Below are 53,177 nucleotides of genomic sequence, written 5' to 3' on the forward strand. Positions count from 1 at the left end.
GAGACAACACGACACGCCATCACTGCCGCACGAGAAACGGACTATGCCTGACCAGCAGAAACGCAGCAGTCACGCTCGGAAAGACAACGGCTTCTAAACCGCAGCCCCGGCCCGTATTTCGCCGAGGATAGAACGCGCGCCCTGGCCGATCAGCTCTCCGGCCAGGGCCTCACCGAGCTTTTCCGGCTCGCTGAACGGCCCGGAAAGCGAGCCGGAAATCTGACGGGTTCCGTCGAGCGATGTCACCTGCGCATAAAGCGAAAGTGATCCATCCGAGCGGACCTCCGCATACGCGCCCACGGGCACGCTGCATCCGCCATGCAATTCGGCAAGCAGTGCGCGCTCGGCCCGGACCTGAGCGTCAACCGCGAGATCCCCCGACGTGGACAGGATCTCCTGAATCGCTGTGCTGCCCTCTCGTAGCTGAACACCAAGAGCCCCTTGCCCGGGCGACGGCGGAAACAGATCGATGGGAAGAATCTCACCGATAGCGTCATCCAACCCGAGACGACGAAGTCCCGCGACCGCCAGAACCACGGCGTCAAGCCCCATGGTCTCAATCTTCTTCAGCCGCGGCGGAACATTACCCCGAATCGGCACGACCTCAATATCAGGTCGCACCGCCAGCAGCTGGGCGATACGCCGCGGAGCCCCCGTCCCCACCCGCGCCCCCTTGGGCAGCCCGGCCAGCGTGGACCCACACAGGGCATCCCGCGCGTCCTCCCGGCCGGGTGGAGGCACCAGAACAAGGCCCGGCGGATTCGCCGTAGGCAAATCCTTCAGGGAATGGATGACCACATCCACATCCCCACGAGCCAACGCGGCTTCCTGCTCGCTACTGAACGCACTGCCGCCGCTCACAGCCGAGACATCAGAAAGCAGCGACTTCCTGTCCCTGTCGCCACCTTCGAGAATCACTCGGTGAGTAAAGGTGATACTTGGGAATCGTTGGCGCAGGGGGGCAAGATATTCCCGCACCTGAGCCTTGGCCAGATTACTTGCGCGTGAGCCTACGAAGTACGTATCCACAGCGATCAACTCCCGACAGGCGATAGACCGTCACGGCATCGTACTCGCCATTGATACGCCACTATGCCGACCATTCGTCGGGATAACGAGCCTTGATGCCTTGTCGCAAACCTATGCCCAGACCGGGGTGATCCCGCGAAGCGTCGAGGAATAGGTCAGTTCTCCTGTTCAGCGTTGATCTCAGCGATCAACGCCTCGATGCGGGTCTTGATCTGGTCGCGGATGGGGCGGACGGACTCCACGCCCTTGCCTGCCGGATCTTCCAGGGCCCAGTCGAGGTACTTCTTGCCGGGGAAGATCGGGCAGGCGTCGCCGCAGCCCATGGTGATGACGTAGTCGGACGCCTGGACGGCCTCGGTGGTCAGCACCTTCGGTGTCTGGTCGGAGATGTCGATGCCGACTTCCTTCATCGCTTCGATCGCGGCCGGGTTGACCTGGTCGGCCGGGATGGAACCGGCGGAGCGGACCTCGACGCGCTCGCCCGCAAGGTGAGTGAGGAATCCGGCTGCCATCTGCGAGCGTCCGGCGTTGTGGACGCAGACGAACAGCACGGACGCGGCAGGAGTGGTGGACATCAGTTCATCCTTCGCAGGTTGGCGAGCGGGGTTCAGGCGCCCGGGAGGGTGGCGAGCAGGTCGGTGATGTGGGCGTCGATCTCGTCGCGGATGGCCCGGACGGCGGCGATCGGGGCGCCGTCGGGGTCGGCGACGGGCCAGTCCAGGTAGCGGCGGCCGGGTACGACCGGGCAGGCGTCGCCGCAGCCCATGGTGACCACGATGTCGGCGGCCTGGACCACCTCGTCGGTCAGCGGCTTGGGGAAGGCGTCCTCCAGGGCGACGCCCGCCTCGTGCAGCACCTGTGCCACTTCCGGTTCGACCTCGGCGGCCGGATCGGTGCCGGCGGAGGAGACGGTCACGCGTCCGCCCGCCCGGAGCTTCAGCAGGGCGGCGGCCATCTGGGAGCGTCCGGCGTTGTGGCTGCACACGAACAGCACCCTGGGCAGTCCCGTGCCCGCCTTCGCCTGGGTGTGGGCGAGCGCGTCCAGCCGCTCGGCCGCCAGGCGCTCGGCCAGGACGACCAGGTGGGTGCGGACCCGGGCGGTGGCGGCGAGCTGAGTGTAGGAGTCAGCGAGCAGGTGGCGCACGGTCTCGGCGGAGAAGTGTCCGGCGTGCCGTGCGGCCAGGCGGGCCGCTCCGGCGGCAAGGCGCTCGTCGGGCAGGACAGGGGGTGGTGATGCGGTCACGAGAACCCTCCCAGGGGGCTCCGCACGGTGCGGGTGGCGGATGCGTCCCGGTGGCGGCCAGGAACCGGGGCTGGCATCAGCCTCGACTGATGTGACAGTATCAGCCCATGCTGACGTCAGTCGATACTGATCTGATCCGGGTGCTGGCCGACCCGATCAGGATGAAGATCGTGAACCTGCTCGCCCACGAGACCTTGTGCACCACGCACCTGGTCGAGGAGACCGGCGCGCGCCAGACCAACCTCTCCAACCACCTGCGGGTGCTGCGCGAGGCCGGACTGGTCGAGACCGAGCCATGCGGACGGTTCACGTACTACCGCCTCAAGGCTGACGTCCTCGCCACCGTGGCCGGGCAGTTCACCGAACTGGCCGAGACCGCCCGCGCCACCGCCGCCGCCGACACCAAGAGGGCCTGCCCGTGAGCACCACCGAAGAGACCACCAGCCCACCCGCACAAGACACCGCCGCCGGTGTCGTCGGCAAACTCTCCACCCTCGACCGCTTCCTGGCCGTGTGGATCCTGGTCGCCATGGGCCTCGGCCTGGGCCTGGGACGGGCGATCCCCGGCCTGAACGACGCCCTGTCCAAGGTCGAGATCGGCGGCATCTCCCTGCCGATCGCCATCGGCCTGCTGATCATGATGTACCCGGTCCTGGCCAAGGTCCGCTACGACAAACTCGACGCCGTCACCGGCGACAAGAAGCTGATGATCTCCTCGCTGGTCATCAACTGGATCCTCGGCCCGGCCGTGATGTTCGCCCTCGCGTGGATCTTCCTGCCCGACCTGCCCGAATACCGCACCGGCCTGATCATCGTCGGGCTCGCCCGCTGCATCGCCATGGTCATCATCTGGAACGACCTGGCCTGCGGCGACCGCGAAGCCGCCGCCGTCCTGGTGGCCCTGAACTCGGTCTTCCAGGTGATCGCCTTCGGCCTGCTGGGCTGGTTCTACCTCGACATCCTCCCCGGCTGGCTGAACCTGGGCGACGGCCAGCACCTCGACATCTCCATGTGGAAGATCGCGCTGAACGTCGTCATCTTCCTGGGCATCCCGCTCCTCGCCGGGTTCCTGACCCGCCGCATCGGGGAGAAGAAGCTGGGCCGCGAGCAGTACGAGAGCAACTTCCTGCCCAAGATCGGCCCGTTCGCCCTCTACGGCCTGCTGTTCACGATCGTCATCCTCTTCGCCCTCCAGGGGAAGACGATCACCTCGCAGCCGCTGGACGTCGCCCGGATCGCGCTGCCGCTGCTGGTGTACTTCGCGGTGATGTGGTTCGGCACCTTCGCGCTCGGCAAGGCCATCGGCCTGGCCTACGACCGCACCGCCACCCTTGCCTTCACGGCTGCCGGCAATAACTTCGAGCTGGCCATCGCGGTCGCCATCGCCACCTTCGGCGTCACCTCCGGCCAGGCCCTGTCCGGCGTCGTCGGCCCCCTCATCGAGGTCCCGGTGCTGGTGGCGCTGGTGTACGTCTCACTCGCCTGGCGACGGAAGTTCAGCACGCCCGTCGCGCCCTGATCAGGGATCATCAGCGCTTACGGCCCGTTGCCGACTTCCTTCGGTTCTAGTGGTCGTCGCAACACCCCAGTTCAGGGGATGCGATGGACTTCGAGGTTCGGAAGGTGCGGAGCCCTCAGGGCCGCAAGAAGCTCTCTGCTGAGCGAGCTGCATACTTCCAGCTCGTGAAGCAGGGGTTCAGCAACAACGAGGCATGCCGGATCGTCGGGATCAACCCCAAGACCGGCAGACGCTGGCGTAACGGACGCAGACCGTCCGGCCGGAACAAGGCGGTACCACCGGTACGTCCGGTGGCACCGCCTTCGGCGTCGTCGCGGTACCTGTGCGAGGACGACCGGATCTATATCGCCGATCGCCTGCGGGAGAAAGCTTCCATCCGTGCGATAGCCGCCGAGCTGGGCCGCAGCCCCTCCACGATCAGCCGGGAGGTCTGCCGCAACCGCACGGTCGATCCCCGTGGCCAGTGGCACTACCGGCCATACGCCGCCCAGGTCCGTGCCGAGTCTCGCCGCCCCCGGCCCAAGCCGGGGAAGATCAGCCAGAACCTCGAACTGCGCGCCTTCATCCAGGACCGTCTGGACCTACGGTGGAGCCCGGAGCAGATCTGCCAGGCTCTGCGCGCCCACTTTCCCGACCGGCCGGAGATGCACGTGGTCCACGAGACCGTCTACCAGGCCCTCTACATCCAGGGCCGCGGCGAACTGCGCCGCGACCTCACCAAAGCACTGCGCACCGGCCGCGCCCGGCGCAAGCCCCGCCGCCAGGCCCAGCAGCGCACACCCCGCTTCCGCGACCCCATGGTCATGATCAGCGAGCGTCCCGCCGAAGCCGAGGACCGGGCAGTGCCCGGCCACTGGGAAGGCGACCTCATCATCGGCAAGGACGGAGCCTCCGCCATCGGCACCCTCGTGGAGCGCTCCACCCGCTACGTGCTCCTGGTACATCTGCCGAACGGCCGGGCCACCGAAGTTGGTCCGTGACGCCCTGGTCGCCACCGTCCAGACGTTGCCGGCGCATCTGAAACGGTCCCTGACCTGGGACCAGGGCAGCGAGATGGGGCGCCACCGCGAGTTCACCATCGCCACCGACATCCCGGTCTACTTCTGCGACCCGGCCAGCCCCTGGCAGCGCGGCTCGAACGAGAACACCAACGGCCTGCTGCGGCAGTACTTCCCCAAGGGCACCGACCTGTCCGCCCACACCCACGAACACCTCGACGCCGTAGCCGCCGAACTCAACGGCCGTCCACGCAAAACGCTCGGCTGGGAAACACCAGCCGAGCGCCTGCATAAACTACTCGCGGCCTGATCAACACGACCACGTGCTGCGACGACCCCTAGAAACTGCCTTCTGGGGCAGCGGGCCTTTGGTGTGCCGCCCTGGCTCACGGCTCCACCGTGGCGGAGTCCACCCAGCGGGCCAGGACGCTGAAGGCCGCCAACTGCTCCAGCGCCTGATGTTCCGGCAGCTCGGGAAGGCCATCCTCGTGGCTGTTGGGATTGCGGATTCCCGCGTAACACCCCTCGGCGAAGGACATAGCTCCGCGGTGAAGGCTGCTGAAGGTATCGCTGCCGTCGTTGGCCATGATCCGCAACCGGGGCTGGCCAGGCTTGGGCGGGTCCTGAGAGAAGATGCTCTTGAAGAGATTGATCTCGCTCACATTGCGGCGTCCGACCTTGTTCTGAGTCTCGGCGTTGACCTTCTTGGAAGCCGCGGTGACCGCCTCGCGGAAGTGTCCGCTCTGCCACAACGACCGCGCTCCATCCCACACCCACGGATGCATCGTGGCGGCGCTGATCTGGGGCGCATTGTCACCGAGACGCTCCCTGATCTCCGCGTCACGCAAAAGGACGACGTCCGCGCGCTGGACTGCCTCGCGGTGCTGGCACCATCGGTTGACGCGCTTGTTGCGCTCGCTGGGGACTTCAGTCCGCCATCGTGGCAGCACGCGGTCCAGGATCTGCTCCACGACCTGTGCGCTGGCGATGATCTCGTCCTGCGTGCCGCGATTCGCACGGCTGCTGCTCAAGATGGTGGTCCCGGGCGGATCGGGCGGCCGATACAGCTCCGTCAATTTCAGGAAGCGCGCGAACTGGTCGCGGGCCCAGTCGATATCGATGCTCATCCGAGCATCATTCACGCCGTCACCGACACCACGCTGCCCCTCGGCGCCGCAAACCATGACGGGGTACAGCGGGTAGGCGTCAGACGATGGCCGGGCTGCGTCGTTCGATGAGCAGCACGTCGCGCCAGATGCCGTGGTGACGGCCGATGCGCTCCCGGGTGCCGATGACCCGGAACCCGGCGCGCCGGTGCACGGCGAGGCTGGCGGTGTTCTCGGGGAAGATGCCGGACTGAATGGTCCAGATCCCGGCCGCCTCGGTGGAGTTGATAAGTGCCTTGAGCAGCGCGGAGGCGATGCCGCGGCCTCGGACGTCGGGGTGGACGTACACCGAGTGCTCGACCACCCCGGCGTAGGCGCAGCGGCTGGAGACCTTGGTGGCCGCGATCCAGCCGAGGACGGTTCCGCTCGCGTCGAGGGCGGCGAAGCGGTGGTCGGGAAGCTTGGCCGCGTCGAAGGCGTCCCAGGCGGGCGCGGTGGTCTCGAAGGTGGCGTTGCCTTCGTCGATGCCCGCCTGGTAGATCGCCAGGACCTGGTCCGCGTGGTCGGCGGTGAGTGGCACGACGACCGCGCTCGACGAGCCGGGGTGGGTGGTCACGATGCTGAGCCCCCGGAGCAGAAGGTGGTCAAGCGGAGGGGGCGATCGTGAGGAGCTGGCCCAACGCGGCCAGTACCGACGGCGCGACCCGGTAGTACACCCAGGTGCCGCGCCGCTCGGAGGTCAGCAGCCCGGCCTCCTTCAGCTTCTTCAGGTGGTGGGAGACCGTGGGCTGGGATACGCCGACATCGGAGATATCGCACACGCACGCCTCCCCGCCCTCGTGGGACGCGACCGCCGAGAACAGCCGCAGCCGTACCGGGTCGCCCAGCGCCTTGAACATCCTGGCGGCCGTCTCAGCCTCCTCGGCGGTGTAGGCGCGCTCGGTCATCGGCGGGCAGCACGGCGCCACCGGCTCATCCCCCAGCAGCGGCAGCACCTTGGTGTTCGACATGCGTCTATGTTGACACATGTCGAACCAAGCAAGGAGGGCCTTGTCCGGCTCAGCTGCGGGCCAGGTAGGCGGCCAGGCGGCGGGCGGCCCGTGCGGCGTCCTTGCCGACACCGCGCAGCGAGTTGGACGACAGGCTGCGCTGCCACTCCAGCCCGACGAACGCCAGCCCGCGGTGAGTGAGGGAGGTCCCGTCGCGGTGGCGCGGGTGCCCGGCGCTGTCGAGCGCGCCGAGGTTGTGCAGGTAGGGAAGGTCGGGGCGGTAGCCGGTGGCCAGCACAATGGCGTCTACCTCCTCCTTGCTGCCGTCCGACCAGGTCACCTCACCGCCCTCAATGGAGGTGAACAGTTCGCGGCGGTCCGGGGCGGCGCTGGTGAGTGCGGCGCGGTAGCGGCCGTCGTCGATGACCAACTGCGTTGGCGGTGTGCGCAGGAAGCGGCCGACCGGGGCGGCATCGAGGCCGGTGAACCTGAGCCAGAAGTGCAGGTCCCGGCCGAGGATGTGTTGGCGGGCGAACTTCACCGGGCCGCGACTGGCGAGCGTCACCCGAGCGACGACGGCCAGTTCGGCGGCAATCTGCACTGCGGAGTTTCCCGCCCCCACCACCACGATCCGCTGCCCCGCGAACGCCGCGGGCGAGCGGTATTCGGCGGCGTGCAGCACCTCGCCGGTGAAGCGCTCCAGCCCCGGCAGGACCGGCCGATGAGGTCGGCCGAAGGTGCCGGATGCGGCGACCACGGCGCGCGCTGCCACCTGGCCTCCACCCGTCAGGCTCACGACGAACCTGTCCGACTCGGCACGCACGTCGCCGACGCGGGTGCCGGTGCGGATGTCGGCATCCAGGCGAGCGGCGTAGGAGACAAGGTAGGCGGCGACTTCATCCCGATGCGGGTAGCGGTCGGGGGCTCCGCTGAACGGCACCCCGGGAAGGGAGCTGTACCGGGCGGGCGAGAACAGGGTGAGGCTGTCGTAGTAGCGCGGCCACGACCCGGCAGCCCGGCCCGACGCCTCCAGCACCAACGGCCTCAGCCCATGCCGGACCAGCGCGTCCGCTGCGGCCAGCCCGGACTGACCGCCCCCGATCACCGCCACGTCAACGTGTTCCATGAACAACCCCCTGCTTCGATGAATGTCTATGTTGACGCTTATCGATACAGGTGTCATGCTGGCCAGCGCAAGTCATCGACGAATGTCGAAACAATGAGGAGACGAGCGTGAACGCGTCCACTACCGAGCTGCCCGTCGTCGTGATCGGGGCCGGCCCCATCGGTCTGGCAGCTGCCGCCCACCTGATCGAGCGCGGCATCGAACCGCTGGTCCTAGAGGCCGGTGAAGCCGCTGGCTCCGCGGTGCGCGAGTGGTCGCACGTGCGGCTGTTCTCCCCCTGGGGCGAGGTCACCGACCCGGCCGCCGAGAAGCTGCTCGCCCCCACCGGCTGGGTCAGGCCGGACGCCGCCACGTACCCGAGCGGTGGAGACTGGGCCGAGCAGTACCTCCAGCCGCTCGCCGAAGCCCTGGGCGACCGGGTCCGCCTGGGCGCCACGGTCAACGGCGTCTCCCGCACCGGCCGCGACCGCATCGTTGACGCCGACCGCGAGTCCCAGCCCTTCGTCGTGCACTACACCGCCGACGGCGGCGAGCAGCGCGTGTTCGCCCGCGCGGTCATCGACGCCTCCGGCACCTGGGCCACGCCGAGCCCGGCCGGTGGAAGCGGCCTGCCGGCCCTCGGTGAGCGGGCGGCGGCCGACCGCGTCACCTACCGTGTGCCGGACCTCAAGGATCCCGCCGTCCGGGCCCGGTACGCGGGCAAGCGCACCGCCGTCATCGGCTCCGGCGCCTCGGCCTTCACTGCACTCGCCACGCTCGCCGATCTCGCCAAGGACAAGCCGGGCACCCACGCGGTGTGGATCCTGCGCCGGGGCATCAGCGGCTCCACGTTCGGCGGTGGCGAGGCCGACCAACTCCCCGCCCGCGGCGCCCTCGGACTCGCCGCGAAGGCCGCCGTCGACAACGGCCTCGCGGACGCGATCACCGGCTTCCGCACCGAGACCATCGAGCGCGACGACGCCCGTCTGATCCTGATCGGCGAGGACGGACGACGGCTCGAGCCGGTGGACGAGGTGGTCGTGCTGACCGGCTTCCGCCCCGACCTGTCCTTCCTCTCCGAGATCCGCCTCGGCCTCGACGAACGTCTCCAGGCCCCGGTCGAGCTCGCTCCGCTGATCGACCCCAACCAGCACTCCTGCGGCACCGTCTATCCGCACGGGGTAAACGAGCTCTCCCACCCGGAGAAGGACATCTACCTGGTCGGCATGAAGTCCTACGGCCGTGCCCCGACCTTCCTCGCAATGACCGGTTACGAACAGGTCCGCTCCATCGCCGCCGCTCTGGCAGGAGACCGCGAGGCCGCCGAGCGCGTGGAGCTCACGCTGCCGGAGACCGGTGTCTGCGGCGGCGCCGGGTTGTTCGATGAACCCGCCGATGCCGAGGCCAACGGCGGCGGCTGCTGCGCTGCCCCCGCCACTCTCCAGATCGGCGCCACTCCTCAGGCTGGTTGCTGCTGAGAGACGGACCAGTGGCTGTGACCGGCTCCTCTACGGACCGGTCGCGGCTGCAATCCGGTGATGGGGGCCACGACACGTCGCCTGACGCTTTCCCCCACCAGCGCCCGACACCCGGCGGCCGGGGCACGCGTGCCCTTTCCGTGCCCTTCAGGAGAGCCAATGGGGGGCAACAGCGGTCTCATGAAGCCACACCGACAGCGCCTCACAGGGCATATCTGCGCAGGTCAGATACCACAAGCCGCTCCCAGCACCCGGTGATTCCCAAGCTCAGAGCGCGAGTTCGATTCTCGTCACCCGCTCCACGACGAAGGCCCAGGTCACAGACCCGGGCCTTGTTTGTTGTCTAGACCTCTCTAAGCGTCTTGCACCAGATCCGCACCAGAAGCCCCCGCGCCGCCCTGCTGAGCGCCCTTGTGCCGGTCGGCCCGGACCCGGGCATCGATCCCGGCGGCCACCTCCTTCTGCCGCTCCAGCGGCGAGTGCTGGTAGATCAACGCGGCCCGCTCGGACGACTGTCCTGCGCGCACCATCGTGTCCTTGAGCGTCGCGCCGGACTGGGTCGAGAGGGTGTGCCCGGTGTGACGAAGATCGTAGAAGCGGAAGTCCTCCGGCAGCCCAGCCTTCGCCCGAGCCTTCCGCCACTTCCGCCCGAACGTCGACCGCCGGAACGGGGCGCCCTTCTCGCCGACGAAGAGCAGCCCGTTCGGCTCCTTCTCCGCGAACCACTTCACGTGCCGCTCCAGGTCCTTCCGCATGAAGCCGGGCAGCACGATGAACCGCTTTCCCGCCTCCGACTTCGTATCGCCCACCACCCGGCGGCCGGTCGTCAGCTCTGGCGCCGCCCGACGAACCCACACACCGACCGTTTCGAGGTCCACGTCCGGTCGGCGCATCTCCGCTTGCTCTTCGGGGCGAGCGGGACCGTACGCCGCGATGTAGACCATCAACCGCCACCGAGGCCCCATGGCGTCGGCCAGCGCATCCACCTGCTCCACGGTGGCAATCGGACGCTCGCCAGCCGACTCCTTCCCCGCTCCACGAATCCGGCAGGGGTTCCGCCGGATCAGCTCATCCTCAACAGCCGTTTCCAGGATGGCTTTCAGCAGCCGGTACGACTTCGCAACGGTGGTCTCCCCAACCGTATCCAGCCGCTCAGCCCGCCAGGTACGTATGCGCGGAGGTGTGATCTCGTCCAGGTCCCAGGCGCGGAACGTCGGCAAGATGTGCAGCCGCAGGAGCCGCCGGTACAACTCGTCGGTAGTGGCGGAAAGCCCGCGCTCCTTAACCCACCGCACGGCGTACACCTCGAAGTTGACGGCCCCCGCGTCCGGGTCCTGCCAGTCCCCACGCGTCAGGTCCGCTTCGACCTGGGACAGCCACACCTCAGCGTCCTTCTTGGTCGCGAAAGTCTCAGGCGCGCGATGCTCCTGCCCATCCGGCGCCAGGTAGCCCGCAGTCCAACGGCCCGACCGGTACTGGCGGACCGAGCCGAAGCGGCGGCGATTGCCCTTCTTGTTCCCCATCAGGCAGCCCGCCGGAGGTGACGGCGCCGGGGCTGCACCGGCCGCACGGTGTTGGCGTCGATGTACTCCTGAATGACGCTCTCCGGGATGCGCACGTGGCGGCCCACCTTGACGTACTTGATGCGCCGCTCGGCGATCAGCCGCCGGGGGAAGCGGTCCGTGGTGCCCAGCAGCTCGGCCACCTGGGCGACGCTGAGGTACCGGTCACGCATGGGTGGGTTCTCCTTCCGTTCCGGGAGCGGGGGTGATGGTGGCGGTGAGCCATTCCTCGGCGGGGGTGAGGCCGGTTCCGGCGTAGGCCCAGTGGGCGAGGACGAGCGTGGTCTCGTCCTGCTCCAACTCGGCGGCCGCAGCCTGAGCACGTCGCCATGCGGCGCGGGCGTCGCGGAGGGCGCCGAGGGTGGTGGAGTAGCGGCGGGATTTGGTGGAGAAGTGGCCCCGGAAGCCGAGCATGTGAGCCCAGGCACGGAGCCGGAGGTGTTCCAGGTCCTTCCGCGCCCCGAGGGCCCAGGCCGTGCGGATCAACCGCCGGGCGTGCTCGGTGATGTCGAGCTGAGCGACTTCGGCGATCAGCCGTATCGGCCGGTCCAATGCACCGGTCGCCGTCTCAGCGCCCTTGGTGGCGTACTTGGCGATGTACGCGGCCACGGCCCGGTCGGTCAGCTCCTGCTGGCCGTTGAAGTCGGCGCCCCGGATGGGCCGCACGTCGAGTTCGCTGCCGAAGGCGAAGGTGTGGGCCCGTCCGTCGATGACCGGCCCGGCAACCTGCGCCTTGGGCGTAGTCGCCTGGATGGCGTCGGTCAGCAGCTCGACCGTGGCCCAGGCCGGAGGCGGGGTGTCGCCACCGCCGGGACCGTCGATGCGGATCACGGCATGGAAGTGGACGGCGCCACGCTTCTGGTACTCGGCGACCTTGGCGAAGGACAGCCGAGCGTGGTCGCGGAGGGTTCGCTGACTGAGTCCGGCCCGCTTGGCGACCTCCCGCCGCAGGTAGATCGAGAAGCGCCGCCAGAGCATGCCCGCGTGGGCGTTCCAGAGCACCGCGGATTCGTAGGCGTACCTGCGCGGGGCGAGCGGAGTGCCAAGGGCATCGTCGTCCTGGTCGTGGCGGACGCCGCACCGGCACCGACGGACCGTGCCAGCCGGACCGGTAAGCCGGTTGTGGACGGGGCCGAAGCTGGGCGCGGTGAAGGTGGCGAAGACGCGGGGGTGTGTGGCGACGTCTTCAGGGGTGCCTTTGCCGCCGCGTAGTCCGGCGGTGATCAGGTGGAAGGTGTCGCGGCGGTAGGTCTCGGCGCAGGCCGCACAGCGGGTGGTGCGGCGGTTGTTGCAGCGGACCAGCAGATGCCCGGCGGGCAGTTCGGTGGAGTCCAGGTGACGGAGGACGCGGCCGATCTCGCCAGTGTCGCGGTTGACGTGGTGTTCGGTGAGGTGGCCGTCGAGGCGGATCGGGGTGGTGCAGCCGCCGAGGCCGGAGAGCTGACGGAGCAGTGCGGGCATGGTGCCCAGCGCCGCCAGGTTGCCGAGTTGGGGCAGCGGCGGCGGGGTGGTGCGGGTGATGATGGGTGTCACCTCTTTCGAGGGGTCGGGCTGCCGGGGCGGCGGATGCTTGGCGGTATCGAGGCCGCCCCGGCAGTCGTGTTCGTTGTGGGTCAGCGGTGGCGCTGGCTGGTGAGCAGCGAGCGCATGACGACAGCGGCCACGGCGACGGATATGGCCGTGACGACGACGGCCGCCAGGAGCGCGGTCACGACGACGCCGACCGCGAGCACGACACCGACCGTCCGGGCACTGGGCCCGAGCCACGACGTCTGCCGAGCAGGCCCAGCCGCAGGAACGTGCTGGCAGGAGCAGGCCGGAGCGTGGCTGTACTGGACCGCCGGAGCGGCCGGAGCGGGCGTGTAGACGGTCGTCGGGGTGGGGGCTTCGGGGTACTTCGGTCGGAACACAGCGATCTCCTCTTACCTACTCGTCTAGTCGTGTTCGGGGTTGACTGTGTCGACGCCGGAGCGCGTACCGGACTCCACGAAGGGCGCGAGGCCGGTGTGGGCGAGCCAGAAGCCGAACAGCGCGATGACGACGGCAACCCACATGCGGACGCCCAGGAACTTGATTACGAACCAGGCGATGACGCCGAGGACGAAGACCAGGGGCAGGCTGACGGTCACGGGCGATCTCCTTTCAGCGAACGGGGCAACGGTGCGTACGGGCGGCCAGTTCGGCGGCGGCGCGGGTGTCGTAGTCGGCGGAGAAGTCGCAGCGCGGTGCGGTGCACACGGCGGTGTGCTTCTCACGGCCCCGCTGGTCGTTGGCGGTGCCAACGCGGACCGGGCCGATGCGGATGACGCTGCGGAAGCGGCGAGGCGCGGGCATCAGCCGTTCTCCCCTCGGCTGGTGAAGTCATCGGCGTGGTCGGCCAGCCACTGCCTGATCTCGGCACGTTCTTCGATGTCGGCGGCGAGGATGACGGGCTCGGCGATGCTTACGGCTTCTATGAACTGGTCTTGGCGGGTGAGCACGGCGGCGAGTTCGAGGGCGTGGAGAGTGGAGGGGCGCACGGGTGTCGTCTCCTTGATCACTTGAGGTGAGTGGCGATGGCGTCGGCCAGCGGCGCGGGGACGCCGAGGCGGGCGCGCAGGGTGTCGGTGTCGATGGGTGAGCCGGTACGGGTGCGGTGTTCGTCGGCGAGCTTGCGTGCGTGGGTGACGAGCGCGGCCGGAACGTGCGGCGCGGGAGGCTTCGGCTTCTCGGGCGCCGGTTCGACAGGTGGCTCCGATGTTTCCGGTTCGGCCGGAGTCGATGCGGTTTCGGCCACTGGAGTGGTGTGGGCGAGGAGCGTTCCGCCGAGGAAGGCGACCGCTGGCCATCCGGCGACGAGGATGCGCAGCCAGGCCGGTACGTCGGTCAGGTCGAGCAGCCCGGCGGTGGCGACGTTGGCCCCGAGCGACGCGGCCAGGGCGACGACGAACCAGCACCAGCCAGCCGCCTTGGACGAGCCCGACCGCAGCCGCTTCCAGGCCGCCACAAGCAGCAGGTCCACCGAGACCGGGTAGGCCCACGCCTTCCACCCATCCTGCCCGGCCGCCGAGGCCAGGTCATGCAGGTGGGCGAAGGACAGCGCGGCAGCGATGACGGCTTGCACCAGCACTGCGTCAACCCGCGCCAGGTGAGCGCGCATGGGCAGGGACTCCTTCCAGGGGGTCAGCCGCCCGCCGTGAGTTCGTCGGCACGTGCGCGAGCGGCAGCGGCGACCTCAGCGGCCTCGGTGTCATCGGGTTGAGCGGCGGCAATACGCTCCAACAGGTCGGCTTTGCGGCTCATCAGCTCCGCGTAGCCCTCGCCTCCGAGCGTGCGGAAGTCGGACAGGTCGGCGACGAGCGCGGAGACCTCGGAGATGGTGGGACGGGACACAGCGACTCCATTCGGTTTCAGGCATGGCAGGGGTAGGGACATGGCGCGATGAGGTCGCGCCGACCAGTGGGTGGGGGCGGGTTACTCGGTGACCGGCGACGGCTTGAGAAGCGACGTCGAAGCGCTCACCGGAACGGCCGGCGCGTCCGGCCGGAACGGTTCAAGCGCGGGCAACACCGGGACTAGGTGAGCCTGTTCGCGGCAGACAGCCGCAGCGTCACCCAGCGACATGTAAGGCGTACGGATACGGCTCCAGCCGCCGGAGGTGTCCCCGGCGACGGCCAGGCCAGGCCGTTCCGGTGCGATGGCACAGGCCGCGCCGACCGCTTCGGGGGCGATGTCGCCCAAGGCCATCTTGGCGGAGGCTTCATCGTTCACGCGGTGGCAGACCCGTCCGGTCAGCTGAGCCCGAAACATCGTCGCGCCCTTGCCCAGCTCGGCGCCGAAACGCTGTCCGCACACCTCCAGGTAGATGCCTGCCGCGCGGCCGAGTTGGGCGAGCCGGATGAGCTGGGTAACCATCTCGTCCCGCCGTTCCTCGTCCTTCCGCGTGGCGACGAGGAACAGTTCGGCCACCTCGTCCACGAGCAGCACCACCGGCACCGGCCGTTCCTCGTCCGGCAGTCCCCAGATGTCAGAGGTGATCCCTTCATCCGGCGTACTGGGGGCGATGCCCTGGCGGACCTTGATCAGGTCGTACCGTTCCTCCATCAGCCTGACGAGCACGGGCAACAGGTCAGCCGCCTGCAATGGATCGGTGGCCAGGGCCGACAGCCGGGGAGCGAACGGCGCCAGCTCCACGCCTTGCTTGCAGTCGATCCCGACAAGCGCGACCGGGTGCCGGGCCAGCCCGGCTATCAAGTGCCGCAGGAACATGGACTTCCCCGACAGCGTCGCGCCCAAGGTCAGCTGGTGCGGAACGGCCCGGTAGTCCCGTACGAACGGCGTCGCGTCCTCCCGCAGCGCCAACGGCACCTTGAGGAAGCCGCCCGCTGCCTTCCGGGGCATCCGTACCCTCCGCAGCACGTCGAAGCCGATCAACCGCAGCTCAACCACACCCGGCTTCACCACCTCCACGTACACGCCGTGAACGCCCCAGGCATGCCGCAACCGTTCGGCCGAGGCCGCCACGTCCGCAGGTTCCTGCCCCGGCGCCAACCGCAGCCGAACCCGCAGCCCAGTCGATGTCGGCCGGATCAGGCCCCGACGCGGCGGGACCGGCCGAACCTCCCGATGGGTGAGCGCCTGCGTCGCCCAGGCCCGCAGCCGGGACGGCGGGACCGTCAGCCCGCACGCATCCATCACGGACCCGTACGACCCCAGCAGCCGGGCCGTGGAGATGGGCAGCCCGACCGTGGACCAGTACGCGGCCGGGTGCCGGGCCCGGAGGTAGGCGGCCCCGCCGACCATTCCGGCGACCGGACCACCCACCTCCATCAACGTCATCACGTCGGACATCAGGCTCCGGCCCCCGCACCAACCGGCATGGCAGCCGGAGCGATGGCGTCAGCACGGAAGGCGATGCCGTGCCGCTGCTGCCCGTTGAACACCGTGTCCCACGGCCGGGCGATCAGCCCGAACAGTGTGACCGGCGAGCCGAGCGCCAGCCCTTCCGTCACGCCGCTTTCCGGCACGGTGACCTGGAGCAGGGAGGATTCCCCGCCGTCGATGTAGACGACACCCAAGCGCATCAGCGTCTCGCCGGTCTGCGCGTCCTTGGCGATCTCGCCACTCTGCCGGTCCCTGACCTTGGGCTCCGGTGCCTCAGTCAGCAGGACCGTGGCACCGGAGGTCTCGACACGGATGGAACGCAATTACTTCTCCTTCTCTCGCAACATTGCCCACCTAGTTGTCTAGATGAGTACCAGTGGTCGAACCCGATCGCGCCGGGAGCGATCACCACCATGCCACACCACTCAGCCACTCGTCTATACGAGTATGGGTGTGCGTGCGTACGAGTCGAGAGAAGCGGCCCGCCACAGCCGCACAGCGCGCCATCCGGCCGCCGCCTGTCAGGTAGCGGGGAGCTGGTAGGCCAGAACGTAGGCGTCAGCGGCCATCACGGTGTCGCAGACCTCGACCGCGCGCCCCTCCGTGTCGAAGGCGGTACGGATCAGCGAGATCACCGGGACGCCAGAGGCGAGCTGAAGCGTCCGCACCTCGGCAGGCGAAGGCATCCGAGCCCGGATCTCCTCATCGAAGTGATCCAGGCGGTGCCCCAGCTCCTCCAGCCGGGCGTAGATACCGCCGGGACCAGGGTTGGGCTGCGCGATCGGCGTGTTCCGCGCGAGGTCGAGCGGCAGGTACGAGGTGGCGAACTCCACCGGGCGCCCGTCCAGCAGATACCGGCGCCGCCGGGCCAGCACCTTGCGCGGCGAGCCAAGCCGGGCAGAGATGTCCGGCGACGGCCGCTCTTCCTTCACCTCCAGGCCGTCCACCTCCGGACGACTCCCCGCTGCTTCGGCCTCCACGGTGAAGGCCGCCTTCCCCTGATCGCGATGGCGTCGCGCGAACCGGTCTGAGGCCAGCCGCCTGACCGGGGGTCGTGGCCGGACGAAGACCCCCTTACCGTGCTCGGAGACCACCAGCCCCTCTTGCTGGAGCAGCGACAACGAGTTGCGCACGGTCATCCGCGACACCCCGAAGTGCTCCACCAGCTCAGTCTCCGAAGGCAGCTTGTCCCCCTCCCGGAAACGCCCCTTGTCGATCGCTTCCCGCAGCGCGTCGGCGATCTGCCGGAACACCGCCCGGTCACTCGTGGGGTCCAATACACCCAGAACAGAGGTCAGAGAAGGCATATGCACATACTCCTTTAGGTATCTAGACGAGCGGCTAAGCGGTGTTGCTACGGTGGAAAGCCTAGCCAGCCGAGAGGGGCGTGGAACGTGAGCACTGAGCGCCCGCACTCCGTGAGCGTCGCCGGAGTCATCGTCGACGACGCTGGCCGTGCGTTGCTGATCAAGCGACGGGACAACGGTAAGTGGGAACCGCCCGGCGGCGTACTCGAACGCGAGGAAACCATCCCCGACGCCCTGCAACGGGAAGTCCTCGAAGAGACCGGCATCAAGATCGCGCTTCCCGCGACCCTCACCGGCATCTACAAGAACATGACCGGCCTGATCGTCTCCATGGTCTTCCGCTGCGAGGCCATCGACGGCACCCCGACCACCGGAGCAGAAACCCGCGCCCTGCGCTGGGCCACCCGCGACGAGATCACCGAACTCGCCGACGAGGCATACGCCATCCGCGTCCTGGACGCCATCGACAACGCATCCCCGCCAGCCGTCCGCGCCCACGACGGCGTACGACTCATCTAGCACTAACCCACGATCCATAGCCCCTACCAGCATGAAGGAACTTGTATGCACGAGTATATGAGTAGTCCGCGAGTTTGGGGACTGACATGCCCAGGTTTCCGAGAAGAAGTGACCCGCGCCCGCCGCTGGACCCGCGACATCCTGCACGGCCACCCCTGCGTGGACGACGCCGAGCTGATCGTCAGCGAACTCGGAAGCAACGCCGTCAACCACACCGCCAGCGGCACGGACTTCGGCACCTTCAACCTCACGCTGACGCTGTCCCCTCAGACCGTCGCGATCTCCGTCAGCGACTCGGGCGGAAGCCCCGAACCGCACCCGACCGAGGCGGACCCGTACGACGCCCACGGCCGCGGCTTAAGCATCGTCATGGCCCTGGCCTGCCGAGTCGACATCACCGGCAACCAGCACGGCCGCACCATCACCGCCCAACTCACAGCCCAACAGAAGGCCGACCGATGACGTCCCACCCCGACCACAACAACGGCTCGGACCTGGACCAGCTCCACCGCGACGAGATCACCGTGACGATGAACTGGGTCATCCGAACCTGCCAGGAGATCATCCGCGATCACTGCCACAAGACGTTCTGGGTCCCCACCGGAACCAGCACCGGCACGACGCCGACCACGGACCACCTCATCAACTCGGCCCGCACCGACATCCTCAACAAGCTCCGCCACCAGATCGACGGCGCCGAAGCCATCATCACCAACGCCGAGCACGAACGCGCCAAGCGCCAGCAGTGAGTTACAACCTTCTCTACGGGTTCAAGTCGGCTCGCTCCGCTCACCGCGCGCGGCCCGGCCCCCGGCCGGGCCTGCGCTCCTGTCTCCGCCCCGCTCCAGCCCGGCCGCCGCCCGTGCCGCGTGCACAGCGGTCAGCCGCTTGACGTCAGAGAGGGGGTACGTCGTGGCTGGGGCGGTCGGCTCCACGGCTTTAGGCAGCCACTTTGGGGCGAGCCTCTAAGATCATGGCCCCAACGTCGTGCTTTAGCGGGCAGGTCCAGAGACTGCCCGACGCGCCGGAAGCTTACGGGGCCATGATCTCTCACCCCAAAGCAGCTCCAGCCCAAAGCCGCTCCGCCGACCTCACTTACAAGACCGCCTTGCTGTGTGCTGAGACTTCGACGGAATGCGGCTGCCCAGGGACAGCACCACGACGCTTGATTTGCTGCGAGGTAACCCAAATGACGTCCGGATGCCCCGATGCCACCAGTTGCCTCAACGCGCTTTCCTGATCTCGGTTCGGCACCAGTTCGTATATATCCCGAACCAGAATTTCCAGTGAATCAGCCCACTCGCTGTAGCGGATCGCATCGACTTCCCGCCTCAGGTAGTTGTGCATAATGTGCGGAAACTTATCTTGAGGCAAAAGATTAGTCGCGAGCAACTCTTCTTGAAATTCTCGCCAAGGAGCGTCTTCCCGGCCAGACCTCGTATCGAACCACCGAAAGAAACTGAAGATTGCTTTACCTGGAACCCGTACACGCAAATCACCGTAGCTAATTGCGTCGAGAGGCACCAGGTTGTCGTCCGTAACTCCCATACTGGAAAGCACGGCATTTCCTTGCGGTGTAACTTTATGGACTCCCCCGACCGGCTGAAACTGGTTAGGGTACCTCGACCCTCTGACAAGCAGGTACTTTCCGTCCAGGTAGATCTTGAAGAGATAAGAGGTCGAAACCCTGATAGGACGGTTTCGATACCGCAACGCGTACCACAGGTGCCGAACGTTGTCCCAATTCTGCACCACTTCATCAACTACAGGCACGAAGAGCCCGACGCTCAGGCCGGCGGTCATGTTGACGACTGTTGAGTTGGATATGAAGAAGCTCGCGACGCCAGCGGATAGGGCCACAGCGCCATAAAGGAACAATCGCAGCAAAATTACCCCTAGCGAGGCAGAGGGACACGAGGATTATTCAGTAGGTACCGACTTACCCACGTGAGCTTTGTATTAGAGGTTGCGAGTCGCTTTAGCAGGAGGCGCGAGACTGAGTGCGCTTCGTACATGGCAACCAACAAGGCCCGCCTGACATTGGCATCGGATTCATTCTCGAACTGCCGACGCAGCAACTGCCCATCAGCGATAGTGCTGACCCTGCCCAGATAACGAGCAGCGAACTCGCGGGGCAAGCTTGGTTTATTTTTATCCTGCAAGATGGCCCATGCCCTATCGCGAATCTTCACAGACCGAATTTTCACCCGAATCGCTGATTGCAGAATTCTCTGCTCTAGGTGATCGTACTTATGGTCCTCGACCAGCCGCATGGTTGATATGTACGCCCTACCTATCCCCAGACGCCTTTCAGGAAAGCATTCCAAGTACCTCAAGAGCTCACTTGCTAGATGGTGACTCTCCTTTAGATTGCGTAGCGCCCACCCGAGTGCTCTATCATCCTTGACATTCCCCATGCGGAAGAGCGAGAACTTCACGTCACGATCTATTTGCTCAGCCGCGGTTGCCTCCAAGAAAAGCTTGTATAGCCTCTCCTCCGCTCCAACCTCACCAATCTTAATTCCGTAGTTGATAGCGTCTTTTTCCAGACTTTCGAGCTGCGAGAGCGCCTGCGCTGGGTCGTATATACGCGTCTTAGTTGTGGACATAGTGAGGCGACGCGAACGCAGGATCGCATTGATCTCTAACAATGCGTTACGGAGGGACTCCCTTTCAGTATCGAATAGCATCATGTCATCCGAGTAGCGTAGGTAATCGAAACCTGCTCGATGCACGAACTCGTCAACGGGAAGCAAGTAGAGATTGGCCAGAATCGCTGACGAGTCAGGCCCTTGAGGCACCCCCCAGGCATGACTTGATGATTGGAACATGCGCAGATACTTAATTAGGTGCTGCGTCACCCATGACGTTGCGCCAGCCGACTGAATATCAATCGCCAATGTGTCGACATCTATGTGTTCATAAAACGAAACGACGTCAGTTCGGGCCAGTCGATACGGAGCCTTCAGCATCATGCCAACGCCGCGCTTCTGCATGGACACCCAATTATTGATGGGCGACCAGAAAGATTTACCGTTGTTGCCCCATCGGGCACTATGAACACTACTGTGAAGCTGACTCTCTACCAACTCTGCGATTGAAAATACGAGGGTGTCATAAATAAGGCGGTCATGCACTGTAAGACGCGCGATAGGACGCACGGCAACGGAATTTTTGGGTAGGTCTATAACCTCGACGTAATCTGGCCCAACTTCACCTTTTCGAAGTGAAGAGACAACGTTCTTCCGGACGTCTCCCCAAGACGCCTCGATGTCGGCCCAATTTATGATGTCGGGGATTTCCGACCTACCTCGCCCGTGGAGGAGACGGGTCCATGCCTCGTCAAGGTAGGCCAAGAAGGGGCGGCGACTCATTGTGTGCTCGTCCCCCGTATCGCAGTCCCCAGTGCTTGCAGGTCAAGCGTAGCCAACCGTTAGCACCTTGGGCAGTCACCCACTCATAGTGGGGCAGGCGGACTTGAGGGACCTGTCCAGTGGCCAGCGAACAGAGACGCAGGGCCGCACCAGATGCGCACCAGAAGGAGCGGTCAACCACGGTCAATGGCGGCGACACGACGCCCGGTCATGGCGACCGCCACCCGGAGTTTTTGCAGGTCGGCGGCCAGATCATCGGCCGAACCCCCGTGATTCCCAAGCTCAGAGCGCGAGTTCGATTCTCGTCACCCGCTCCACCACAAAGCCCCCAGGCCAGCGGCCCGGGGCTTCTTTGTTGTCTAGACCTCTCTAAGCGTCCCGTGCCAGATCCGCACCAGAACGCACCCTGGGTGTGAGAAGCTCCACCGCTCGCTCCCACCGGAACCCGTCACGGCCGCCGCCCGCCTTCGGCTGGTGCGGCTCGTAGTCGGCGACGAGCACCCCCATCTCGCGTAGGCGCTCCAGGCCCTGCCGGTAGGCGGGGTGCGCGGCCTGTGCGGCGTTGAGATAGGGCAGGACGGCGGTCGGTATCCCCAAGCCGTAGGCCTCGCACAAGACACCCACAGCCAGGGTGTCCGCGATTCCGGCGGCCCACTTGTTGATGGTGTTGAACGTTGCCGGGGCGACGGCGATCGCGTCCGCGGGCGGGAGCGGCCGTGGGTCGCCGGGGGAGCGCCAGGCGGAGCGGATCGGACAGCCGGTCCGGGCCTCGATGGCTTGGGCGTCGATAAAGCCAAGGCCCTGCGGCGTGGCGATGACGCCCACGCCCCAGCCCTGCTCCTGCGCCGCGTTGATGAGCTTGCCGACGTCGTCGGCGACCCCGGCCGCGCAGACGACGACGTACAGGAACGTCTTCTTCGGCTCACTCACGCGGGGCTCCCATTAGTCGGCTGAAGTGGTGCGGGCCGTTCGTAGCCGCAGTCACGAAGGGGTGAACTCGTACTGCAACTCGTAGAGGTGACCGGCCTTGGCCATCACCGTGGCCTCGATGGGACGTTCGTCGTCGCTGTACACCACCCGGAGCGTGCGCAGCACGGGCAGATTGCCCGGCAGCCCGAGCACCGTGTACTGCTCCTGGGTCGGCACGCGGGCGGACACTTTGTCGACGCTGAGGCGGGGCGAGTAGCCCAGCTCCGCCAGGAGGGCCGGGGTGCCGCCCTTGATCTTACGGCGGTTCATCATCTCCGTCCCGCGCGCCAACTCCAGCGGGTAGTACGACTTCACCAGCTCCACCGGCTCGTCATCCATCAGCAGCACCTGCGCCCGCAGCAACGCCGCGCCGTCCTCCGGCAGCCGCAGCGCCTCCGCGACATCGGCGGGCGGCCGGACCTCGGCAACCTCCAGGAGCCGACTGCTCCCGCGCGTCTGTCGGCTGGCGGCCTCGCTGATCCACCGGTACGGCTCACCGGGTGCGGCCGGAGCCATGTACGAGGCGGGCCGCATGGTGCGCTGCCGATGCTCCCGTACGGTGACGGCCGCTCCGGCGCGCCCGACCGCCAGCCCCTCGTCCTTCAGCAGCTGCAACGCCTTCTGCACGGTCGCGTTCGAGGCGTCGAAGCGCTCCTTGAGCTGCGCGGTGGACGGCAGGTTCGCGCCGGGACGAAGGTCGCCCGACATGATCTCGTCCCGCAGGTCGGCAGCGATCCGCTCGTGCAGGGAGCGTCGGTCGACGGCGTCCTGTTCGGCCTTGGGCACGGTCATCCCATCGTGAGTTCGTAGCGCAGGCGCTGCCGGTGGGCGGGCATCGTGATCAGGTCGACCTGGATCGGACGCTCGCCCCCATCAAGAAGAACACGCTCCAACCGCAAGACCGGCTCGTCGACACCGGTCCGCAACAGCTCCCGCTCTTCCTCGGTTGGCATCCGAGCCGCCACATCCTCCTGCACCCGTCGCCCCACGTAACCCAGTTCGGCAAGCAGCGACACCGCCCCACCCCGGATCTTCGCGGTGCCCGCGAGGGCGGTTCCTGCCGCGATGCGGGCCGGGTAGTAGGAGTCGGTCAGCTCGCACGGCTGCTCATCCAGCAGGATGATCCGCCGCCGCACGACGACCGCTTCCCCCTCCGCAAGCCCCAGAAGCCGAGCCACCACATCCGATGCGGGCACCTCCCCCGCGCCCACGATCCGCTGGGTGCCCCGACGCCCCCGCGCCGCGGCTTCCTGCCCCCACACATCGCCCTGCCCTCCGGCCGTCGGCCGCAGATAAGGCATCGAGGTGCTGATCCACGCTTCGCCCGGCACCGGCCCCTCCTCAAGCTTGATCGGACTCGCCAACCTTGCCGCTTTACACAGTAAGCGACCTCATGGCCACCACCCTGAGACTACCTTGCCACCTTTCATGAATAGCAATAAGGTGACCTCAATCTCACAGCACGCTATGAGGCGGTGACCGACCGTGCATCTGATGCACCAACAGCTGTTCACGCGGCGCAAGCCATCCATCCGGGCCAGCAGACAGTTCGTGACCCGGACACTCTCCGAGTGGGGCTACACCGATCGCTTAGACGAGATCCAGATCTGCGTCTCGGAACTCGCCACCAACGCTCTACTGCACGGCGTGCCACCCGGCCGGAAGTTCAGAGTGCGCGTCGCAGCAGACGAACAGGAAGTCCGCATCGAGGTACGCGACTCCGGCGACGGCCACCCCGTATCCCAGGCCCCGCAGCCCGACAGCGAACATGGCCGCGGCCTGCTCCTCGTCACCGAACTCGCGGACGCCTGGGGCGACATCGAGCACACCGTGGGCAAGACGGTCTGGTTCACCATGAAGTCGACACCGCCCACGGGCCACTCCGCATGACGCCCCGCCCCGAGCGCAACGACGGCTGGGACCTGGACCAGCTCCACCGCGACGAGATCACCGTGGCCATGAACTGGGTGATCCGCACCTGCCAGGACATCGTCCGCGACCACTGCCACAAGACGTTCTGGGTCCCCGCCGGAACCAGCACCGGCACTGCCCCGACCACGGACCACCTCATCCAGTCAGCCCGCACCGACGTGCTCAACAAGCTCCGCCACCAACTCGACGGCGCCGAGACCATCATCAGCATCGCCGAGCACGAACGCGCCAAGCACCAGCTGTCGAGTCCCAGGTGATGGCTGACGTTCTGGTCCCAGCTGTTGCTTGACGGTGGGCCTAGACAACATCGGAAACTTTGTGGGGCTTGAATGACGCTCTCCGGGATACGGACGTGCCGACCCACCTTCACGTACTTGATGCGCCGCTCGGCGATCAGTCGCCGGGGGAAGCGGTCCGTGGTGCCCAGCAGCTCGGACACCTGGGCGACGCTGAGGTACCGGTCACGCGTGGGTCGGTTCTCCTTCTGTTCCGGGAGCAGGGGTGATGGTGGCGGTCAGCCATTCCTCGGCGGGAGTGAGGCCGGTACCGGCGTAGGCCCAGTGGGCGAGGACGAGCGTGGTCTCGTCCTGCTCCGACTCGGCGGCCGCAGCTTGGGCACGGCGCCAGGCGGCGCGGGCATCGCGGAGCGCACCAAGGGTCGTTGAGTAGCGGCGGGACTTGGTGGAGAAGTGACCCCGGAAACCGAGCATGTGAGCCCAGGCACGGAGCCGGAGGTGTTCCAGGTCCTTCCGCGCGCCGAGCGCCCACGCGGTGCGGATCAACCGCCGAGCGTGCTCGGTGATGTCGAGGTAGGCGACCTCAGCGATCAGCCGTATCGGCCGGTCCAGGGAACCGGTCGCCGTCTCGGCGCCCTTCGTCGTGTACTTGGCGATGTACGCGGCCACGGCCCGGTCGGTCAGCTCCTGACCGCCGTTGAAGTCGGCACCTCTTTCGAGGGGTTGGGCTGCCGGGGCGGCGGATGCTTGGCGGTATCGAGGCCGCGCCGGCAGCCGTGTTGGTGTGGTTCAGCGGTGGCGCTGGCTGGTGAGCAGTGAGCGCATGACGACGGCGGCCACCGCGACGGATATGGCCGTGATGATGGGGCTCCTTGGAAATCCCCAACCCCTGCTCGGGGTGCCCTCAGACCTGCTCGACGGATCTCCCCACCCATTCCGGGCCTGTCCTGGGATGGGACACCCATGGCGAGGGAGCGCCCGATAGCCCGTCAGGGTCCGGGTGTTGTGGAGTTGCATGTGCCGTAGCGGCATGTGGTGTTGTCGAGGGCACCACGGCACGAAAGGCCCTGTCTGCGATGTACCCCTCCGCCATGCCTCCCCGCGAGGTCAAGATCGGTGATGCCGCCGCCTTCGCCGGGACCACCCCGCGCGCCATTCGTCACTACCACCAGATCGGTCTGCTCCCGGAGCCCGAGCGAGGCGGAGACGGACGCCGCCGCTACGGCTACGAGGACATGATCCGCCTGCTGTGGATCCGCAAGATGTCCGAGGCTGGCATCAGCCTGGACGACATGCAGACCGCCTTCAACGAAGCCCGGGACCGGGACGTTGAGGACGTCCTGGGCCGGCTGGAGGAAACTCTGGCCGCCCAGGAGGCCGACATCAAGCGTCAGCGCGCGGCAGTCCAGCGCCTGCGGGTCGTGGGCAGCCCACTGGGCTTGCTCTCCCCCTTGGTCACGGACCGGCTCAGCCACCTGCCTTCTGGCGCACTGCGCCCCTCCGACCTGGACGCCCTGCTGGTCACGGAACGGATCTTCGGGCCGCTGGGAGCCGCAATTCAGGCCAGCGTGTTCATCACCCTGGCCACCCACCCCGGCCTACGGGCCGAGGCAGACCGCCTCGACGCGGCCGACGCCGCCCTCGATGACACCGTCGACCCCCACGACCCGCAGGTCGAGGAACTCGCCGCGCGGCACTGCGCCCACCACAAGGCCCTGCACCAGGCCATTGAAGCGGCCGGACTGGACGCGGCAGAGGAGAAGCTCTTCGACATCTACGACGCCGAGGCGAGCGGCGAGGAGGAGGTCCAGATGAGCGCCTTCGAAGCGGTCACCAAGATGCCCTACGGCTTCTCCGCGGCCCGGACACGGTGCGTGGAACTCACAGGACAGCTCCTTGCCGGGGACCTCTCCACAGACAGCTGATCGCTGGTGTGGCCGTGGGTGAGGATCCCGGATCGGCCACCGACACGAAGCCAGCGACGACGACGGCCGCCAGGAGCGCGGTCACGACGACGCCGACCGCGAGCACGGCACGGACCGTCCGGGCACTGGGCCCGAGCAACGGCGCAGCCGCAGGAGCGTGCTGGCAGGAGCAGGCCGGAGCGTGGCTGTGGTGGACCGCCGGAGCGGGCGTGTGGACGGTCGTCGGGGTGGGGACTTCGGGGTACTTCGTCGGTCGACAACGGTCACGACTGACCTTCCCCCGAGGCACCTCCCAGGGCTGTTCCCATAGGCCAGCGTGTACCGGTCCACGCCAGAAGCCCTCGTCTCGCCGACCGAGTGGATGCACCGGCGCGTCGGCAACTCCGCGCGGGAGAGAGCGGACCGGCCTTCGAGGTCTTACGGAGTACGTGTGGGACGTCAGAGTGGTAGATCGTCAGGCAGGACGCGGAACGCCTTGTGATGGCCGAGGGGGCGTACGGCACGGAAGTCTCGGCGGTCCAGGGTGAGGATCGCGTCGGTGTCGTAGTCGGCCGCCAGGGCGACGTTCACCACGTCGGTGAGATCAAGGTCGAGCGCCAGGTAGCGGGACCGGACGGACTGAGCGATGCCCAGGTGCCCCTCGGTGATCTCCGGTACGGATACACGGCCGCGGCGCATCCAGCCCCGGATGTCGTCGATCGCGCTCACCGCGGCCTCACGGCCCAGTTCACGAGTGGCCACGTGGTCGAATTCAGCGAGCAGCAAGGGGGACATGACGAGCAGCCCGGCAGCCATGATCGCCTCTTGCGCCGCTTCGTGCTCCGGGTGCGTGGAATCGAGTGCGGCCAGCAAGCCGGAGGTATCAGCGATAACGATGATCACGCAGCAGTTCCCGCATCGGTTTCGCGCTGGGCAGCATCAGCGACGACGTCACGAACCTCGCCCTTGGCAAGGGTGCGCCCAGGACCGGCGAAGGTGCGGGAGAACAACGGCTCATCCCACACACGATTGGCCATCGCGGCGAGATGGATGCCCTGACGGATGATCTCGGCCTCACTGATGCCGCGGCGCTTGGCCGCCTCCTTGATGATGGCGAGGTCTTCCGGGTCAGCGTAGACATTGGTCCGCTTCATAGACATGTACCTAGAGTAGTGTATGTACCAAAGTGATGTATGTTAGATACTCGATCTCCGCACGCCCTGGACCACACGGACGCCGATCCAGGCGTTCCGCTGAAGCCGCGTTGGGGAACATCGGTACAGGGCCCCGGAGTTCTGGCTCAGACACCAGGGAGCGGTTGCGTGAGGTCAGCGGGTCGTACCCGTCGGTGCAGCTCGTTTTCCCGATGCCTCGACGTCACCGTGCTGATGGTGCCGACGCCGGTAAGCACGGTCTCGACAACGGACTGAGCAGGACTTGGCGTCCCGGCGCCGCGGGCCTTTCAGGCTGCGTGTGGGTGCAGGCGTGCGGCGCTGCGTCCCAGTCGGATGGCTGCGGCCAGCGGGATCACCATGGCGATCAGGAATGTGCCGATGAGTGCGGCGACGCCGAGCCCATCGGCGAAAGCGAACGGTGCGGCAGCCGCGGGGGTCACCAGTAGGGGTGAGAGGGCGCAGATGCTGCCCAGACGCTTGTCCCGCCTGGTCCATGCCGTAGAGCGCCAGATCCGCACGGCGGCAGGGACGGCCAGCACGAGGCCGATACCGAGGACCCAGAAGAACGGGGCGGCCAAAACCATCATGCCCAGGGTCAGAGTGGTGCGCGCGTTGCTTTCCGGCTGCAGCGGGTCGACGCCGGGCTCTTCGTCGATCGCGGCGGCGGCGATCTCCCGGGGGGTGCCGAGCTGGTCCAGGGCCTGCTGGACCGTCGCGTCGTCGGCGCCCTGCGGCAGCACAGACTCGATGTGCTCGCGCAGGTCTGCCACCAGGTCACGGCGCCGGTCGTCGGACAGCACTGCTGCCTCTGTGTCGACCGAGGCCAGGTAAGTGCGAACCAGTGGGTGGGTCAGGGGGTCGCTCATGATTCAGCTCCAGGAACGAGGAAACGGTCAACAGCGTCACGGAAACTGGGCCAGTGGCCGGAGAACTCGTCCAGGGCCTGCCGCCCCTGGTCGGTCAGCTCGTAGTACCTGCGAGACGGCCCGCTGGCAGACTCCCTCAGGAACGTGTCCGCCAGGCCACTTCTGCGCAGACGGGCCAGCAGCGGATACAGCGTCCCCTGGCTGGTCGCCATGACCGGCGTATCCGCAAGAGCCTCCAGCAGCTCCACCCCATAGCGGGGCCTGTCACACAGCAACGCCAGGACGCAGTACTCCAGCACGCCCTTGCGCAGCTGGCTCACACCGCGGGCCTCCACGTGATTGCTTGCTTTGCCAGCTACCATGCAATGCATACTAGGCGAACGTGTCAACCCCGGGCCAGATACGCCAGAAACCCACCACGGGATGATCTTGGGGCTCGGAAAGTTTGCTACGGGGTGTCGGACACGAGGATGTTGACGCGGTTCTCGTACTCGCGGTGGGCCTTGCGCTGCGTCCGGACCGCCGGCGGTCGGGCCCCCTACGGACTGGTCGCGGCTGCAACGCTGTGACCCGGTCCACAACGCGTCGCACGCCGCTTTGCCCCACCTGCGCCCCTTGCTCGGCAGTCGGCGCGCACGTGCCCCGTCCGTGCCCTTCAGGGCAGCGCAAGGGGGTCAACTGCGGTGTCATGAAGCCACGCCGACAGCACCCATCAGCATGCATATACGCAGGTCAGATGCCATGTAAGCCGCCTGGCACCCGGTGATTCCCAAGCTCAGAGCGCGAGTTCGATTCTCGTCACCCGCTCCATAGCGAAGGCCCAGGTCACAGACCCGGGCCTTGTTTGTTGTCTAGGCCTCTCCACCGTCGCCGTGCCCTCTGCGTGCCCGTTCCGCACCAGATGCCGTTCACGCTTCCCGACTGCCCGCCTCACGCTAGTCGAAGTCGCTGCCGCACAAGAGAATGCGACGGGACGTCAGTGAAAAGCGCGGAGCGGGCCGATAACCACGACCACTGTGCCGCGCCGCTTGCCCGGCGGCCGACACGGAACCGAGCCCGTCTCGTCTGACGGCTCCGCCAAGCCCTCCCCGCCACTGGCGCCTGTCGCCTCGGTCCTGATCGACACCTCAGGCAGAAACATATGGCGCTGGCACCATAACCACATGGCGCTGAAGAAGACGACCGTCATGGTCGACGAAGAGGATCTCGCACTGATCAAGGCGGCCGCCGCACGAGAGGGCCGATCCGAGTCGGAGTATTTCCGGGAGGCGTTCCACCTCGCGGCCCTGCGTACCCAGCGCTGGGACGAGGACTGGGACATCCCCCGCCTTGATTTCGGCGGCCCGGTCACCGCCGAAGAGATCGACCGGGCGGTCTCGGACGGCGTGGCGGACGCCGAGTGATCGTCGTCGGCGATACCTCCGGTCTGGTCGCTGCCCTCAACACCTAGGCCCCCGAGCACAAGGCTGCGCGCACCGCTATGCGTCAGGCCGCACTCACCGTGGTCTCACCCCTGGTGATGCTTGAGACCGAGCACATCACCACCCGCAACGTCGATCGCCGCGCAGCCCACGCGGTGAACGAACGTCGTGCTTTAACGGGCAGGTCCACAGACTGCCCGACGCGCCGGAAGCTTACGGGGCCACAATCTCTCGCCCCAAAGCTGCTCCACCGACCCAACTTGACCGCTCCAGCCCGAGTGCGCCGCAGCACATAAACAAGCCATTTGCAGTTTCAGGGCGCACCCCATATAGGTAGTTTTGCGCTGCTCTTTTTGGCGGTTCAGTGCTACACGAGGAGCACCCTGTGCAGACAGAGGAGGCCCCTGCGCAGACAGAGGAGCGCCCTGTGCAGACAAGGGAGCGCCCTGTGCAGCACATTGCATATGCCCGTCCGGAAAACATGCAGGTGAGAGCGGTGCGCAATTTTGATCTACGGAGCCTCGTGGCGCCTGGCTCTCAAAAACCTCCGAGAGCCGAATCAAAGTGCCGGGCGCTTCCCTGATTGAGGTCCCCTGATACGTTCCGTGATCACAAACAGCCCCGTCCGCATTGTCTCGCCAGACCCGGACGGGGCTTCGAAGGCATCTCGCGTGAGATGCAGCAGGGGAGGAGTGAAATGGGATCACCCAACACGCCTACCGAGCGTGATCCTAGCGGAACGACGAGGTTGGACATGAGCGCCTTGGCGCCGATCATGACGGGGGTGGGCACACTACTCCTGGGAATTGCCGCGTTGATCACCGCAATTTGGTAGCACTTGGACTCACACGTCACAGCGCAGGTTCCCCGTGCCGTAACCGTCCAGACCGGGCAGGGACTCACGGGGAACTGGGGCGTGCCAGATACGTGCCAGAACAGACGGGGAACCACGCTCAACACGGGCCTCCAAAAGCCCCCTGCCTACGACTGCGCCGAGGGGTGTTTGAGCAGGTCAGCGCGGTCCCAGCTCGATCATCGACCGAGCCCGGATCGCGCCAGCATGGCGCGGTCTCGGCGGAGTCGGGCGCCTGCTGATCGCTCGTACGCTCCGCTGGACATCCGTGCACGCCGCCCTCGTGGCAACTCACCCCATCGACATCCCTGTTGACGAACGCGACGACGAGGCTCGGATACTTCGGGAAAAGGCCGTAGTTCAGCGCACGTGGGAGTCGTTGGGCTTCGAACCGTTTCGCGAGGACCTGTGGATCATGAAGCCACATCTGCGAGCCCACGAAGACGCAGTGCAACGACTGGAAACCACACTCGCACCGCACCTCAGCCCCTTCTGAGCCTGAGGGCAGCATCCGCAACAGGCGCCGCCGCCGTGACCTGGCGCAAGTCCTCTGCTTTCAGGTACCGGTAGCCCTGGGGCGGATGGATGATCACTCATCGCACCCATGGGCGCCCCCGACGCAGGGTGTCAGGGGGCTTGGCGCTCCCCGGTCCTCAGATGCCCGTCGGGCGGGCGCGGGTGGTCAGGCCCGGGACGACGAGGGTGAGCCAGCGGGTTCGGGCAGTGGGTGGCTGGTCGGTGGGGGCGGTGGAGAAGAGGATGTAGATGTCGTTGACGGTGACGTCGGGGTGGATGTCGCCGTCGGCCTGACCGGCCTGGATGAGGCCGGCCACGGCCGCGCCCGCGCGGTCCTCGGCGGCGCGGGCGCCCGGCTCGGCGCCGAGGGCCTGGGCGACGGCCTTGACGGCGCGGTCGGTCGCTGACGCCTCGACGACGCGGCCGAGGAACGCGGTCAGCTCGTCCACGGCGCGGGCACCGGCGGTGACGCGCTCAAGCACGGCTTCAGCGTCGTCGGCGATGCGGGCGACGTGCTCGGCGACGACGGCTGCGACCAGGTCCGTCTTGGTGGGGAAGTGGCGGTACAGGGTTCCCACGGCCACGCCTGCCGCGGCGGCTATCTCGTCCATCCCGACGTCGGGCCCGTGTGCGGTGATCTGCTCGCCGGCCGCGGCGAGGATCTTCTTGCGGTTGCGGACCGCGTCCGCGCGCGGCGCTTTGGCCTGGGGCATGGAACTCGTCAACCCTTCCACTTGCATCAAGGTGAACTACGGTTCAGGATAGATAGTGAACTGATGTTCATCTTAGCCATGAGGATTCGACATGCCCAAGACCGCCCTTGTCACCGGTGCCTCCTCCGGCATCGGCGAGGCCACCGCTCTCAAGCTGCGGGAGCTCGGCTACACCGTCTACGGAGCCGCGCGCCGCACCGACCGGCTGCGGAAACTCGCCGACCACGGCATCCGCCCGCTGGCGATGGACGTCACCGACGACGACTCCCTGCGCACCGGCGTCGACCGCGTCGTCGCCGAGACGGGCCGTATCGACGCCCTGGTCAACAACGCCGGCTACGGCTCCTACGGGGCCCTCGAAGACGTCCCTCTGGACGAGGCCCGCCACCAGTTCGAGGTCAACGTCTTCGGCGCCGTGCGGCTGACCCAGCTGGTCCTGCCGCACATGCGCGCCCAGCGCGGCGGCACCGTCGTGAACGTCACCTCGATGGGCGGCAAGATCTACACCCCGCTCGGCGGCTGGTACCACGGCACCAAGTTCGCCCTCGAAGCCCTCAGCGACTGCCTGCGACTGGAGGCCAAGCCCTTCGGCATCGACGTCGTCGTCATCGAACCCGGCGGCATCGCCACCGAATGGGGCGGCATCGCCGCCGACAAGCTCGACAAGTCCTCCGCCACCGGCCCCTACGCCCGGCAGGCCACCGCCGTCGCCGCCGCCATGCGCTCCGAGGCCAACGCCAGGCGCAACTCCCCGCCCACCGTCATCGCCGACGCCATCGGCAAGGCCGTCACCACCCGCCGCCCCAAGCCCCGCTACGCCACCGGCTTCGGCGCCCGGCCTCTCATCGCCCTCCGCCGGATCCTGCCCGACCGCGCCTTCGACACTGTCATCTCCCGGGCGGTGGGCCTGCCCCGCTGAGGGCCCGGCCGACCAGCCGAGGAGACCTCAGTCGGGTTTCTCACCGTGGCCTTGGCCGCCATGTGGTCGGCTGCCACGCGGGCTTCGGGCCCGGCTGTCGGCTGGGGTCCGGCCGTGGACCAGGGGGAGGAAGACCTCGTCGACGATCTCGGTGAGGGTGGCGTCCGGTACGGCCGGGGCGCCGCTCGTCACGTATTCGTTGCGCAGCAGTGCCGTGGGGGCGGACGCGACCCGGGGGTGCAGTGCCTCGGGTGCGGCTTCGCCGCGGGCCACCGCCCGGCCGAGGACCGTCAGCCATGCCGCCTGGTGTGCGTCGCCGCCGGCCGCCGGGTCGCGCAACTCGGCGACCAGTTCCCGCGTGCCGTCGGCCGCCGCGATGAGGCCGCGCAGGATCTCTCCGTACGGTGACGACCAGGTGCTGTTCGCACGCCGCAGGAGTTCCAGCGCGTCCTCCCGCAGCGAGCCGGTGTCCGGCACCGTGGCCTCGGTGGCGGCCAGTCGGCGGTACGCGGCGGCGCCGAGCGCGACGCGGTTCGGCCAGCGGCGGTAGATCGCGTTCTTGTTCGTGCCCGCCCGCCGGGCCACCGCGTCCATGGTCAGCCCCGGGACGCCGGACTCCCGCAGTATTTCCGCCGCCGCCCGCAGGATCGCCTCCTCCAGCACGGCGCCCCGCCGCCGCGGCGCCCCGGCCTCTCGCTCCGTGTCCGTGGACTCCGGCACTGCTCGTCCCCTCTCGTCGCACACCTTGGTTTCTACGGTACGGAACGTACTTGTCGCACGCTCTGCCTAGCCGCACCTGCATCCATTTAGGGTACGCTCCGTACCCTAAATTTCTCGGCAGAGAGGATCGCCGTGCGCGTCTTCGGCATCAACTTCGACACCGGCTTCACCAGCGCGGGGACCACCACCCGCGAGCCCTTCGACCCGGTGACCGTCCGCCGCGAAATGGAGATCATCCACGACGAGCTGCGCTGCGACGCCGTACGGATCACCGGTGGCGACCGCGACCGGCTGGAGACAGCCGCCCGTCTCGCGGCCGAGGCCGGACTCGAGGTCTGGTACTGCCCGTTCACCAACGACCTCACCCAGGACCAGCTCCTGGACTTCCTCGCCGACAGCGCCGGGCGCGCGGAGAAGCTGCGGCGCGAGGGTGCCGAGGTGGTCTTCCTCACCGGGTCGGAGATCTCCCTCTTCACCCCGGGCTTCCTGCCCGGCGACACCTTCACCGAGCGGGCCGCCGTCCTCTCCGACCCCCAGCGGCTGCGTACCGCGCTGGCCACCGTGCCGGTCTTGATGAACGCCTTCCTCGCCAAGGTGACAGCCGCCGTGCGGGCCCGGTTCACCGGCCGGATCGGGTATGCGTCGCTGCCGTTCGAGGGGGTCGACTGGACGCCGTTCGACATCGTCACCACGGACGCCGGTTACCGCGACGCGCAGAACGCCCACCATCTCGCCGACGGGCTGCGGGCCCTGACCGCGCACGGCAAGCCGGCGGCGGTCACCGAGTTCGGATGCGCCCCTTACCGGGGAGCCGCCGCCGTCGGGAGCCGTGGCGACGCGGTCATCGACTGGGACGAGCGGGCCCGCCCCGCGCGGTTCAATCACCCGGTCACCCGCGACGAGCAGGAACAGGCCGACTACCTTCGCGAACTCCTCGGCCTCTTCGAGCGCTCCGGGATCGACGCGGCCTTCGTCTACACCTTCGCCCGCTACGACCTGCCGCATAACGGGGACAACGACGACCGCGACTTCGACAAGGCGTCCTTCGGCATCGTCAAGGTCCTCACCGACGGCCGCACGGGTACGACGTATCCCGGCCTGCCGTGGGAGCCCAAGGCCGCCTTCAACGCACTCGCGGAGTACGGCCGCGGTCGTCTCACCTCTTGATTCATCTATCGATATTCGATAGATTTCCATCGCAACTCGATGGAAGGACGGGCCATGGGACAGCTAGCAGTGCGTGCGCTTCGCGCCGTGCTCGTGGTGGTGCTCGCCGGCACCGTGTTCGTGCAGGCATTGATGGTGTGGGTGTTGATCACCGGGAGCGATCCGGAGGACGGGGCGCTCCCGCTGACCCCGTTGCGCGTGATCACGGTCCTGGGCATGGGCGCGGCACAGGTCGCGCTGGTCAGCGTATGGCGGCTGGTGACGATGGTGCGACGCGGAACCGTGTTCTCCCACGCCGCCTTCCGGTACGTGGACGCCGTGATCGGCGCGATCGTGGCGGCCGCCCTCCTGTGGTTCGCGGTCACGGCCCTCAACGCGCCGGGCCAGCGGGACGACCCGGGCGTCACCGTCATCATGGGCGGGATCGGCCTGGCCATCCTGGGGGTCGCGCTCATCGTGCTCGTGCTGCGGATGCTGCTCGCCCAGGCCGTCGCGCGCGACGTCGAAGCGGCAGAGATGCAGGCCGAGTTGGACGAGGTGATCTGATGCCGATCACCGTCGACATCGACGTGATGCTGGCCAGGCGGAAGATGTCCGTGGGCGACCTCGCGGACCGCGTAGGGATCACGCCCGCCAACCTGGCGGTACTCAAGAACGGCCGCGCCAAGGCAGTGCGTTTCGCGACGCTCGCCGCGCTCTGCGAGGCGCTCGAGTGCCAGCCGGGCGACCTGCTGCGGTGGGAGGACGGGGACGCCGCGAGCGAATGACGTCCCCGCGGACCCGCGCCGGCCGAGGTGGCGACCGGCGCGGTCGTCGTGACCGTCCGGGGGGTTGGGTCAGCGGCGCAGGCCGCGGACTCCTCGGGGGGTGCCGACGCCGGTCGGGCCGTCGTAGCCGATCTTGGCGGTGCAGAGGTAGGAGCCACCGCATGAGCCCGTGGATCCCTGGTCGATGTCCCAGAACGCGGAGCGGTGGGCGTACGGGTAGGAGTTCGGGCGGTCGGCCGGGCCCGGCTTCCCCGCCAGCGCGTACATCCCGGCGATCAGCGCGCTGGACACGCTGGTGCCGCCGATCACCCTCCAGCCCGGGGAGCTGAACGTGGAGTAGAGGGCGAAGCCGGTGGCCGGGTCGGCGAGCGCGGAGACGTCTGCGACGGTACGCCTGGGGCAGTCGGGGTCGGTCTGGAAGGGCGGCTTGGGCTGGAACTGGGAGCAGCCGGAGCCGGAACGGCTCCAGGCGCTCTCGTACCAGCCGGAACGCTTCTTCTGCGGGCCCGGCACCGGCTGGAGCGAGCGGTCCAGCCGGGTGCCCCCGGCAGCGGTGACGTACTGGGACGCGGCGGGATAGATGAAGCCGTTGTAGCCGCCGTTGCCGGAGGCGCCGACGAAGGCGATGCCGGGGAAGTTGAAGTAGGTCTGGTCGAGGGCCGGCTGGGAGGCACTCTCCGGCAGGCCCCAGCTCATCGAGATGTACTTCGCGCCCTGGGTGCGGGCTTGAGCCACCGCCGTGAGCATGTTGCTGAGGGAGTTGGTGTCTGCCTCGACGAGCAGGATCTCGCAGCGGGGGCAGGCGGCGCTGACAGCCTCGATGTCGAGGGCGGTCTCAGTCGCCCAGGCAGGATCGGTGAGCGGTGGCGGGGTGCTGCCGCCGTTCTGGTTGATCTTCCGGAAGCAGCCATTGGCAGTGGTGCACGGCGGCAGATGGAACGTGCGCCGATAGACCGCCAAGTCGCTCTCGGCATGGGGGTTGTCGAACGCGCTGACAACCGCCACCGTCCGGCCCGCGCCGGCGTGAGCGGGCAGCCGGTACGCACTTTGGATGTCGCGGGGGTGGTAGCCGGGCGGGTCGGTGCGGTCGGACGACGAGTTCGCCATCGCCGGAATGTCCGTTCGCAGCTCGGCCAGACAGGTGACCGTACCCGGCGAGGGGCTGCAGACGGGCTCGGAGGCCACCGCCTTCCCCGCCCGGCCTGCCGCCGGGGCCGTGGCCGTGGCCGGGGCCGGGGCCGGGGCCGCTGACCGTTGGCCTCCGGTGTCTACCGCCTGGGCGTTCGCACCGGCAGGGGCGAAGGCCAGGCTCGCCACCAGGGGCACCGCGCCCAGCAGCACCCGCACTATGTGTATGTGTCTCATGGCCTTCTCTGATGCCTTGGGATTAATCGGAATATCCGACCAGGCATCAGGAATGCTTCGAACGGAGCAGCGATCTCACCGCTTTGGCCCTCGACAAGTGAGAAGCTCCACCGCTCGCTCCCACCGGAACCGGTCACGGCCTCCGCCCGCCTTCGGCTGATGCGGTTCGTATTCGGCGACGAGCACTCCCATCTCGTCGCGCAAGCGGTTCAGGCTCTGCCGGTACGCGGGATGCGCGGCTTGGGCGGCGTTGAGGTACGGCAGGGCGGCGGTGGGGATGCCCAAGCCGTACGCCTCGCACAGGACGCCCACCGCCAGGGTGTCGGCGATCCCGGCGGCCCACTTGTTGATCGTGTTGAACGTCGCCGGGGCGACGGCGATCGCGTCCGCGGGCGGGAGGGGCCGGGGGTCGCCGGGGGAGCGCCAGGCGGAGCGGATCGGGTAGCCGGTCTGGGCCTCGACGGCCTGGGCATCGATAAAGCCCAGGCCCTGGGGCGTGGCGATCACGCCCACGTCCCAGCCCCGCTCCTGCGCCGCGTTGATCAGCTTGCCGACGTCGTCGGCGATCCCGGCCGCACAGACGACGACGTACAGGAACGGCTTCTTCCGCTCACTCACGTGGGGACTCCCGGTTTTCGGCTGAAGTGGTGCGGCGCGATGAGTTTTGCCGGGGGCGGCGGTCCTACTGTCGACACCGGTACCGAGGAGGCTTCTCATGCGCAGCGTGACCTATTCGATGAACGTCTCACTGGACGGCTACATCGTCGGGCCGGACGGCGGCTTCGACTGGACGGCGCCCGACGAGGATGTCTTTCGCTTCTGGATCGACGAGATCCGGGAGGTCGGCGTGCACCTGTTGGGGCGGCGGCTGTACGAGACGATGCTGTACTGGGAGACCGCCGACCAGGATCGCTCGCTCGACGACGCGGAGCTGGAGTGGGTCGCGCTCTGGAATCCGCTTCCCAAGGTGGTGTTCTCCACCACGCTGTCGGCGGTGCGGGGCCAGGCCCGGCTGGCCTCCGGTGGGCTGGCGGAGGAGATCGAGCGGTTGCGGGCCGAGCCGGGGGAGGGGGAGATCGCGATCGGCGGCGCGACCCTCGCCAGCGAGGCGGCCGGGCTGGGGCTGATCGACGAGTACCGGGCCATGGTGTACCCGGTGCTGGTCGGCGGTGGCATTCCGTTCTTTCCTCGGCACGAGCGCCGGGTGGATCTCGAACTCGTCGAGACCCGCACCTTCAGCTCGAAATTCGTCTACCTCCGCCACCGCGTGGCGCGCTAGCGGGCTGGTCTCATCCGTCAGCCGGTGCGCGCGTGTCCGGCGAGGAGTTCGCCCAGGCCCTGGCGGGTGGCGGCCAGCACCACGCGGTCCTGGGAGCGCAGGACGTAGCCGGGGTGCAGGTCCCAGACCAGGCCGGGTTCCCGTGCGTCACCGTCGTACGTAGCCGCCAGGTCGCGTTGCCGGTCCGCGGGTTCCGCCGCGTCCAGGGCGATCACCCGCCAGGCGCCCGGGGTGAACGCCTCGGCGACCGTACGGCCTTCCAGCTGCGAGTGCCCGGCGACGTGCAGCGCGGCGAAGACCAGCACCCGGCGCTCGACCGGTATGGCGCCCAGGATCTGGCGTCCCATCATCGCCCCGGCGAAGGCGGGCGCCGCCAGGGTGGAGACGCTGCGGCTGCGCGTCAGGGCCTGGGGGTGGGCGGCGCGCAGGGTGCGGTAGACGGCGGTGGCGAACTGGTCGTCGTACAGGCGCAGCCCCACCCGCAGCCGGGGTTTGACGGAGCGGGCGTAGAGCGTGGCTTCCAGGTTGGTGGTGTCGGAGCTGGTCAGGGCCAGCAAGGCGTGAGCCCGCTGGATCTTGGCGGCTTCGAGGACGCCTTCCTGGGTGACGTCGCCGGTGACGGTCGGCACGCCCAGCCTGCGGGCCAGCGGGATACCGCGCGCGCCGGGGTCCTCTTCCACGCACACGACGGGAATGTCCATCTCCCGGAGCCGGGCCAGCACGCGGGTGCCGATCTTGCCCAGGCCGAGCAGGACGACATGGCCCGAGAGGCCGCGCGGCGGGCGGCGCAGCGCGGACGCGGTACGGAACGTGCCCAGCGCCTCGAAGGCGGCGGCCACCAGGACGGGCAGCAGGAGCAGTCCGGTCAGCCCGGACAGCAGTTGGAGGATCTTGCGCGCGGTCGGCTCGTCGAGCGCCGGTTCGTCGATGGCCAGGACGTCCAGCACCGTGAGGTAGGCGGCGTGGACGAGACCGTCGCCGGTGAGCCGCCAGGAGGCGAGGGTGAGCGCGAGCACGGCGATCACCATTCCGGCGACGGACCAGCGCAGTCGGCGGGAGAACAGCGAGGCGAGGGGCACGCGGCGGCTGCCGAGCCGCCGTGACGGCATGGACGAGCCGGTGGCGGATACGGCGTCGAGCACCACGGTGCCACGGCCGGTGGCGGCGGCGACCTCGGCGTCGCCGGGCAGCAGGCTGGGCCCTTCGTCGCCGCTGCTGTCCGAGCCCTCGCTGCCGCCGGGGTCGCTGGTGGTGGACGAGAGCAGGGCGAGGGTGCACAGGCCGGGGTCGGGGATCTCGTCGGGGCGGGGCGGGGTGCGCTCGGCCGCGCGCAGCAGAAGCCCGTCGGCCTGCACCACCTTGCTGGTGCCCGCGATGGCGGTGGCGGCCAGTGCGGGAGCGACGGTGTCGGCGTCCGAGAGGACGGTGGCGGAGGCGTCCAGCTCCGCCGCGTCCATGCCGGGGTCGGCGACGCGGGCCGCCTGGTCGAGAAGGTCTTCCAGGTGCTGGCCGAGTTTGCGGTTGTACAGCCGGATGACCAGCCGCAGCCGCGGGTTGAGGCGGCGGGCGCGCAGGGCGGCGTGGATGTTGGCCTCGTCGTCGTCATGGACGAGGGCGAGCGCCGTCGCGCCCTCGACGCCCGCCTCGGTCAGCACGCCGTCGTCCAGGGCGTGGGCCTCCACGACGCGCACGCCCGCGTCCGCGTCCGGGTCGTCATCGGCCACGGGGGCGGCCACGGGGGTGGCCACGGGCTGCCGGGGCAGTGGAACCCGTCCGACGGCCGCGGTGAACCGGCCGAAGAGCGTGGCGGCGGGGCCGCCCGCCATCCGCTGCCCCGTGGGCTCCGCCAGGGGAACACCGCCCGGGATGACGACCGTGACGCGTGCCCGGTAGACGCCGTGGAGTTCGGCGGCCAGGCGGTGTGCGAGCGCGTCGTCACCGCAGACGACCATGTGCGGCGCGGCCGGGCCGGGTGGTGCGGCGGATGAGGAGAACACGACGTCGAAGCCCCCGTTGGTTGTTGACGTGGTCGGTCAGCTCAAGGCGTAGTAAGGCGAAGTACCGCAGCCACATATATCTGGCGTACGGCGCCATCGTCACGGCGCCACCGTCACGGCGGTGGCGACCAGGCGGATGCCCACCGCCGTATCGTCGTCTTGACGCCGCCGTACCGGGGCACGCCCGGGAGGGGGAGGGGAACGGAACGATGAGCGACAGCGAATGCCCTGCGGGTGATGCGGGCTCCGCGGGGCCCGCGTCACCGGACGCCGACCGCGTACAGCTCGTGTCCCACCGTCCGCTGATCGTGCACACCCTGCCGTCCGCCCCGCGCGCCGCGGTGCTCCTCCTGCACGGAGGGAGCGCGGACGGCCTCGCCCCTCCCCCGCCGCTCAACCTGCCCGCGCTGCGGATGCGCCCGTTCCGCGGCGCGGTGTCGCGGGCCCTGGACGAACGGGGGCTGGTGCTCGCCTCCGTGCGCTACCGGTGCCGAGGGTGGAACGGACCGCGTGCCGACGCCGCGCACGACGCCCGAGGCGCCCTCGACGAACTCACCGCCGGGCTCGCCGGACTCGCCGGACTCACCGCCCCCGGTCTGCCGGTCGTCCTGGTCGGCCACTCCATGGGCGGCCGCGCGGCGCTCCTGGCCGGGGGCCACCCCTCGGTGCTGGGCATCGTCGCGCTCGCACCGTGGTGCCCGCCGAACGAACCGGTCGCCCATCTGCGCGGCAAAGCCATCGCCGTCCTGCACGACGAGCACGACCGGATCACGGAGGCCGAGCACTCCTGGCTCTTCGCCGAGCGGGCGCGGCAGGAAGGCGCCCAGGTCCACACGATCGCGATGCGGCACGGCGGCCACACCATGCTCCGCGGCGCCCGCCACTGGCAGCGGCTCACCGCCGACCTGGTCGGAGCCATCCTGGACGGGTCCCCCATGCCGACCGCCTCACGGTCCACGGCCGGTCGTCGGGCTCGCACGAGTTCAATCTGACGGCGTGGCCGGGGACCACATGCCGAGCCACTGCTCGGCGCCCCAGCCCTCGAACCGCTCCACCTCGGTGAACCCCAGCTTCGCCGCGAGACGCATCGAGCCGACGTTGGCGGTCTGGGTGGTGAGCACCACCGGCTCGCCGGGGAGCGCGCCGGTGAGCCAGCCGAGTGCCGCCGCGCACGCCTCGGTGGCGTACCCGAATCCCCACGCCTCCGGCAGGAACAGGTAGCCCAGTTCGGCCTTCCCCGTGGCAGCCGGGCGACGGTGCCCCCTCGCTCTCCTCAGCAGGATCTGGCCGATCATCGCCCGTCGAGATCCACGACGAAGCTCCCGGGCCACCGCTCGGGCGCCCCGGGCATCACGCGCTCCAGCTCGTCACGCGGCCGGGGCCCGCCGAGGTAGGTGTGCACCTCCGGCGAGGCGAGCAGATCGATGAACGCCGCGCGGTCCCGGGGCTCGGGCTCACGGAGCACGAGCCGCTCGGTCCTGATCAGGGCAGGTGGCCAGGCGACGGTGCCTAGGTCAGTCATGCGGGCCAGCTAATCAAGGAGGCACAGGGCTGCCAGGTCGTCGTCCCCGACAGCGACTTCCGCCACAGCGCCCCCGAGGACAACGGCATGATGCATCAGGAGCTGATCGCGGGGCTCGGCCTGCCGCTGGGCGAGCTGTGGAACCTCACCGCCCTGACCGCCGATTCCCGGGCCACCGGCCGCTGGACCAGCCTCCTGACCGTCAAGCCCCTCAACCTCACCGGCGGCGTCGGCTCCCCAGCCAACGCCACCGCTCTGCGCTGATGTTCGTCGTCAGGTCCTGCCCCGTCACATCAGGCGGTATCGCGGTGGAGACCCGCGAACCAGTCGACGACGGCCGGGTCGCGGTGGTCGAAGAAGAGGGAACTGCCGGTGTCCAGGGTGGCGATGGCCGCCATCTGGTCGTCGGTGAGCGCGAAGTCGAAGACGTCGATGTTCTCCGCCATCCGCTCGGCGCGGACCGACTTGGGGATGGTGACGACGTCCCGCTGGACGAGCCAGCGGAGCACGATCTGCGCCACGGACCTGCCGTGCCGCTCGGCGATCCCGCTCAGCAGCGGGTGGGTGAAGAGACCGCCCCGGCCCTCGGCGAACCCGCCCCAGGACTCGATCTGGACGCCGTGCTCGCGCATGACCTCCTGGTCGGCGGTGCGCTGGAAGAACGGGTGGGTCTCGATCTGGTTGACCGCGGGGGTGATCTCGTTGAAGGAGAGGAGGTCGACGAGCCGGTCCGGGTGGAAGTTGGAGACGCCGATCGCCCGGATGACGCCGTCGCGGTGCAGCCGCTCCATGGCGCGCCAGGAGCCGTAGACGTCGTTGTAGGGCTGGTGGATCAGGTACAGGTCGAGGTAGTCGAGGCCGAGCTTGCGCAGCGAGGTGGCGAAGGCGCGCCGGGTGTTCTCCTCGCCGGTGTCCCGGAGCCACAGCTTGGTGGTGACGAACAGCTCGTCGCGGGGGATGCCGCTGGCCTTGATGGCGCGGCCGACCGCCTCCTCGTTGCCGTAGGAGGCGGCGGTGTCGAGGAGCCGGTACCCGGCGGCAAGGGCGTCGAGGACGGCCTGCTCGGTCCGCTCCGGCGGGATCTGGTAGACGCCGAAGCCGAGGATCGGCATGTCGATGCCGTTGTTGAGGGTGACGTGGCGCATGGGGGGATGTCCTTACGTGCGTACGGGACAGGGGAAAGGGTCAGCGGGCTGCGCGGCGTACGGGCTCCAGCAGCCAGGTGGCCGCGACGCTCGCCGCCACCACCGCCGCGGCGATCAGGAGACCGGTGTGCAGCCCGGAGACGAACCGGGCGCGATCGGCGACCAGCGCGCCGAAGGCGGCGACGGCCAGCGCGCCGCCGAGCTGCCGGGCCGCGTTCAGCACACCGCTGGCGACGCCCGCGCGCTCGGCGGGCACCCTCTCCAGCAGCAGCGCCGTCATCGCGGGCATCGCCATCCCGCCACCGGCGGCGACGGGCACCATCAGCAGCACCGTCGGCCAGACCGGCGCCGTGGCGGGCAGGGCCACCATCGAGAGCAGGCCCGTGGCCATCAGCAGCTGACCGGTGACCATCGGCATCCGCGCGCCGAACCGCGTGGCCAGCCGGGCGGCGACGGGGCCCACGAAGGAGGTGAGCACGCTCATCGGCAGGAACGCGACCCCGGTGGCGAGCGCGCTCAGCCCGTGCACCTGCTGCAGATAGAGCCCGAGCAGGAAGATCATCCCGTAGAAGCCGACGTTCAGCGCGAACCCGATGGCCGCCGTGAGCGACATCGTGCGGGAGCGCAGCAGCGGCAGCGGCGTCATCGGATGCCTCCCCCGGGCCTGCGCGAGCACGTAGACGACGGCCGACACGACCGCCACGGCGAGGGCGGCCAGGACGCGCGGGGCGCCGAAGCCGACGGCTCCGGCCTCGATGGCCGCGTACGTCAGCCCGCCCATGGCCGCGACGGCGGCGAGCTGACCGGCCAGGTCGAACGGCACCGCCTGGCGCGGGGAGGGCTGGGCGTACCGGAGGAGCAGCAGGGCCACCGCGCCGACGGGCAGGTTGACGAAGAAGACCATCCGCCAGTCGATCACCGTGAGCAGCCCCCCGGCGACGGGACCGGCGGCCGCGCCGACCGCCCCGCTCACGCCCCACAGCGCGATGGCCCGCGCGCGCTCGGCCGGGTCCGGAAAGGTCTCCCGCAGCAGGGCGAGCGACGACGGCAGGACCATCGCGGCGCCGACCCCCTGCACCAGCCTCGCCGCCACCAGGACGCCCAGGCCCGGGGCCAGCCCGCACACCAGGGACGCCGCGACGAACAGGGCCAGACCGGCGGCGAACGCCTGGCGGGCCCCGATCCGATCGCTGATCGCGCCCGCGGACAGCAGGAACGCGGCGAAGGTGAGGGTGTAGCCGTCGACCACCCATTGCAGCCCGGTCATCGCGCTGCCGAAGCCGCGACCGATCGAGGGCAGGGCGACGTTCACGATCATGGCGTCGACCATGATCGTGAAGAAGCCGACCAGGACGGCGGCCATGGCCGCCCGCCCGCCGGGCCTGCTCCGCGGCGGCGGATCGGCAGGGGCTGCCCGCAGTGGGGTGGACGGAGCGGACGGGACGGACGGGGACACGGGACGATCTCCTGCGCTGGGAAGCGGGGTGGGCTGACGGAGATCGAGCCTCACGTCTTTCCGGCCCCGGTGGCAGGCCGGGCCGTGCCGGGGAGCGGCGTTCAGGGGTAACGACAGGGCCCCCCACGCGGCTGCCACGCAGGTCAGCGCGGTGTGACACTGACGCTATGGCATCCGAGCAGAGCACCAGCGGGTCCAGTAGCGGCGGTGGCGGCATGGAGCTGGGCCAGTTCCTGCGCGCCCGCCGCACCCAGACCCGCCCCGATCAGGTCGGCCTCACCGTGGGCAGCGGGCTGCGCCGCACCCCCGGCCTGCGCCGCGAGGAGCTGGCCACGCTCGCCGGGATGAGCATCGACTACTACGTCCGGCTGGAGCGCGGCAAGGAGACCCGGCCCAGCCCCGCCGTGCTCGACGCCCTCGCCCGCGCGCTGCGCCTCGACGACGCCGAGCACCAGCATCTGCGCGATCTGGCCACCCGCGCGGCCCGGTACGCCCCCGAGCCGCCGCCCCCGCCCAGCCGGACCGTGCGCCCGCACCTGAAGCTCATCCTCCAGACGCTGCGGCCGAGCCCCGCGTACGTCATCAGCCGCAGCATGGACCTGCTCGCCTGGAACCCCGGCGGCCTCGCCCTGTACGCGGGCATCGCCGACTGGCCCGTCAAGCAGCGCAACATCGCCCGCTACCTCTTCCTCCACCCCACCGCCCGCGCCCTCTTCCCCGACTGGGCGGAGCAGGTCCGCGGCTGTGTCGCCCGGCTGCGCGCCCTGGCGGGCACCGCTCCCGACGCCCCCGACCTCACCCACCTCGTCGGCGAACTCCTGCTGAAGAGCCCCGACTTCGCCACCCTGTGGGAGCGCTACGACGTCATCGGCCGCAAGCGGCCCCAGAAGACGTTCCACCACCCCGAGGTCGGCGTCCTCACCCTCAGCGCCCAGAGCATGCACCTCGAAGGCACCCCCGGCCAGCGCCTCGGCGTCTACACCGCCGAACCGGGCACCCCCGACCACGACGCGATGCTCCTCCTCGACCTGACCGCGCCCCCGTCCGCCGAACGCTCCGAACGGGACACGAAGGGCGAGCGGCAGCAGCGCACCCAGCCCTGACCAATACCGTGGCCGCCAGGCTCAGCCGATCGCACCGTGCTAGCGTTGGCCTCCCCGCACACTGCGGATGCCGGGCGCTGCCCCCTCGAAGGAGACGCCACGCCGCTGACACCGGCAGCATCATCCGAGGGTTCCGCTCTTCCACCGTTTTGCGGACGCTCCATCAAAGGTTCTGGACGAAAACCCGTCTTGCGTTCTCCGCGCCACAGCGCCGCCAGACGTACCCCGGCCCGGACGGCCGGGCCCTTCTCCCTCCCCCTGCGAGCTTCCTGCGAGGCATCATGCGCTGCGTCATCGCCCGTTACCCGTTCGACCTGACCAAGAGCGGGGTGCTGGCCTCGATGAAGGACGTCACGCCCGAGCCCATCACGGGCGAGTCCGTCCTCATCGGCCGCCGCCAGTACCCCGTGAAGCAGGTGGGCGAGGTCATCACCAGGCAGGACCGGCGCGACTTCAGCGCCGGTGAGGTCACCCGGGCCATGACCCGGCTCGGCTTCACCTGCCGCTCCGTCCCCGCAGCCGCACCCGTGGACGCCTCCACTCCGTTTGAGCGGGCGTCGGCTCAGCTCGGCACCCCCGAGCCCATGTAACCGACCGGTGTAACCAACTGGTGTAACCCACCAGGACCGGGACAGCGGGACACCGCTCCCCCTATGCTTCTACATGCTTGTAGAGACGCGAACGCCGATGTGCGGATCGCGCTCTCACTCGCGCCCGGAACAGAACGCATAGGCACATAAGGAGTGGACGCCACGATGGTGTTCAAACGACTGCTCGGCTCGCTCGGTGTCGGCGCTCCCACCGTGGACACCGTGCTGGACCCCGGTCCCGTACGTCCCGGCGGGCCGCTGACCGGGCAGGTCCATCTCCGGGGCGGCAGCGCGGACTTCGAGATCGAGCAGATCACCCTGGACCTCGTCGCCCGGGTCGAGGCCGAGCACGGCGACGAGGAGCGCGAGGGCACCGTCGTCTTCGACCACTTCACGGTGGGCGGTGGGTTCCGGCTCGCCGAGGGCGAGCAGCGCAGCCTGCCGTTCACCGCGCACCTGCCGTGGGAGACGCCCGTCACCGAGCTGTACGGGCAGCCGCTGGGCATCGTCCTCGGGGTCCGTACCGGCCTTGAGGTGGCGGGCGCGCGGGACAAGGGCGACCTGGACCAGCTGACGGTGGGTCCGCTGCCCGCCCAGGAGGCCGTCCTGGAGGCGCTGGGGCAGCTCGGCTTCGGCTTCAAGTCCGCCGATCTGGAGCTGGGTCACATCGGCGGGACGGGGCAGCGGCTGCCGTTCTACCAGGAGATCGAGCTGACTCCCGCCCCGCAGTACGCGCACGCCTTCAACGAGCTGGAGGTGACCTTCCTCGCGAACCCCAGCGGCCTGGACATCGTCCTGGAGGCCGACAAGCGCGGCGGGCTCTTCTCCTCGGGGCATGACGCGCTCACCCGCTTCACCGTCGGTCATGACGGCGTCGAGGACCGCGACTGGAACGCGGAGGTCGACGGCTGGATCCGGCAGCTCGCCGACAGCGCGCCCGCGTACGGCTCGCACGCGCACGGCTCGCACCACGAACACGGCCACGGACACGGGCACGACCACGGGCATGGCAACCACCGCTCCGGCCCCAGCACCGGAGCCATCGTCGGCGGTGTCGCGGCGGGCGTCGCGGTCGGCGTCGTCGGCGGCTTCGTCGCGGCGGAGGTCGTCGACGAGATCGGCGACGCCTTCGAGGACGAAGAGGACTGAGCCGCCGCACCCCACACCCCTCGGCCACTCCGCTCTGCTAACTTCTACAGTGTTGTAGAAGTTAGCAGTCAGTGACGACGTACGGAGTTGGTCATGGCCCTGTGGGACCGCATCAAGGATTCCGCCCAGACGATGCAGAGCCAGCTGCTCGCCAAGAAGAACGACCTCAAGAGCGGCGCGTTCCGCGACGCCAGCATGGCGATGTGTGCCCTGGTGGCGGCGGCGGACGGCTCGATCGACGCGTCCGAGCGGCAGCGCGTCGCCCAGCTGATCGCCACCAACGAGGTGTTGCAGAACTTCGCCGCGGACGACCTGCGGTGGCGTTTCGACGACTACCTCGACAAGCTCACCGCGGACTTCGACTTCGGCAAGGTCAGCGTCCTCCAGGAGGTGGCCAAGGCGAAGAAGAAGCCCGCCGAGGCCCGCGCCGTCATCCAGATCGGCATCGTCATCGGCGGCGCCGACGGCGACTTCGACAAGACGGAGCGGGCCGTGGTCCGCGAGGCCTGCTTCAGCCTGGACCTGGACCCCGCCGAGTTCGACCTGTAGTCGGCGGAGCCGTTACAGCGCAGCCGTTACAGCGGGGTCGCCGCCTGGAGGACCCGGAAGAGCGCGATCGCCGCGTTCGCCGAGGACAGCGCGGACGCGGTCGTCCCCCCGGCGGCGACCCAGGCGGCGACGCCCGCCGCCGTGTACGCGGGCGGCCAGTGCCGGGCGGACGGCACCGGGCCCAGCAGCGCGGCCACCCGGCGCGGGACCGGTCCGGGCGCGGCGAACCCGGCCAGCGTCGGGGCGGGGGTGCCACGGGAGACCAGCGCGGCCTTGCCGACCGCCCTCGCCACGACCTTACGGTCCGCCACCGCACCGGCCGCCTCCTCGTCCGCCCACCGCTCGGCGCAGTACGCGACCGCTCCGCGCAGCGGGAGCAGCAGGGGGTTGGCCCGCGCCGCCAACTGGGCGGCCAGCAGATAGCGGTGATGCCGTCCGGCGAGATGGGCGTGCTCATGAGCGATCAGGGCGCGCCGCTCAGGGGCGTTCAGGCAGGCGAGCATCGCGGTGGAGACGACGATCCGGCCGGGCCTGCCGGACGCGGCGGGCAGCGCGTACGCGTACGCCTCGTCGTCGGGCAGGGTCGTGACCAGCTCGTCGGCCAGCCCGGCAACCGCCTCCTGGGCGCGCCGCCGCGCCCGGAGGTGCCGCCGGACCGTCGCCGCACACGCGACGGCGACGGGGATGAGCGCGAGGATGGCCGCCTTCCCGGCGACCTCGTCGAACGGCACCGCCGCCCGCACCTCGGGGTCCGACCAGCCGTCCGGCAGCGGGTTACCCGGCAGCTGGGCCGTGCCGACGACCACCAGCAGCGCCAGGCACAGCGTGGAGGACACCGCGAGGACGCCTCCCACCAGCGACAACAGCCGGGTGGCGCGGCGTGGATGGAGGTACTGCTCGGCAAGCCGCGTGATCGGCAGCGCCGTTAACGGCAGAACCAGGGGCAGAAAGACGAACATACCCAACGCGGCTCAGTCTCCCTCCGCTTCGCTCAACAGGCCACGCAGCAGCTGCTCGTCGTCGGCCGTCAGCCCCGTCACAAAGCTGGCCAGCACCGCTCCCCGGTCGTCCTGGCCGTCCAGGACCCGGCGCATCCGCAGCGCCGCGAGCCCCGCCTCGTCCGACTCCGCCTGCCATACGAACGACCGGCCCGCCCGCTCCCGGGTCACCGCCTGCTTCGCCTGCAGCCTGGAGAGAATCGTCATGACCGTGGTGTACGCGAGATCGCCGTCGAGCCGCTCCTGCACCCAGGCGGCCGTCACCGGGCCGTCCGCCCGCCGCAGCACCGCCAGCACCTGCGCCTCCAGCTCGCCCTGCCCCCGCCGCCGGAAGCGCGGGCCCGGGTCGCCCTCGTCCTGCTCTCTCACGCCATCTCCCTCCGGCACGCCGCCGACAACCAGCCGTCAGGTGACGGTACAGGGTCCACTTACTTCTACAGTGCTGTAGATTCTTGTGCGTAGCCATCGCACACCGAGGAGGAGATCGTGGGAGTTTCCCTGTCCAAAGGCGGCAATGTCTCGCTCAGCAAGGAGGCGCCGGGCCTGACCGCGGTCCTGGTCGGCCTGGGCTGGGACGTACGGACGACCACGGGCACCGACTACGACCTCGACGCCAGCGCCCTGCTGTGCGACGAGGCCGGAAAGGTCGTGTCCGACCGGCACTTCGTCTTCTACAACAACCTCACCAGCCCCGACGGTTCGGTCGAGCACACCGGCGACAACCTCACCGGTGAGGGCGAGGGCGACGACGAGTCGGTCAAGGTGAACCTGGCGGCGGTCCCCGCCGACGTCACCCGCATCGTCTTCCCCGTCTCCATCCACGACGCCCAGAGCCGGGGCCAGAGCTTCGGCCAGGTCCGCAACGCCTTCATCCGGGTGGTCAACCAGGCCGACAACGCCGAACTCGCCCGCTACGACCTGAGCGAGGACGCCGCGTCCGAGACCGCGATGGTCTTCGGCGAGCTGTACCGCCACGGCGCGGAATGGAAGTTCCGCGCGGTCGGCCAGGGCTACGCCTCGGGCCTGGCGGGCATCGCCGCCGACTTCGGCGTCAGCCTCTGACCACCGCCGCGCCCCGCGCCCCGCGCCCGACCTAAGGACACGGACACCGACATGAACGGCACACCACCCGCGTTACGACCGGAAGACGAACCCGACGTCGAACGGGTGCTGTGGCAGGCGCTGAACACCCCGGAGATCCGCGCGGCCCTGCGGCGGCACGGATCCGCGGGGGGCGCGGCGGCCGAGCGGCTGCGGGCGCGGGCCCTCGCCGAACGCACCGGCATCGCCACGGCCGCCGCCCCCGAGTACGCCGCCTACCTGCGTCAACGCACAGCGGGAGCCCCCGGCGTACGCACCCCCTCCGCCCCGGCGGGCGCACGCGGCCTGCTGCCCGCGCTCGCGGTCCTGGCGCCGGTGCTGGCGGCGGCCGCGACCGCGGTCTTCCTGCTCCTCGGCTCCGTCCTGGGGCTCGGCCGCGCGGGGCGCGAACTGGGCGACGCGCTGCTGACCGCCGGACAGACCGCGGCCGTGATCACGGCGGTGACGACGGCGTGCGGAGTGGTCTGGCTGCTCAGCACCGCCGCCCGCCACCGCACCCCGGCCCCGCCCAGCGCCACCCCGGGCACGGCCAGCGCCACCCCGGGCACGGCCGAGGCCCGCGAAACATGGCGGCGGGCCCTGCTCGAACGCGGCGTCCTCCCGTACCTGCGCGCCGAGCTGCGCCGGACCGAGCCGAGCCGGACCGCCTCTTCCGGCCGCCGCCCGCGCCTGGGCTACACCAGCCCGGACTTCGCGGGCCCCGCCCTTCCCGACGAGCGCGGCTGAACCACCGGCCGTCAGCTCGGCTGGTGGCGGGGGCCCCGGCGGGTTTGGGCCAGCCATTCCGGGGGCGGGTCGGCGGCGCCGTAGGTGTCGTGCCAGTCCCACCACTCGTACGGCGCGGTCTGGGGGTAGCCCTCGGGGGAGTTCTCCCAGCTCTCCTGCCGCCCCAGGGCGGTCATGTCGAGGTAGCTCCAGGTGCTGCCCAGGGACTCGTCGCCGCGCGCGTTGATGAGGTAGGTGCGGAAGACGTGGCCGCCGTCGCGGATGAAGGCGTTCGTGCCGTGCCACTGGTCCACGTCGAAGTCGGCGTCGAAGTCGTCGGTGATCGTGTACCAGGGCATCGTCCAGCCCATCCGCGCCTTCACGTCCTCGATGTTCCGCTGCGGCGCGCGCGAGGCGAAGACCAGCGTGGTGTCGCGGGCGTTCAGATGGGCGAGGTCGCCTACGTGGTCGGCGACCATGGAGCAGCCGCGGCAGGCGTGCTCGGGCCAGCCGAAGACGCCGGGCTCGAAGAAGGCGCGGTAGACGATCAGCTGGCGGCGGCCCTTGAACAGGTCGAGCAGGCTCACCCTGCCCTCGGGGCCGTCGAACGCGTACTCCTTCTCCACCGCCACCCAGGGCATCCGGCGGCGCTTGGCGGCCAGCGCGTCATGGGCGTGGGTCAGCTGCTTCTCCTCCACGAGCAGCTCCTGGCGCGCCTCCTCCCACTCCCCCGGCGAGACGATCGGCGGAGTCTTCATGATGACCACCTTCCGGTTCGGTCGGGCCGCCCCCTTCATCCAGCGTCCGCCGCCGCGCTCCCGGACGCACGCCGATCGACAAAGCCCCAGGCCAGCGGCCTGGGGCTGAGGGTGCCGAGGGTGCGGGCGCGGTTACTTTCCGCTGCCGACGGGCTCCACCGTGACGGCGGAGGTGGCGCTGTCGGACGCGGGGACGTTGATGGTGACCGGCACGGAGGCGGCGTGGGTCTCTCCGGGCGGGGTGACGGCGAGGCTGGTGAACGTCGCGCCGGTGCCGCCGGAGGTGTTCGGCGGGTAGGTGAGGGTGAAGCGGGTCTCCTCGCCGGGCTTGACGCTGACCTTCTGCGGGGTGTCGTCGCCGCGTTCGGCGCTGATGGACCCGTCCTTGCTCTTGAGGTCGACGCCGGGGAAGCCCTGGAGGGTGCAGTCGGCGGACCCGGTGTTCTTGAGGTTGACGAGGAGGGTGCCCTCGCCCATGCCGTGGGAGCTGCTGAACTCAAGCTGGGACGTCTTGCAGGCGCCGGAGCTGGCGCCGCCGCCCGCCTCGGCGCCACCGCTCGCGCCGATGTCACCGGAGGAGCCGGAACCGGAGGAGCCGTCGGGGCTGTCCGTGCCGGTGTCCGACTTCGGGGCGGCGGATGCGCTGCTGTCGCCCGAGCCCTGGGAGGAGGAGTCGCCCCCCTGGCAGGCGCTGAGCGAGAGACCGGCCGCGACGGTCAGGGCGAGGAGGGAGATCTTCTGAACGCGCATCATTTCTCTTTCAGGGCGGTGCCCCAGGGCGGGCAGGGGGCATTCCGTCCAACGGCCCCCTGATGCATGGCTATTACACGCGTCCTGGGCATGATCACCTTATCCCGGCCATCCGCACCGGGTTGGCGCGGCCTAACCTAGGGGGCGGTTGTGGGGGTTGGGCGAGGGAAAGGGGATCCGGCTATGCCGCTGAGTACCGATGATCCGGCGTCCATAGGCGGTTACGCCCTGCTCGACCGGCTCGGGTCGGGCGGTATGGGGATCGTCTATCTGGCGCGGTCGGCCTCGGGGCGGCAGGTCGCGGTCAAGCTCACGCACGCGCAGTACGCGCAGGACGAGGAGTTCCGCACGCGCTTCCGGCAGGAGGTGGCGGCGGCGCGCAGGGTGAGCGGGGCGTTCACCGCCGCCGTCGTGGACGCCGATCCGGAGGCCGAACGGCCGTGGATGGCCACGCAGTACGTGCCGGGGCGCACCCTCGCCGAGGCCGTGCTGCAGGACGGCCCCTTCGGTGGGCGGGAGTTGCGGCGGCTGGGGCTGGGGCTCGTCGAGGCGCTGCGGGACATCCACCGCGCCGGGGTGGTGCACCGGGATCTGAAACCGGCCAACATCCTGATGGCCGGGGACGGGCCGCGCGTCATCGACTTCGGCATCTCGCGGGCCGCCGACAACCAGACGCTCACCGTCACGGCAGGGCGGGTGCTCGGTACGCCGCGCTTCATGTCGCCGGAGCAGCTGCGCAACCCTCGGGACGTCACCGCCGCCTCGGACGTGTTCTCGCTGGGGGCGCTGGTGGTCTACGCGGCCATCGGCATCGGGCCGTTCGACGCCGAGAGCCCGTATCTGTCGGGGTACCAGGTGATGTACGAGCCGCCGGTGCTGGACGGCGTGCCGGAACCGCTCGTGGGGCTCGCCCAGCGGTGCCTGGACAAGGATCCGGACACGCGGCCGGGCCTGGACGAACTGCACCACATGCTCGGCGCGCTGCCGGACTTCGCCGCCGCGGCCGCCCCGGAGGCGGCCCCGAAGCGTCCGGATCCGCGCCTGGCCCCGCCGGAGAAACGCGCGCGGCGGAAGCCCGGGCGGCGGGCGGTCCTCATCGGGGTCGGCGCCGTGGCCGTCGCCGGGCTGGTCGCGCGGGTGGCCTACCACGTGGTCGACGAACCGCCGCCGTACCGCCCCTCCACCGCCGCCAGCGCCGTCGCGCACCCGGTGTCCCTGCCCGAGGGCTGGCGCCCGTGGCGGACGACGCTGCGGTACGAGGCCCCGCTGCCCCCGCTCGTGTACGGGGACGCCGCGTGCGTACCGGCGGACCGTGGCACCGCACTGTACTGCGGCGGCAAGGGCTTCACCGTGGCCAAGGTCGACGCCGCCACCGGCAAGGTCCAGTGGCGGAACGGCACCAGGCCGCAGGACGCGCGCCCCATCGGGGTGCGGGACGGCCTCGTCTACAGCTACTCCGC

Annotated in this window: 63 protein-coding genes and 4 pseudogenes (1 of these 67 running past the window's edge); 25 read left to right on the plus strand and 42 right to left on the minus strand. The window is 69.1% G+C overall.

The window, feature by feature from the left end:
- Positions 1 to 93 precede the first annotated feature (93 nt).
- The 3 genes from hemC to ACFV9T_RS34030 all read right to left on the minus strand — a co-directional run bounded on the left by hemC (position 94) and on the right by ACFV9T_RS34030 (position 2,272).
- Positions 94 to 1,029, minus strand: coding sequence for a hydroxymethylbilane synthase (gene hemC, locus ACFV9T_RS34020; protein ID WP_385446369.1), 936 nt, complete (start codon positions 1,027 to 1,029; stop codon positions 94 to 96).
- Positions 1,030 to 1,184: 155 nt separating this feature from the next.
- The gene (locus tag ACFV9T_RS34025) at positions 1,185 to 1,604 is read right to left on the minus strand and encodes an arsenate reductase ArsC (RefSeq protein ID WP_385446370.1); all 420 of its coding nucleotides are present in this window, start codon (positions 1,602 to 1,604) and stop codon (positions 1,185 to 1,187) included.
- 32 nt (positions 1,605 to 1,636) lie between these two features.
- On the minus strand, positions 1,637 to 2,272 hold the full coding sequence (locus ACFV9T_RS34030; RefSeq protein WP_385446371.1) for an arsenate reductase ArsC: 636 nt from the start codon (positions 2,270 to 2,272) through the stop codon (positions 1,637 to 1,639).
- A 107-nt stretch (positions 2,273 to 2,379) separates the two neighbouring features.
- On the opposite strand from ACFV9T_RS34030, the gene ACFV9T_RS34035 reads away from it, so the two are divergent.
- From ACFV9T_RS34035 to ACFV9T_RS34045, 3 genes and pseudogenes are all read left to right on the plus strand, one after another.
- The gene (locus tag ACFV9T_RS34035) at positions 2,380 to 2,694 is read left to right on the plus strand and encodes an ArsR/SmtB family transcription factor (RefSeq protein ID WP_385446372.1); all 315 of its coding nucleotides are present in this window, start codon (positions 2,380 to 2,382) and stop codon (positions 2,692 to 2,694) included.
- Positions 2,691 to 3,791: an ACR3 family arsenite efflux transporter gene (arsB, locus tag ACFV9T_RS34040; RefSeq protein WP_385446373.1), complete on the plus strand. Its 1,101-nt coding sequence runs from the start codon at positions 2,691 to 2,693 to the stop codon at positions 3,789 to 3,791. Before ACFV9T_RS34035 ends, arsB begins: the two co-directional genes overlap by 4 nt.
- Positions 3,792 to 3,874: 83 nt before the next feature.
- A pseudogene (locus ACFV9T_RS34045) lies at positions 3,875 to 5,099 on the plus strand (IS30 family transposase).
- Between the two features lie 76 nt (positions 5,100 to 5,175).
- On the opposite strand, the gene ACFV9T_RS34050 reads toward ACFV9T_RS34045, so the two are convergent.
- From ACFV9T_RS34050 to ACFV9T_RS34065, 4 genes are all read right to left on the minus strand, one after another.
- Positions 5,176 to 5,916 (minus strand): TIGR02391 family protein, encoded by a 741-nt coding sequence (locus tag ACFV9T_RS34050; RefSeq protein WP_385446374.1) that lies wholly within the window; start codon positions 5,914 to 5,916, stop codon positions 5,176 to 5,178.
- A gap of 79 nt (positions 5,917 to 5,995) precedes the next feature.
- Positions 5,996 to 6,511, minus strand: coding sequence for a GNAT family N-acetyltransferase (locus tag ACFV9T_RS34055; protein WP_385446375.1), 516 nt, complete (start codon positions 6,509 to 6,511; stop codon positions 5,996 to 5,998).
- 28 nt (positions 6,512 to 6,539) lie between these two features.
- Positions 6,540 to 6,905 (minus strand): ArsR/SmtB family transcription factor, encoded by a 366-nt coding sequence (locus ACFV9T_RS34060; RefSeq protein WP_385446376.1) that lies wholly within the window; start codon positions 6,903 to 6,905, stop codon positions 6,540 to 6,542.
- Positions 6,906 to 6,954: 49 nt separating this feature from the next.
- Positions 6,955 to 8,010 (minus strand): flavin-containing monooxygenase, encoded by a 1,056-nt coding sequence (locus ACFV9T_RS34065; protein WP_385446377.1) that lies wholly within the window; start codon positions 8,008 to 8,010, stop codon positions 6,955 to 6,957.
- Between the two features lie 107 nt (positions 8,011 to 8,117).
- On the opposite strand from ACFV9T_RS34065, the gene ACFV9T_RS34070 reads away from it, so the two are divergent.
- Entirely contained in the window at positions 8,118 to 9,467 is a 1,350-nt protein-coding gene (locus ACFV9T_RS34070) for an NAD(P)-binding domain-containing protein (protein WP_385446378.1), read from the plus strand.
- A gap of 353 nt (positions 9,468 to 9,820) precedes the next feature.
- Here ACFV9T_RS34070 and ACFV9T_RS34075 read toward each other — a convergent pair whose 3' ends face one another.
- The 12 genes from ACFV9T_RS34075 to ACFV9T_RS34130 all read right to left on the minus strand — a co-directional run bounded on the left by ACFV9T_RS34075 (position 9,821) and on the right by ACFV9T_RS34130 (position 17,199).
- Positions 9,821 to 10,990 carry a tyrosine-type recombinase/integrase gene (locus ACFV9T_RS34075; protein WP_385446379.1) on the minus strand — a complete coding sequence of 390 codons (1,170 nt, stop codon included), beginning with the start codon at positions 10,988 to 10,990 and terminating at the stop codon, positions 9,821 to 9,823.
- Positions 10,990 to 11,202: an excisionase family DNA-binding protein gene (locus ACFV9T_RS34080; protein WP_359376827.1), complete on the minus strand. Its 213-nt coding sequence runs from the start codon at positions 11,200 to 11,202 to the stop codon at positions 10,990 to 10,992. The genes ACFV9T_RS34075 and ACFV9T_RS34080 overlap by 1 nt, the downstream gene beginning before the upstream one ends.
- Positions 11,195 to 12,490 (minus strand): replication initiator, encoded by a 1,296-nt coding sequence (locus ACFV9T_RS34085; RefSeq protein WP_385446435.1) that lies wholly within the window; start codon positions 12,488 to 12,490, stop codon positions 11,195 to 11,197. The genes ACFV9T_RS34080 and ACFV9T_RS34085 overlap by 8 nt, the downstream gene beginning before the upstream one ends.
- Before the next feature lie 152 nt (positions 12,491 to 12,642).
- Positions 12,643 to 12,939, minus strand: coding sequence for a hypothetical protein (locus ACFV9T_RS34090; RefSeq protein ID WP_385446380.1), 297 nt, complete (start codon positions 12,937 to 12,939; stop codon positions 12,643 to 12,645).
- A 24-nt stretch (positions 12,940 to 12,963) separates the two neighbouring features.
- Entirely contained in the window at positions 12,964 to 13,158 is a 195-nt protein-coding gene (locus ACFV9T_RS34095) for a hypothetical protein (RefSeq protein ID WP_385446381.1), read from the minus strand.
- Between the two features lie 13 nt (positions 13,159 to 13,171).
- Positions 13,172 to 13,363: a mobile element transfer protein gene (locus ACFV9T_RS34100; RefSeq protein WP_063729874.1), complete on the minus strand. Its 192-nt coding sequence runs from the start codon at positions 13,361 to 13,363 to the stop codon at positions 13,172 to 13,174.
- Entirely contained in the window at positions 13,363 to 13,548 is a 186-nt protein-coding gene (locus ACFV9T_RS34105) for a hypothetical protein (protein ID WP_385446382.1), read from the minus strand. Before ACFV9T_RS34105 ends, ACFV9T_RS34100 begins: the two co-directional genes overlap by 1 nt.
- A 17-nt stretch (positions 13,549 to 13,565) precedes the next feature.
- On the minus strand, positions 13,566 to 14,168 hold the full coding sequence (locus ACFV9T_RS34110) for a DUF2637 domain-containing protein (protein ID WP_385446383.1): 603 nt from the start codon (positions 14,166 to 14,168) through the stop codon (positions 13,566 to 13,568).
- Between the two features lie 23 nt (positions 14,169 to 14,191).
- Positions 14,192 to 14,401 carry a hypothetical protein gene (locus ACFV9T_RS34115; RefSeq protein ID WP_385446384.1) on the minus strand — a complete coding sequence of 70 codons (210 nt, stop codon included), beginning with the start codon at positions 14,399 to 14,401 and terminating at the stop codon, positions 14,192 to 14,194.
- An 81-nt stretch (positions 14,402 to 14,482) separates the two neighbouring features.
- Positions 14,483 to 15,859 carry an FtsK/SpoIIIE domain-containing protein gene (locus ACFV9T_RS34120; RefSeq protein WP_385446385.1) on the minus strand — a complete coding sequence of 459 codons (1,377 nt, stop codon included), beginning with the start codon at positions 15,857 to 15,859 and terminating at the stop codon, positions 14,483 to 14,485.
- Positions 15,859 to 16,215 (minus strand): hypothetical protein, encoded by a 357-nt coding sequence (locus ACFV9T_RS34125; RefSeq protein ID WP_385446386.1) that lies wholly within the window; start codon positions 16,213 to 16,215, stop codon positions 15,859 to 15,861. The genes ACFV9T_RS34120 and ACFV9T_RS34125 overlap by 1 nt, the downstream gene beginning before the upstream one ends.
- A 198-nt stretch (positions 16,216 to 16,413) precedes the next feature.
- Positions 16,414 to 17,199 (minus strand): GntR family transcriptional regulator, encoded by a 786-nt coding sequence (locus ACFV9T_RS34130; protein WP_385446387.1) that lies wholly within the window; start codon positions 17,197 to 17,199, stop codon positions 16,414 to 16,416.
- A gap of 111 nt (positions 17,200 to 17,310) precedes the next feature.
- Between ACFV9T_RS34130 and ACFV9T_RS34135 the strand changes: the two genes are divergently transcribed.
- The 3 genes from ACFV9T_RS34135 to ACFV9T_RS34145 are packed head-to-tail and all read left to right on the plus strand — an operon-like array spanning position 17,311 to position 18,467.
- Positions 17,311 to 17,718 carry an NUDIX hydrolase gene (locus ACFV9T_RS34135; RefSeq protein ID WP_385446436.1) on the plus strand — a complete coding sequence of 136 codons (408 nt, stop codon included), beginning with the start codon at positions 17,311 to 17,313 and terminating at the stop codon, positions 17,716 to 17,718.
- A gap of 45 nt (positions 17,719 to 17,763) precedes the next feature.
- Positions 17,764 to 18,180, plus strand: a complete 417-nt coding sequence (locus ACFV9T_RS34140) for an ATP-binding protein (protein WP_385446388.1) — start codon at positions 17,764 to 17,766, stop codon at positions 18,178 to 18,180.
- Positions 18,177 to 18,467, plus strand: coding sequence for a hypothetical protein (locus ACFV9T_RS34145; RefSeq protein ID WP_385446389.1), 291 nt, complete (start codon positions 18,177 to 18,179; stop codon positions 18,465 to 18,467). The genes ACFV9T_RS34140 and ACFV9T_RS34145 overlap by 4 nt, the downstream gene beginning before the upstream one ends.
- Positions 18,468 to 18,813: 346 nt before the next feature.
- On the opposite strand, the gene ACFV9T_RS34150 is transcribed toward ACFV9T_RS34145, so the two are convergent.
- The 5 genes from ACFV9T_RS34150 to ACFV9T_RS34170 all read right to left on the minus strand — a co-directional run bounded on the left by ACFV9T_RS34150 (position 18,814) and on the right by ACFV9T_RS34170 (position 23,392).
- Positions 18,814 to 19,521 (minus strand): hypothetical protein, encoded by a 708-nt coding sequence (locus ACFV9T_RS34150; protein WP_385446390.1) that lies wholly within the window; start codon positions 19,519 to 19,521, stop codon positions 18,814 to 18,816.
- Positions 19,522 to 19,613: 92 nt separating this feature from the next.
- Positions 19,614 to 21,092, minus strand: coding sequence for a reverse transcriptase domain-containing protein (locus ACFV9T_RS34155; RefSeq protein ID WP_385446391.1), 1,479 nt, complete (start codon positions 21,090 to 21,092; stop codon positions 19,614 to 19,616).
- Between the two features lie 369 nt (positions 21,093 to 21,461).
- Positions 21,462 to 22,022: a flavoprotein gene (locus tag ACFV9T_RS34160; RefSeq protein WP_385446392.1), complete on the minus strand. Its 561-nt coding sequence runs from the start codon at positions 22,020 to 22,022 to the stop codon at positions 21,462 to 21,464.
- 51 nt (positions 22,023 to 22,073) lie between these two features.
- A complete protein-coding gene (locus tag ACFV9T_RS34165) occupies positions 22,074 to 22,853 on the minus strand; it encodes a GntR family transcriptional regulator (protein ID WP_385446393.1) in 780 nt (259 codons plus the stop codon).
- Positions 22,850 to 23,392 (minus strand): GntR family transcriptional regulator, encoded by a 543-nt coding sequence (locus tag ACFV9T_RS34170; RefSeq protein ID WP_385446394.1) that lies wholly within the window; start codon positions 23,390 to 23,392, stop codon positions 22,850 to 22,852. The genes ACFV9T_RS34165 and ACFV9T_RS34170 overlap by 4 nt, the downstream gene beginning before the upstream one ends.
- Positions 23,393 to 23,555: 163 nt before the next feature.
- Between ACFV9T_RS34170 and ACFV9T_RS34175 the strand changes: the two genes are divergently transcribed.
- The gene (locus tag ACFV9T_RS34175) at positions 23,556 to 23,951 is read left to right on the plus strand and encodes an ATP-binding protein (protein WP_385446395.1); all 396 of its coding nucleotides are present in this window, start codon (positions 23,556 to 23,558) and stop codon (positions 23,949 to 23,951) included.
- Entirely contained in the window at positions 23,948 to 24,250 is a 303-nt protein-coding gene (locus ACFV9T_RS34180; protein WP_385446396.1) for a hypothetical protein, read from the plus strand. Before ACFV9T_RS34175 ends, ACFV9T_RS34180 begins: the two co-directional genes overlap by 4 nt.
- A gap of 65 nt (positions 24,251 to 24,315) precedes the next feature.
- Here the strand turns inward: ACFV9T_RS34180 and ACFV9T_RS34185 are convergent.
- A pseudogene (locus tag ACFV9T_RS34185) lies at positions 24,316 to 24,492 on the minus strand (excisionase family DNA-binding protein); the annotation flags it as partial.
- Positions 24,455 to 24,943, minus strand: a pseudogene (locus ACFV9T_RS34190) (replication initiator); the annotation flags it as partial. The pseudogenes ACFV9T_RS34190 and ACFV9T_RS34185, both read right to left, overlap by 38 nt.
- A 362-nt stretch (positions 24,944 to 25,305) precedes the next feature.
- Here ACFV9T_RS34190 and ACFV9T_RS34195 point away from each other — a divergent pair.
- The gene (locus ACFV9T_RS34195; RefSeq protein ID WP_385446397.1) at positions 25,306 to 26,154 is read left to right on the plus strand and encodes a MerR family transcriptional regulator; all 849 of its coding nucleotides are present in this window, start codon (positions 25,306 to 25,308) and stop codon (positions 26,152 to 26,154) included.
- 438 nt (positions 26,155 to 26,592) lie between these two features.
- On the opposite strand, the gene ACFV9T_RS34200 is transcribed toward ACFV9T_RS34195, so the two are convergent.
- The 4 genes from ACFV9T_RS34200 to ACFV9T_RS34215 all read right to left on the minus strand — a co-directional run bounded on the left by ACFV9T_RS34200 (position 26,593) and on the right by ACFV9T_RS34215 (position 28,536).
- Positions 26,593 to 27,036 (minus strand): PIN domain-containing protein, encoded by a 444-nt coding sequence (locus ACFV9T_RS34200; RefSeq protein WP_385446398.1) that lies wholly within the window; start codon positions 27,034 to 27,036, stop codon positions 26,593 to 26,595.
- A complete protein-coding gene (locus ACFV9T_RS34205) occupies positions 27,033 to 27,293 on the minus strand; it encodes a CopG family transcriptional regulator (protein WP_385446399.1) in 261 nt (86 codons plus the stop codon). Before ACFV9T_RS34205 ends, ACFV9T_RS34200 begins: the two co-directional genes overlap by 4 nt.
- A gap of 302 nt (positions 27,294 to 27,595) precedes the next feature.
- A complete protein-coding gene (locus ACFV9T_RS34210) occupies positions 27,596 to 28,174 on the minus strand; it encodes an HAAS signaling domain-containing protein (protein WP_385446400.1) in 579 nt (192 codons plus the stop codon).
- Positions 28,171 to 28,536 carry a PadR family transcriptional regulator gene (locus ACFV9T_RS34215; RefSeq protein WP_385446401.1) on the minus strand — a complete coding sequence of 122 codons (366 nt, stop codon included), beginning with the start codon at positions 28,534 to 28,536 and terminating at the stop codon, positions 28,171 to 28,173. Before ACFV9T_RS34215 ends, ACFV9T_RS34210 begins: the two co-directional genes overlap by 4 nt.
- 801 nt (positions 28,537 to 29,337) lie before the next feature.
- On the opposite strand from ACFV9T_RS34215, the gene ACFV9T_RS34220 reads away from it, so the two are divergent.
- Entirely contained in the window at positions 29,338 to 29,577 is a 240-nt protein-coding gene (locus tag ACFV9T_RS34220) for a ribbon-helix-helix protein, CopG family (protein WP_385446402.1), read from the plus strand.
- 1,524 nt (positions 29,578 to 31,101) lie between these two features.
- Here ACFV9T_RS34220 and ACFV9T_RS34225 read toward each other — a convergent pair.
- Positions 31,102 to 31,677, minus strand: a complete 576-nt coding sequence (locus tag ACFV9T_RS34225) for a TetR/AcrR family transcriptional regulator (RefSeq protein WP_385446403.1) — start codon at positions 31,675 to 31,677, stop codon at positions 31,102 to 31,104.
- 91 nt (positions 31,678 to 31,768) lie between these two features.
- Here ACFV9T_RS34225 and ACFV9T_RS34230 point away from each other — a divergent pair, with 91 nt between their 5' ends.
- The gene (locus ACFV9T_RS34230) at positions 31,769 to 32,596 is read left to right on the plus strand and encodes an oxidoreductase (RefSeq protein ID WP_385446404.1); all 828 of its coding nucleotides are present in this window, start codon (positions 31,769 to 31,771) and stop codon (positions 32,594 to 32,596) included.
- A gap of 27 nt (positions 32,597 to 32,623) precedes the next feature.
- Here the strand turns inward: ACFV9T_RS34230 and ACFV9T_RS34235 are convergent, their stop codons facing one another.
- On the minus strand, positions 32,624 to 33,316 hold the full coding sequence (locus tag ACFV9T_RS34235) for a TetR/AcrR family transcriptional regulator (protein ID WP_385446405.1): 693 nt from the start codon (positions 33,314 to 33,316) through the stop codon (positions 32,624 to 32,626).
- Between the two features lie 132 nt (positions 33,317 to 33,448).
- On the opposite strand from ACFV9T_RS34235, the gene ACFV9T_RS34240 reads away from it, so the two are divergent.
- The 3 genes from ACFV9T_RS34240 to ACFV9T_RS34250 are packed head-to-tail and all read left to right on the plus strand — an operon-like array spanning position 33,449 to position 35,250.
- Positions 33,449 to 34,483 (plus strand): hypothetical protein, encoded by a 1,035-nt coding sequence (locus tag ACFV9T_RS34240; protein WP_385446406.1) that lies wholly within the window; start codon positions 33,449 to 33,451, stop codon positions 34,481 to 34,483.
- A 54-nt stretch (positions 34,484 to 34,537) separates the two neighbouring features.
- Positions 34,538 to 35,029: a DUF2975 domain-containing protein gene (locus tag ACFV9T_RS34245; protein ID WP_385446407.1), complete on the plus strand. Its 492-nt coding sequence runs from the start codon at positions 34,538 to 34,540 to the stop codon at positions 35,027 to 35,029.
- Positions 35,029 to 35,250: a helix-turn-helix domain-containing protein gene (locus tag ACFV9T_RS34250; RefSeq protein ID WP_385446408.1), complete on the plus strand. Its 222-nt coding sequence runs from the start codon at positions 35,029 to 35,031 to the stop codon at positions 35,248 to 35,250. Before ACFV9T_RS34245 ends, ACFV9T_RS34250 begins: the two co-directional genes overlap by 1 nt.
- Positions 35,251 to 35,319: 69 nt before the next feature.
- Here ACFV9T_RS34250 and ACFV9T_RS34255 read toward each other — a convergent pair whose 3' ends face one another.
- Positions 35,320 to 36,615, minus strand: a complete 1,296-nt coding sequence (locus ACFV9T_RS34255) for a S8 family serine peptidase (RefSeq protein WP_385446409.1) — start codon at positions 36,613 to 36,615, stop codon at positions 35,320 to 35,322.
- A 75-nt stretch (positions 36,616 to 36,690) separates the two neighbouring features.
- Complete coding sequence (locus tag ACFV9T_RS34260; protein WP_385446410.1) at positions 36,691 to 37,233, minus strand: flavoprotein; 543 nt, start codon at positions 37,231 to 37,233, stop codon at positions 36,691 to 36,693.
- Positions 37,234 to 37,330: 97 nt separating this feature from the next.
- Between ACFV9T_RS34260 and ACFV9T_RS34265 the strand changes: the two genes are divergently transcribed.
- Positions 37,331 to 37,894, plus strand: coding sequence for a dihydrofolate reductase family protein (locus ACFV9T_RS34265; RefSeq protein WP_385446411.1), 564 nt, complete (start codon positions 37,331 to 37,333; stop codon positions 37,892 to 37,894).
- A 17-nt stretch (positions 37,895 to 37,911) separates the two neighbouring features.
- On the opposite strand, the gene ACFV9T_RS34270 is transcribed toward ACFV9T_RS34265, so the two are convergent.
- Complete coding sequence (locus tag ACFV9T_RS34270) at positions 37,912 to 39,846, minus strand: NAD-binding protein (RefSeq protein WP_385446437.1); 1,935 nt, start codon at positions 39,844 to 39,846, stop codon at positions 37,912 to 37,914.
- Positions 39,847 to 40,100: 254 nt separating this feature from the next.
- Here ACFV9T_RS34270 and ACFV9T_RS34275 point away from each other — a divergent pair, with 254 nt between their 5' ends.
- A complete protein-coding gene (locus ACFV9T_RS34275; protein WP_385446412.1) occupies positions 40,101 to 40,883 on the plus strand; it encodes an alpha/beta hydrolase in 783 nt (260 codons plus the stop codon).
- Here the strand turns inward: ACFV9T_RS34275 and ACFV9T_RS34280 are convergent.
- Positions 40,875 to 41,413: pseudogene (locus ACFV9T_RS34280) on the minus strand (GNAT family N-acetyltransferase). The gene ACFV9T_RS34275 and the pseudogene ACFV9T_RS34280 overlap by 9 nt on opposite strands.
- Positions 41,414 to 41,500: 87 nt before the next feature.
- Here ACFV9T_RS34280 and ACFV9T_RS34285 point away from each other — a divergent pair.
- On the plus strand, positions 41,501 to 41,677 hold the full coding sequence (locus tag ACFV9T_RS34285) for a hypothetical protein (RefSeq protein WP_385446413.1): 177 nt from the start codon (positions 41,501 to 41,503) through the stop codon (positions 41,675 to 41,677).
- Positions 41,678 to 41,706: 29 nt separating this feature from the next.
- Here ACFV9T_RS34285 and ACFV9T_RS34290 read toward each other — a convergent pair whose 3' ends face one another.
- Together ACFV9T_RS34290 and ACFV9T_RS34295 are read right to left on the minus strand one after the other, a co-directional pair.
- On the minus strand, positions 41,707 to 42,558 hold the full coding sequence (locus tag ACFV9T_RS34290) for an aldo/keto reductase (RefSeq protein ID WP_385446414.1): 852 nt from the start codon (positions 42,556 to 42,558) through the stop codon (positions 41,707 to 41,709).
- A 40-nt stretch (positions 42,559 to 42,598) separates the two neighbouring features.
- Positions 42,599 to 44,014 carry an MFS transporter gene (locus ACFV9T_RS34295; RefSeq protein WP_385446415.1) on the minus strand — a complete coding sequence of 472 codons (1,416 nt, stop codon included), beginning with the start codon at positions 44,012 to 44,014 and terminating at the stop codon, positions 42,599 to 42,601.
- 167 nt (positions 44,015 to 44,181) lie between these two features.
- Here ACFV9T_RS34295 and ACFV9T_RS34300 point away from each other — a divergent pair, with 167 nt between their 5' ends.
- The 4 genes from ACFV9T_RS34300 to ACFV9T_RS34315 all read left to right on the plus strand — a co-directional run bounded on the left by ACFV9T_RS34300 (position 44,182) and on the right by ACFV9T_RS34315 (position 47,405).
- A complete protein-coding gene (locus ACFV9T_RS34300; protein WP_385446416.1) occupies positions 44,182 to 45,117 on the plus strand; it encodes a helix-turn-helix transcriptional regulator in 936 nt (311 codons plus the stop codon).
- 281 nt (positions 45,118 to 45,398) lie between these two features.
- Positions 45,399 to 45,707, plus strand: a complete 309-nt coding sequence (locus tag ACFV9T_RS34305) for an SCO5918 family protein (RefSeq protein ID WP_385446417.1) — start codon at positions 45,399 to 45,401, stop codon at positions 45,705 to 45,707.
- Between the two features lie 165 nt (positions 45,708 to 45,872).
- On the plus strand, positions 45,873 to 46,856 hold the full coding sequence (locus tag ACFV9T_RS34310; RefSeq protein ID WP_385446418.1) for a sporulation protein: 984 nt from the start codon (positions 45,873 to 45,875) through the stop codon (positions 46,854 to 46,856).
- A 93-nt stretch (positions 46,857 to 46,949) separates the two neighbouring features.
- Positions 46,950 to 47,405 (plus strand): tellurite resistance TerB family protein, encoded by a 456-nt coding sequence (locus tag ACFV9T_RS34315; protein WP_385446419.1) that lies wholly within the window; start codon positions 46,950 to 46,952, stop codon positions 47,403 to 47,405.
- A 26-nt stretch (positions 47,406 to 47,431) separates the two neighbouring features.
- Here the strand turns inward: ACFV9T_RS34315 and ACFV9T_RS34320 are convergent, their stop codons facing one another.
- Positions 47,432 to 48,370: a M56 family metallopeptidase gene (locus ACFV9T_RS34320; RefSeq protein ID WP_385446420.1), complete on the minus strand. Its 939-nt coding sequence runs from the start codon at positions 48,368 to 48,370 to the stop codon at positions 47,432 to 47,434.
- Between the two features lie 6 nt (positions 48,371 to 48,376).
- Positions 48,377 to 48,772 (minus strand): BlaI/MecI/CopY family transcriptional regulator, encoded by a 396-nt coding sequence (locus tag ACFV9T_RS34325; protein ID WP_385446421.1) that lies wholly within the window; start codon positions 48,770 to 48,772, stop codon positions 48,377 to 48,379.
- Positions 48,773 to 48,889: 117 nt separating this feature from the next.
- On the opposite strand from ACFV9T_RS34325, the gene ACFV9T_RS34330 reads away from it, so the two are divergent.
- The gene (locus tag ACFV9T_RS34330) at positions 48,890 to 49,465 is read left to right on the plus strand and encodes a TerD family protein (protein WP_385446422.1); all 576 of its coding nucleotides are present in this window, start codon (positions 48,890 to 48,892) and stop codon (positions 49,463 to 49,465) included.
- Between the two features lie 51 nt (positions 49,466 to 49,516).
- Positions 49,517 to 50,230, plus strand: coding sequence for a hypothetical protein (locus ACFV9T_RS34335; protein WP_385446423.1), 714 nt, complete (start codon positions 49,517 to 49,519; stop codon positions 50,228 to 50,230).
- Positions 50,231 to 50,241: 11 nt separating this feature from the next.
- On the opposite strand, the gene ACFV9T_RS34340 is transcribed toward ACFV9T_RS34335, so the two are convergent.
- Together ACFV9T_RS34340 and ACFV9T_RS34345 are read right to left on the minus strand one after the other, a co-directional pair.
- Complete coding sequence (locus tag ACFV9T_RS34340; RefSeq protein WP_385446424.1) at positions 50,242 to 50,967, minus strand: DUF899 domain-containing protein; 726 nt, start codon at positions 50,965 to 50,967, stop codon at positions 50,242 to 50,244.
- Between the two features lie 132 nt (positions 50,968 to 51,099).
- Positions 51,100 to 51,720 (minus strand): DUF4232 domain-containing protein, encoded by a 621-nt coding sequence (locus ACFV9T_RS34345; protein ID WP_385446425.1) that lies wholly within the window; start codon positions 51,718 to 51,720, stop codon positions 51,100 to 51,102.
- Positions 51,721 to 51,900: 180 nt separating this feature from the next.
- On the opposite strand from ACFV9T_RS34345, the gene ACFV9T_RS34350 reads away from it, so the two are divergent.
- On the plus strand, positions 51,901 to 53,177 hold the 5' portion of the coding sequence (locus tag ACFV9T_RS34350; RefSeq protein WP_385446426.1) for a PQQ-binding-like beta-propeller repeat protein. 883 nt of this gene lie beyond the right edge of the window; the window shows 1,277 of its 2,160 coding nt (coding positions 1-1,277); it begins with the start codon at positions 51,901 to 51,903; its stop codon lies beyond the right edge, outside the window.

The organism is Streptomyces sp. NPDC059850, from assembly GCF_042731515.1.
Taxonomy (GTDB): Bacteria; Actinomycetota; Actinomycetes; order Streptomycetales; family Streptomycetaceae; genus Streptomyces.

Bases quoted from the DNA above. Each gene is read 5' to 3' on its own strand.
- ACFV9T_RS34025 (WP_385446370.1), bottom strand. From the start codon at position 1,604: ATGTCCACCACTCCTGCCGCGTCCGTGCTGTTCGTCTGCGTCCACAAC.
- ACFV9T_RS34035 (WP_385446372.1), top strand. From the start codon at position 2,380: ATGCTGACGTCAGTCGATACTGATCTGATCCGGGTGCTGGCCGACCCG.
- ACFV9T_RS34050 (WP_385446374.1), bottom strand. From the start codon at position 5,916: ATGAGCATCGATATCGACTGGGCCCGCGACCAGTTCGCGCGCTTCCTG.
- ACFV9T_RS34060 (WP_385446376.1), bottom strand. From the start codon at position 6,905: ATGTCGAACACCAAGGTGCTGCCGCTGCTGGGGGATGAGCCGGTGGCG.
- ACFV9T_RS34065 (WP_385446377.1), bottom strand. From the start codon at position 8,010: ATGGAACACGTTGACGTGGCGGTGATCGGGGGCGGTCAGTCCGGGCTG.
- ACFV9T_RS34075 (WP_385446379.1), bottom strand. From the start codon at position 10,990: ATGGGGAACAAGAAGGGCAATCGCCGCCGCTTCGGCTCGGTCCGCCAG.
- ACFV9T_RS34080 (WP_359376827.1), bottom strand. From the start codon at position 11,202: ATGCGTGACCGGTACCTCAGCGTCGCCCAGGTGGCCGAGCTGCTGGGC.
- ACFV9T_RS34085 (WP_385446435.1), bottom strand. From the start codon at position 12,490: ATGCCCGCACTGCTCCGTCAGCTCTCCGGCCTCGGCGGCTGCACCACC.
- ACFV9T_RS34100 (WP_063729874.1), bottom strand. From the start codon at position 13,363: ATGCCCGCGCCTCGCCGCTTCCGCAGCGTCATCCGCATCGGCCCGGTC.
- ACFV9T_RS34110 (WP_385446383.1), bottom strand. From the start codon at position 14,168: ATGCGCGCTCACCTGGCGCGGGTTGACGCAGTGCTGGTGCAAGCCGTC.
- ACFV9T_RS34120 (WP_385446385.1), bottom strand. From the start codon at position 15,859: ATGTCCGACGTGATGACGTTGATGGAGGTGGGTGGTCCGGTCGCCGGA.
- ACFV9T_RS34130 (WP_385446387.1), bottom strand. From the start codon at position 17,199: ATGCCTTCTCTGACCTCTGTTCTGGGTGTATTGGACCCCACGAGTGAC.
- ACFV9T_RS34140 (WP_385446388.1), top strand. From the start codon at position 17,764: ATGCACGAGTATATGAGTAGTCCGCGAGTTTGGGGACTGACATGCCCA.
- ACFV9T_RS34145 (WP_385446389.1), top strand. From the start codon at position 18,177: ATGACGTCCCACCCCGACCACAACAACGGCTCGGACCTGGACCAGCTC.
- ACFV9T_RS34150 (WP_385446390.1), bottom strand. From the start codon at position 19,521: ATGACCGCCGGCCTGAGCGTCGGGCTCTTCGTGCCTGTAGTTGATGAA.
- ACFV9T_RS34155 (WP_385446391.1), bottom strand. From the start codon at position 21,092: ATGAGTCGCCGCCCCTTCTTGGCCTACCTTGACGAGGCATGGACCCGT.
- ACFV9T_RS34165 (WP_385446393.1), bottom strand. From the start codon at position 22,853: ATGACCGTGCCCAAGGCCGAACAGGACGCCGTCGACCGACGCTCCCTG.
- ACFV9T_RS34175 (WP_385446395.1), top strand. From the start codon at position 23,556: ATGCACCAACAGCTGTTCACGCGGCGCAAGCCATCCATCCGGGCCAGC.
- ACFV9T_RS34180 (WP_385446396.1), top strand. From the start codon at position 23,948: ATGACGCCCCGCCCCGAGCGCAACGACGGCTGGGACCTGGACCAGCTC.
- ACFV9T_RS34195 (WP_385446397.1), top strand. From the start codon at position 25,306: ATGTACCCCTCCGCCATGCCTCCCCGCGAGGTCAAGATCGGTGATGCC.
- ACFV9T_RS34205 (WP_385446399.1), bottom strand. From the start codon at position 27,293: ATGTCTATGAAGCGGACCAATGTCTACGCTGACCCGGAAGACCTCGCC.
- ACFV9T_RS34210 (WP_385446400.1), bottom strand. From the start codon at position 28,174: ATGAGCGACCCCCTGACCCACCCACTGGTTCGCACTTACCTGGCCTCG.
- ACFV9T_RS34215 (WP_385446401.1), bottom strand. From the start codon at position 28,536: ATGGTAGCTGGCAAAGCAAGCAATCACGTGGAGGCCCGCGGTGTGAGC.
- ACFV9T_RS34220 (WP_385446402.1), top strand. From the start codon at position 29,338: ATGGCGCTGAAGAAGACGACCGTCATGGTCGACGAAGAGGATCTCGCA.
- ACFV9T_RS34225 (WP_385446403.1), bottom strand. From the start codon at position 31,677: ATGCCCCAGGCCAAAGCGCCGCGCGCGGACGCGGTCCGCAACCGCAAG.
- ACFV9T_RS34230 (WP_385446404.1), top strand. From the start codon at position 31,769: ATGCCCAAGACCGCCCTTGTCACCGGTGCCTCCTCCGGCATCGGCGAG.
- ACFV9T_RS34245 (WP_385446407.1), top strand. From the start codon at position 34,538: ATGGGACAGCTAGCAGTGCGTGCGCTTCGCGCCGTGCTCGTGGTGGTG.
- ACFV9T_RS34250 (WP_385446408.1), top strand. From the start codon at position 35,029: ATGCCGATCACCGTCGACATCGACGTGATGCTGGCCAGGCGGAAGATG.
- ACFV9T_RS34255 (WP_385446409.1), bottom strand. From the start codon at position 36,615: ATGAGACACATACACATAGTGCGGGTGCTGCTGGGCGCGGTGCCCCTG.
- ACFV9T_RS34265 (WP_385446411.1), top strand. From the start codon at position 37,331: ATGCGCAGCGTGACCTATTCGATGAACGTCTCACTGGACGGCTACATC.
- ACFV9T_RS34270 (WP_385446437.1), bottom strand. From the start codon at position 39,846: ATGGTCGTCTGCGGTGACGACGCGCTCGCACACCGCCTGGCCGCCGAA.
- ACFV9T_RS34275 (WP_385446412.1), top strand. From the start codon at position 40,101: ATGAGCGACAGCGAATGCCCTGCGGGTGATGCGGGCTCCGCGGGGCCC.
- ACFV9T_RS34285 (WP_385446413.1), top strand. From the start codon at position 41,501: ATGATGCATCAGGAGCTGATCGCGGGGCTCGGCCTGCCGCTGGGCGAG.
- ACFV9T_RS34290 (WP_385446414.1), bottom strand. From the start codon at position 42,558: ATGCGCCACGTCACCCTCAACAACGGCATCGACATGCCGATCCTCGGC.
- ACFV9T_RS34300 (WP_385446416.1), top strand. From the start codon at position 44,182: ATGGCATCCGAGCAGAGCACCAGCGGGTCCAGTAGCGGCGGTGGCGGC.
- ACFV9T_RS34305 (WP_385446417.1), top strand. From the start codon at position 45,399: ATGCGCTGCGTCATCGCCCGTTACCCGTTCGACCTGACCAAGAGCGGG.
- ACFV9T_RS34310 (WP_385446418.1), top strand. From the start codon at position 45,873: ATGGTGTTCAAACGACTGCTCGGCTCGCTCGGTGTCGGCGCTCCCACC.
- ACFV9T_RS34315 (WP_385446419.1), top strand. From the start codon at position 46,950: ATGGCCCTGTGGGACCGCATCAAGGATTCCGCCCAGACGATGCAGAGC.
- ACFV9T_RS34335 (WP_385446423.1), top strand. From the start codon at position 49,517: ATGAACGGCACACCACCCGCGTTACGACCGGAAGACGAACCCGACGTC.
- ACFV9T_RS34340 (WP_385446424.1), bottom strand. From the start codon at position 50,967: ATGAAGACTCCGCCGATCGTCTCGCCGGGGGAGTGGGAGGAGGCGCGC.
- ACFV9T_RS34345 (WP_385446425.1), bottom strand. From the start codon at position 51,720: ATGATGCGCGTTCAGAAGATCTCCCTCCTCGCCCTGACCGTCGCGGCC.